57 protein-coding genes, 2 tRNA genes and 1 pseudogene (2 of these 60 only partly in view) are annotated in these 54127 nt (G+C 72.1%); 37 read left to right on the top strand and 23 right to left on the bottom strand.

The annotated features are described in order from the left end of the window. A protein-coding gene (locus tag ACYU7H_RS09660) for a response regulator transcription factor (protein WP_460814278.1) crosses the window boundary here: on the top strand, nt 1–117 show its 3' end. Its footprint begins 573 nt before the window's first position; only the last 117 of its 690 coding nucleotides appear in the window; its start codon lies beyond the left edge, outside the window; it ends in the stop codon at nt 115–117. A 161-nt stretch (nt 118–278) separates the two neighbouring features. Then, nucleotides 279–1679 carry an ATP-binding protein gene (locus ACYU7H_RS09655; protein ID WP_460814276.1) on the top strand — a complete coding sequence of 467 codons (1401 nt, stop codon included), beginning with the start codon at nt 279–281 and terminating at the stop codon, nt 1677–1679. A gap of 12 nt (nt 1680–1691) precedes the next feature. Here the strand turns inward: ACYU7H_RS09655 and ACYU7H_RS09650 are convergent, their stop codons facing one another. Next, entirely contained in the window at nt 1692–2432 is a 741-nt protein-coding gene (locus ACYU7H_RS09650; protein ID WP_460814274.1) for a M90 family metallopeptidase, read from the bottom strand. A gap of 6 nt (nt 2433–2438) precedes the next feature. Beyond that, nucleotides 2439–2732 carry a hypothetical protein gene (locus ACYU7H_RS09645; RefSeq protein ID WP_460814273.1) on the bottom strand — a complete coding sequence of 98 codons (294 nt, stop codon included), beginning with the start codon at nt 2730–2732 and terminating at the stop codon, nt 2439–2441. A gap of 185 nt (nt 2733–2917) precedes the next feature. Here ACYU7H_RS09645 and ACYU7H_RS09640 point away from each other — a divergent pair, with 185 nt between their 5' ends. From ACYU7H_RS09640 to ACYU7H_RS09605, 8 genes are all read left to right on the top strand, one after another. Then, nucleotides 2918–3916 carry a biotin--[acetyl-CoA-carboxylase] ligase gene (locus ACYU7H_RS09640; RefSeq protein ID WP_460814271.1) on the top strand — a complete coding sequence of 333 codons (999 nt, stop codon included), beginning with the start codon at nt 2918–2920 and terminating at the stop codon, nt 3914–3916. After that, nucleotides 3913–4635, top strand: coding sequence for a type III pantothenate kinase (locus tag ACYU7H_RS09635; RefSeq protein ID WP_460814270.1), 723 nt, complete (start codon nt 3913–3915; stop codon nt 4633–4635). Before ACYU7H_RS09640 ends, ACYU7H_RS09635 begins: the two co-directional genes overlap by 4 nt. A 51-nt stretch (nt 4636–4686) precedes the next feature. After that, complete coding sequence (locus ACYU7H_RS09630; protein WP_460814268.1) at nt 4687–5346, top strand: hypothetical protein; 660 nt, start codon at nt 4687–4689, stop codon at nt 5344–5346. Nucleotides 5347–5391: 45 nt separating this feature from the next. Next, nucleotides 5392–5467: transfer RNA gene (locus ACYU7H_RS09625), tRNA-Thr, on the top strand. A 31-nt stretch (nt 5468–5498) separates the two neighbouring features. Further along, a complete protein-coding gene (rocF, locus tag ACYU7H_RS09620) occupies nt 5499–6422 on the top strand; it encodes an arginase (protein WP_460814267.1) in 924 nt (307 codons plus the stop codon). A 185-nt stretch (nt 6423–6607) separates the two neighbouring features. Further along, nucleotides 6608–6772, top strand: coding sequence for an entericidin A/B family lipoprotein (locus ACYU7H_RS09615; RefSeq protein WP_460814265.1), 165 nt, complete (start codon nt 6608–6610; stop codon nt 6770–6772). A gap of 44 nt (nt 6773–6816) precedes the next feature. Then, nucleotides 6817–6978, top strand: coding sequence for an entericidin A/B family lipoprotein (locus tag ACYU7H_RS09610; RefSeq protein ID WP_460814264.1), 162 nt, complete (start codon nt 6817–6819; stop codon nt 6976–6978). A gap of 227 nt (nt 6979–7205) precedes the next feature. Next, a complete protein-coding gene (locus ACYU7H_RS09605) occupies nt 7206–7421 on the top strand; it encodes a CsbD family protein (RefSeq protein ID WP_460814263.1) in 216 nt (71 codons plus the stop codon). A 95-nt stretch (nt 7422–7516) separates the two neighbouring features. On the opposite strand, the gene ACYU7H_RS09600 is transcribed toward ACYU7H_RS09605, so the two are convergent. After that, on the bottom strand, nt 7517–8302 hold the full coding sequence (locus ACYU7H_RS09600) for a hypothetical protein (RefSeq protein ID WP_460814261.1): 786 nt from the start codon (nt 8300–8302) through the stop codon (nt 7517–7519). Nucleotides 8303–8389: 87 nt separating this feature from the next. Here ACYU7H_RS09600 and ACYU7H_RS09595 point away from each other — a divergent pair, with 87 nt between their 5' ends. Both ACYU7H_RS09595 and ACYU7H_RS09590 read left to right on the top strand, forming a co-directional pair. Then, nucleotides 8390–9763: a tryptophan--tRNA ligase gene (locus tag ACYU7H_RS09595; RefSeq protein ID WP_460814259.1), complete on the top strand. Its 1374-nt coding sequence runs from the start codon at nt 8390–8392 to the stop codon at nt 9761–9763. A 61-nt stretch (nt 9764–9824) separates the two neighbouring features. Further along, entirely contained in the window at nt 9825–10943 is a 1119-nt protein-coding gene (locus ACYU7H_RS09590; RefSeq protein ID WP_460814258.1) for a GGDEF domain-containing protein, read from the top strand. A 19-nt stretch (nt 10944–10962) separates the two neighbouring features. On the opposite strand, the gene ACYU7H_RS09585 is transcribed toward ACYU7H_RS09590, so the two are convergent. From ACYU7H_RS09585 to pdhA, 4 genes are all read right to left on the bottom strand, one after another. Then, nucleotides 10963–11355: a VOC family protein gene (locus tag ACYU7H_RS09585; protein ID WP_460814256.1), complete on the bottom strand. Its 393-nt coding sequence runs from the start codon at nt 11353–11355 to the stop codon at nt 10963–10965. 88 nt (nt 11356–11443) lie between these two features. Next, a complete protein-coding gene (locus ACYU7H_RS09580; protein WP_460814254.1) occupies nt 11444–12835 on the bottom strand; it encodes a dihydrolipoamide acetyltransferase family protein in 1392 nt (463 codons plus the stop codon). Nucleotides 12836–12851: 16 nt separating this feature from the next. Next, nucleotides 12852–13859, bottom strand: a complete 1008-nt coding sequence (locus tag ACYU7H_RS09575; RefSeq protein ID WP_460814252.1) for an alpha-ketoacid dehydrogenase subunit beta — start codon at nt 13857–13859, stop codon at nt 12852–12854. Then, nucleotides 13852–14931 carry a pyruvate dehydrogenase (acetyl-transferring) E1 component subunit alpha gene (pdhA, locus tag ACYU7H_RS09570; protein WP_460814250.1) on the bottom strand — a complete coding sequence of 360 codons (1080 nt, stop codon included), beginning with the start codon at nt 14929–14931 and terminating at the stop codon, nt 13852–13854. The genes ACYU7H_RS09575 and pdhA overlap by 8 nt, the downstream gene beginning before the upstream one ends. 171 nt (nt 14932–15102) lie before the next feature. Here pdhA and ACYU7H_RS09565 point away from each other — a divergent pair, with 171 nt between their 5' ends. The 3 genes from ACYU7H_RS09565 (at nt 15103) to ACYU7H_RS09555 (ending at nt 19458) form a co-directional block, all read left to right on the top strand. Continuing rightward, nucleotides 15103–15993, top strand: coding sequence for a tryptophan 2,3-dioxygenase (locus ACYU7H_RS09565; protein ID WP_460814248.1), 891 nt, complete (start codon nt 15103–15105; stop codon nt 15991–15993). Nucleotides 15994–16065: 72 nt separating this feature from the next. Further along, nucleotides 16066–17649, top strand: a complete 1584-nt coding sequence (locus ACYU7H_RS09560; RefSeq protein ID WP_460814246.1) for an AbgT family transporter — start codon at nt 16066–16068, stop codon at nt 17647–17649. Between the two features lie 180 nt (nt 17650–17829). Then, complete coding sequence (locus ACYU7H_RS09555) at nt 17830–19458, top strand: peptide MFS transporter (protein WP_460814244.1); 1629 nt, start codon at nt 17830–17832, stop codon at nt 19456–19458. A 106-nt stretch (nt 19459–19564) separates the two neighbouring features. On the opposite strand, the gene ACYU7H_RS09550 is transcribed toward ACYU7H_RS09555, so the two are convergent. Beyond that, nucleotides 19565–20050, bottom strand: a complete 486-nt coding sequence (locus ACYU7H_RS09550; protein WP_460814242.1) for a MarR family winged helix-turn-helix transcriptional regulator — start codon at nt 20048–20050, stop codon at nt 19565–19567. Between the two features lie 150 nt (nt 20051–20200). Here ACYU7H_RS09550 and hppD point away from each other — a divergent pair, with 150 nt between their 5' ends. The 3 genes from hppD (at nt 20201) to ACYU7H_RS09535 (ending at nt 23412) form a co-directional block, all read left to right on the top strand. Then, nucleotides 20201–21313 carry a 4-hydroxyphenylpyruvate dioxygenase gene (gene hppD, locus ACYU7H_RS09545; protein WP_460814241.1) on the top strand — a complete coding sequence of 371 codons (1113 nt, stop codon included), beginning with the start codon at nt 20201–20203 and terminating at the stop codon, nt 21311–21313. A gap of 61 nt (nt 21314–21374) precedes the next feature. Then, nucleotides 21375–22676 carry a homogentisate 1,2-dioxygenase gene (gene hmgA, locus ACYU7H_RS09540; protein WP_460814239.1) on the top strand — a complete coding sequence of 434 codons (1302 nt, stop codon included), beginning with the start codon at nt 21375–21377 and terminating at the stop codon, nt 22674–22676. 70 nt (nt 22677–22746) lie between these two features. Then, the gene (locus tag ACYU7H_RS09535) at nt 22747–23412 is read left to right on the top strand and encodes a hypothetical protein (RefSeq protein WP_460814238.1); all 666 of its coding nucleotides are present in this window, start codon (nt 22747–22749) and stop codon (nt 23410–23412) included. 10 nt (nt 23413–23422) lie between these two features. On the opposite strand, the gene ACYU7H_RS09530 is transcribed toward ACYU7H_RS09535, so the two are convergent. From ACYU7H_RS09530 to ACYU7H_RS09505, 6 genes and pseudogenes are all read right to left on the bottom strand, one after another. Continuing rightward, the gene (locus ACYU7H_RS09530; protein WP_460814236.1) at nt 23423–23812 is read right to left on the bottom strand and encodes a Na+/H+ antiporter subunit G; all 390 of its coding nucleotides are present in this window, start codon (nt 23810–23812) and stop codon (nt 23423–23425) included. Continuing rightward, a complete protein-coding gene (locus ACYU7H_RS09525) occupies nt 23809–24030 on the bottom strand; it encodes a K+/H+ antiporter subunit F (protein WP_460815028.1) in 222 nt (73 codons plus the stop codon). The genes ACYU7H_RS09530 and ACYU7H_RS09525 overlap by 4 nt, the downstream gene beginning before the upstream one ends. 44 nt (nt 24031–24074) lie before the next feature. Then, entirely contained in the window at nt 24075–24560 is a 486-nt protein-coding gene (locus ACYU7H_RS09520) for a Na+/H+ antiporter subunit E (RefSeq protein ID WP_460814235.1), read from the bottom strand. Next, nucleotides 24557–26167, bottom strand: coding sequence for a monovalent cation/H+ antiporter subunit D (locus ACYU7H_RS09515; protein WP_460814233.1), 1611 nt, complete (start codon nt 26165–26167; stop codon nt 24557–24559). Before ACYU7H_RS09515 ends, ACYU7H_RS09520 begins: the two co-directional genes overlap by 4 nt. After that, the gene (locus ACYU7H_RS09510) at nt 26167–26529 is read right to left on the bottom strand and encodes a Na+/H+ antiporter subunit C (protein WP_460814232.1); all 363 of its coding nucleotides are present in this window, start codon (nt 26527–26529) and stop codon (nt 26167–26169) included. The genes ACYU7H_RS09515 and ACYU7H_RS09510 overlap by 1 nt, the downstream gene beginning before the upstream one ends. 20 nt (nt 26530–26549) lie before the next feature. After that, a pseudogene (locus tag ACYU7H_RS09505) lies at nt 26550–29309 on the bottom strand (monovalent cation/H+ antiporter subunit A); the annotation flags it as partial. 110 nt (nt 29310–29419) lie between these two features. On the opposite strand from ACYU7H_RS09505, the gene ACYU7H_RS09500 reads away from it, so the two are divergent. Beyond that, nucleotides 29420–30361, top strand: a complete 942-nt coding sequence (locus ACYU7H_RS09500; RefSeq protein WP_460814230.1) for an NAD-dependent epimerase/dehydratase family protein — start codon at nt 29420–29422, stop codon at nt 30359–30361. A gap of 13 nt (nt 30362–30374) precedes the next feature. On the opposite strand, the gene ACYU7H_RS09495 is transcribed toward ACYU7H_RS09500, so the two are convergent. The 3 genes from ACYU7H_RS09495 to ACYU7H_RS09485 form a co-directional block, all read right to left on the bottom strand. Beyond that, nucleotides 30375–31262, bottom strand: coding sequence for a DMT family transporter (locus ACYU7H_RS09495; RefSeq protein ID WP_460814228.1), 888 nt, complete (start codon nt 31260–31262; stop codon nt 30375–30377). Nucleotides 31263–31488: 226 nt separating this feature from the next. After that, nucleotides 31489–31977 (bottom strand): Mpo1 family 2-hydroxy fatty acid dioxygenase, encoded by a 489-nt coding sequence (locus tag ACYU7H_RS09490; RefSeq protein WP_460814226.1) that lies wholly within the window; start codon nt 31975–31977, stop codon nt 31489–31491. A gap of 61 nt (nt 31978–32038) precedes the next feature. Further along, a complete protein-coding gene (locus ACYU7H_RS09485) occupies nt 32039–32965 on the bottom strand; it encodes a phosphoribosylaminoimidazolesuccinocarboxamide synthase (protein ID WP_460814225.1) in 927 nt (308 codons plus the stop codon). A 98-nt stretch (nt 32966–33063) separates the two neighbouring features. On the opposite strand from ACYU7H_RS09485, the gene ACYU7H_RS09480 reads away from it, so the two are divergent. The 10 genes from ACYU7H_RS09480 (at nt 33064) to ACYU7H_RS09435 (ending at nt 41887) form a co-directional block, all read left to right on the top strand. Further along, nucleotides 33064–33411 carry a J domain-containing protein gene (locus tag ACYU7H_RS09480; RefSeq protein WP_460814223.1) on the top strand — a complete coding sequence of 116 codons (348 nt, stop codon included), beginning with the start codon at nt 33064–33066 and terminating at the stop codon, nt 33409–33411. Nucleotides 33412–33430: 19 nt separating this feature from the next. Continuing rightward, nucleotides 33431–34102, top strand: a complete 672-nt coding sequence (rpe, locus tag ACYU7H_RS09475) for a ribulose-phosphate 3-epimerase (RefSeq protein ID WP_460814222.1) — start codon at nt 33431–33433, stop codon at nt 34100–34102. A 255-nt stretch (nt 34103–34357) separates the two neighbouring features. Further along, nucleotides 34358–35314: a lipid kinase YegS gene (yegS, locus tag ACYU7H_RS09470; protein WP_460814220.1), complete on the top strand. Its 957-nt coding sequence runs from the start codon at nt 34358–34360 to the stop codon at nt 35312–35314. Between the two features lie 147 nt (nt 35315–35461). After that, nucleotides 35462–36985, top strand: coding sequence for an anthranilate synthase component I (trpE, locus tag ACYU7H_RS09465; RefSeq protein ID WP_460814219.1), 1524 nt, complete (start codon nt 35462–35464; stop codon nt 36983–36985). A gap of 282 nt (nt 36986–37267) precedes the next feature. After that, on the top strand, nt 37268–38002 hold the full coding sequence (locus ACYU7H_RS09460) for a hypothetical protein (RefSeq protein WP_460814217.1): 735 nt from the start codon (nt 37268–37270) through the stop codon (nt 38000–38002). 142 nt (nt 38003–38144) lie between these two features. Further along, complete coding sequence (locus ACYU7H_RS09455; protein WP_460814216.1) at nt 38145–38738, top strand: anthranilate synthase component II; 594 nt, start codon at nt 38145–38147, stop codon at nt 38736–38738. Nucleotides 38739–38767: 29 nt separating this feature from the next. Further along, nucleotides 38768–39829, top strand: a complete 1062-nt coding sequence (trpD, locus tag ACYU7H_RS09450) for an anthranilate phosphoribosyltransferase (RefSeq protein WP_460814214.1) — start codon at nt 38768–38770, stop codon at nt 39827–39829. Then, a complete protein-coding gene (locus ACYU7H_RS09445; RefSeq protein WP_460814212.1) occupies nt 39826–40185 on the top strand; it encodes an antibiotic biosynthesis monooxygenase family protein in 360 nt (119 codons plus the stop codon). Before trpD ends, ACYU7H_RS09445 begins: the two co-directional genes overlap by 4 nt. Further along, the gene (gene trpC, locus ACYU7H_RS09440) at nt 40182–40997 is read left to right on the top strand and encodes an indole-3-glycerol phosphate synthase TrpC (protein WP_460814210.1); all 816 of its coding nucleotides are present in this window, start codon (nt 40182–40184) and stop codon (nt 40995–40997) included. Before ACYU7H_RS09445 ends, trpC begins: the two co-directional genes overlap by 4 nt. A 131-nt stretch (nt 40998–41128) precedes the next feature. Beyond that, entirely contained in the window at nt 41129–41887 is a 759-nt protein-coding gene (locus ACYU7H_RS09435) for a haloacid dehalogenase-like hydrolase (protein WP_460815027.1), read from the top strand. A gap of 4 nt (nt 41888–41891) precedes the next feature. Here the strand turns inward: ACYU7H_RS09435 and ACYU7H_RS09430 are convergent, their stop codons facing one another. After that, complete coding sequence (locus ACYU7H_RS09430; protein WP_460814208.1) at nt 41892–42353, bottom strand: GNAT family N-acetyltransferase; 462 nt, start codon at nt 42351–42353, stop codon at nt 41892–41894. Then, nucleotides 42353–43042, bottom strand: coding sequence for a cAMP-activated global transcriptional regulator CRP (gene crp, locus ACYU7H_RS09425; protein ID WP_460814207.1), 690 nt, complete (start codon nt 43040–43042; stop codon nt 42353–42355). The genes ACYU7H_RS09430 and crp overlap by 1 nt, the downstream gene beginning before the upstream one ends. A 168-nt stretch (nt 43043–43210) precedes the next feature. Between crp and speD the strand changes: the two genes are divergently transcribed. Further along, the gene (gene speD, locus ACYU7H_RS09420) at nt 43211–43999 is read left to right on the top strand and encodes an adenosylmethionine decarboxylase (RefSeq protein ID WP_460814205.1); all 789 of its coding nucleotides are present in this window, start codon (nt 43211–43213) and stop codon (nt 43997–43999) included. Between the two features lie 86 nt (nt 44000–44085). On the opposite strand, the gene coq7 is transcribed toward speD, so the two are convergent. Both coq7 and ACYU7H_RS09410 read right to left on the bottom strand, forming a co-directional pair. Beyond that, nucleotides 44086–44724 carry a 2-polyprenyl-3-methyl-6-methoxy-1,4-benzoquinone monooxygenase gene (coq7, locus tag ACYU7H_RS09415; RefSeq protein WP_460814203.1) on the bottom strand — a complete coding sequence of 213 codons (639 nt, stop codon included), beginning with the start codon at nt 44722–44724 and terminating at the stop codon, nt 44086–44088. A 9-nt stretch (nt 44725–44733) separates the two neighbouring features. Continuing rightward, nucleotides 44734–45930, bottom strand: coding sequence for a (Fe-S)-binding protein (locus ACYU7H_RS09410; RefSeq protein ID WP_460814201.1), 1197 nt, complete (start codon nt 45928–45930; stop codon nt 44734–44736). Between the two features lie 191 nt (nt 45931–46121). On the opposite strand from ACYU7H_RS09410, the gene rplM reads away from it, so the two are divergent. The 3 genes from rplM to ACYU7H_RS09395 all read left to right on the top strand — a co-directional run bounded on the left by rplM (nt 46122) and on the right by ACYU7H_RS09395 (nt 47175). Next, nucleotides 46122–46565, top strand: a complete 444-nt coding sequence (gene rplM, locus ACYU7H_RS09405) for a 50S ribosomal protein L13 (protein WP_460814199.1) — start codon at nt 46122–46124, stop codon at nt 46563–46565. A 68-nt stretch (nt 46566–46633) separates the two neighbouring features. Then, nucleotides 46634–47026 carry a 30S ribosomal protein S9 gene (rpsI, locus tag ACYU7H_RS09400; protein ID WP_460814197.1) on the top strand — a complete coding sequence of 131 codons (393 nt, stop codon included), beginning with the start codon at nt 46634–46636 and terminating at the stop codon, nt 47024–47026. Between the two features lie 74 nt (nt 47027–47100). After that, a tRNA-Gln gene (locus ACYU7H_RS09395) sits at nt 47101–47175 on the top strand. A 124-nt stretch (nt 47176–47299) separates the two neighbouring features. Here the strand turns inward: ACYU7H_RS09395 and ACYU7H_RS09390 are convergent. Then, a complete protein-coding gene (locus ACYU7H_RS09390; RefSeq protein ID WP_460814195.1) occupies nt 47300–47512 on the bottom strand; it encodes a hypothetical protein in 213 nt (70 codons plus the stop codon). Between the two features lie 158 nt (nt 47513–47670). On the opposite strand from ACYU7H_RS09390, the gene ku reads away from it, so the two are divergent. The 4 genes from ku (at nt 47671) to maiA (ending at nt 53161) form a co-directional block, all read left to right on the top strand. Beyond that, the gene (gene ku, locus ACYU7H_RS09385) at nt 47671–48570 is read left to right on the top strand and encodes a non-homologous end joining protein Ku (RefSeq protein WP_460814194.1); all 900 of its coding nucleotides are present in this window, start codon (nt 47671–47673) and stop codon (nt 48568–48570) included. 9 nt (nt 48571–48579) lie between these two features. Next, on the top strand, nt 48580–51159 hold the full coding sequence (gene ligD, locus ACYU7H_RS09380) for a DNA ligase D (protein ID WP_460814192.1): 2580 nt from the start codon (nt 48580–48582) through the stop codon (nt 51157–51159). A 241-nt stretch (nt 51160–51400) separates the two neighbouring features. Then, nucleotides 51401–52390, top strand: coding sequence for a fumarylacetoacetate hydrolase family protein (locus ACYU7H_RS09375; RefSeq protein ID WP_460814191.1), 990 nt, complete (start codon nt 51401–51403; stop codon nt 52388–52390). Between the two features lie 108 nt (nt 52391–52498). After that, nucleotides 52499–53161 (top strand): maleylacetoacetate isomerase, encoded by a 663-nt coding sequence (gene maiA, locus ACYU7H_RS09370; protein WP_460814189.1) that lies wholly within the window; start codon nt 52499–52501, stop codon nt 53159–53161. A gap of 42 nt (nt 53162–53203) precedes the next feature. Here the strand turns inward: maiA and ACYU7H_RS09365 are convergent, their stop codons facing one another. Further along, nucleotides 53204–54127: the 3' portion of a PilT/PilU family type 4a pilus ATPase gene (locus tag ACYU7H_RS09365; protein WP_460814187.1), read on the bottom strand. 192 nt of this gene lie beyond the right edge of the window; 924 of the gene's 1116 nt are visible here — the last part of the coding sequence; its start codon lies beyond the right edge, outside the window — the gene reads right to left on this strand; its stop codon occupies nt 53204–53206.

The raw sequence follows: 54127 nt of genomic DNA, 5'->3' as shown, positions 1-54127 counted from the left end.
GTGTTCATCGGCCGGCTGCGCAAGAAGCTGGATCCGGAGGGTGAACTGAAGCCGATCGAGACCGTGCGCGGCCGGGGCTACCGGTTCGCCATTCCGCGCAGCGGCGAGGACGAGTAACCGTTTCCTTGGCCTGATGGCCGGCAAGGCACGCGTGCATCGCGCCGGCCGGCCGGTATGCTTGCGCGCGTGACGCCCTGCCGCCCCGCCAACAGGACGCCCCCGCCCGCGCCCCGCGGTCTGCGCCCGGGCGCGCGTCCCACGGCCAGTGGGGCGGCGCGATGAACCGCTGGACGCGGCCGCGTTCGCTGCAGGCGCGCCAGCTGCTGGCGGCCAGCCTCGGGTTGTTGGCGTTCCTGGCCCTGGCGGGCTTCGCGCTCGACCGCGCCTTCCTGAGTACCGCGGAAAGCAATCTCCACCAGCGCCTCAAGAGCTACGCGCTGGCCTACGCGGACGACATCGAGTTCCTGCGCGACGGCAGCCTGTACGTGCCCGACACCTTGCCGGATCCGCGCTTCGAGCAGCCCGGGGGCGGGCTGTATGCCGAAGTGGTGCTGCCGAACGGGCACTGGGACTCGCCGTCGGCGCAGGGTCCGCGGTTGCCCGCCGGGCCGATGCTCGCGCCGGGCCAGGAAGCGTTCACCGGGCCGTTGCCCATCATCGAGACCGGCGGCGAGGCCGCGCAGGCCTACCGCTATGGCATCGGGTTGGTGTGGAGCGAGCAGGACCGGCCCGAGGCCGAGTTCCGCTACACGATCCACATCCTCGAGGACACCACCACGCTGAGCCGCCAGATCGCGGTGTTCCGGCGCGCGCTGTGGGGCTACCTCGGCAGCGCGGGACTGATCCTGCTGCTGCTGCAGATGGCGGTGCTGCGCTGGAGCCTGATGCCGCTGCGTCGCGTGGTCGCCGAGCTCAAGCGGGTGCAGCGCGGCGCGCTGTCGCGCATGAGCGAGCGGCATCCGCGCGAGCTCGAGCCGCTCACGCAGAGCATCAACGCGTTCATCGAGACCGAGCGCGAGAACCTGGACCGCCATCGCCACGTCCTGGCGGACCTCGCGCACAGCCTGAAGACGCCGCTGGCCGTGCTCCGTTCGCGCCTGGACGCGGACGCGGGCGAGGTCGAGCTGCGGGACGAGGTCGCGACCCAGGTCCGCCGCATGAACGACATCGTCTCCTACCAGTTGGCGCGCGCGGCCTCGGGCGGCCATGCGCTGTTCGCCCCGCCGGTCCCGCTGCAGATGCATGCCGAGGAGATCGTGCGCGGCCTCGAGAAGGTCTACGCCACGAAAGGCGTGCTCTGCGAATTCGACCTCGACGAGGACGCGCGCTTCCATGGCGAGGTCGGGGACCTGCAGGAACTGCTGGGCAACCTGCTGGAGAACGCGTTCAAGTGGGCGCGCGGCCGCGTGCTGCTGACGGTCCGCGCAGGCGCGAACGAGCCCGGCCGGCGTCCCGGGCTCTGGCTCGCGGTCGACGACGACGGACCGGGCATCCCCGCCGAGCAGGTCGACCGCGTGCTGCAGCGGGGCGTGCGCGGCGACGAACGCGTCCAGGGCCACGGCATCGGCCTGGCGATCGTGCAGGACATCGTGCGCAGCTACCGCGGCACCCTCGAGGTGCATCGCGCGCCGGAACTGGGCGGTGCGCGCTTCGAGGTCGAGATCCCGCCCGGGCTCTGACGCGCGGGCGCGTCAGTCGGCGCCACCGTACAGGCGGCGCAGGTGGCCGGCCACGGCCGGGAATTCCCGTTCCAGCAGCGCCGGGTCGCTGAAGTGGTACTCGCTGCACACGGCGAAGAATTCCTCGGGCGCTTCCGCGGCGTACGGGTCGATGGCCGTCTCCCGCCCCCGGTCCACGTTGTCGGCGAACGCGTCGTAGGCCGCCTGGAAGTCGCGGGCCCACGTGCGCTGCCAGGCCTTCGGCAGCGGCGGCGTGCCGTCCAGCACGCCGTCGAGCGCGTCGAGCTTGTGCGCCATTTCATGGACGGCCACGCAGAACCCCGCGGCCGGCTCGTCCAGGTCGGACTGCACGTCCGCCCACGACAGGACCAGCGGACCCGCCTCCCACGACTCGCCGATCAGCTCGTCGTCCCAGCGGTGGAGCACGCCCGCGGCATCGACGTGCGTGCGCTCGACACGGAACGCCTGCGGGTAGACGAGCAACTGCGACCAGCCACGCAAGCCCCCGGCGCCGAAGCGGACCAGCGGGAGGCAGCACAGGGCGGCAAGGAGCGCACGGTCCCGGTCGTCGAGAACCAGCCCGCCGAGCGGCGTGATGGTCTTTTCCGCAAGGAAGCGCGCGGCCAGGCCGGCGAGGGCGGCGTCGTCTCCGTCACCGAGGCGGCGGACCCACGCTGCGCGCGCGCGAACGTCGTCCCACGTCCGGGGATCGATCGGTGGTGGTCGGAGGAAGCGGCCGAGCAGCGCGCGCACGCGCCGTCAGCGGAACATGCCCGGGAGGAAGCTGTGCCAGCGGGGGGGCTGCGTGGTCCGGGTGACGCCACCACTGCCGCCGCCACCGGCGCGTGGCGCGGCCGGTTTCGCGCTCGGCTTCGCGGGCGTGGCATCCCGGGCGTCGGCCGCGTCGGGTTCGACCGCGGCGTCGCCGCGCGATGCGACGCAGGTGCCACCGTCGCCATTCGGACCGTGCAGCGCGATTTCGCGCGCCTGCACGCCGTGCCAGGCGAAGACGCTGGCGACCAGGACCATCGAGGCGGAAAGGCGACCGGACATCAGTGCGTCCCAGGGTGCCGGGCAGGCGGGTATCGTCCGGGCACTATACGCCGCAATCGGCGTCGCCGCAGGGGCATGGCTGCTGCATTGCAGCATGGCTCCGGACGGCTGGAGGCGAGGGGTGCCTGCGATAATGTCCACCATTTCCGCCGGTGCGTCCCCGGCCCGACCCAAGCCGGCTGCCCATGAATGAATCCGACCTGGTCCGCGCGCTGGCCAACGGCCCCGTGTCGGGCGACGCGCTCGCGCGGGCGGCGGGCGTCACCCGCGCCGCGATCTGGAAACGCATCGCGGCACTGCGCGACAGCGGACTCGAGGTCCGTGCCACGCCGGGGCAGGGCTATTCCCTGCCGCGGGAGCCGGACCTGCTCGATCGGGACCGGATCGAAGCGGCCATGCCCGCGGACGCCCGCGGCCTCGCGGACCGGATCGACGTCGCCTGGCGGCTGGACTCCACCAACTCCGAACTGATGCGCGGGACGCTGCCCGCGCAGGGCGCCGCGATCCTGGTGGCCGAATGGCAGTCCGGCGGACGTGGCCGTCGTGGCCGCGCGTGGACCTCGCCGCTGGGCGCGAACCTGTACCTGTCGGTCGGCCGCCGGTTCGGCGGCGGCCTCGCGCGGCTGGCGGGACTCGGGCTGGTCGCGGGCGTGGCCGTCGCCACGGCGCTCCGCGGCCTGGGCTGCCGGGCGCTGCTGAAATGGCCGAACGACATCGTGGTCGACGGGCGCGACGGAGGCCTCCGCAAGCTCGGGGGGCTGCTCGTGGAGGGCGGCGGGGAACACGCCGGACCGGCGCGCGCGGTCGTCGGCGTCGGCCTCAACATGCACATGCCGGAGGGCGTGGCGGCCGGCATCGACCAGCCCTGGGCGGACCTCGCCCCGATGCTGCCCGCGGCCATCTCGCGCAACGACGTGGCCGGCGCCCTGCTGGGGGCGCTGCTGCCGGCGCTTGCGCGGTTCGAATCCGAGGGCCTGGCGCCCTTCCTGGCCGAGTACGCGACGCTGGACGCGCTCCGCTCGCGCGCGGTGGTCGTGCATGCCGGCCGGGGGCCAGTGACCGGCGAGGCCCTGGGCCTCGATCCCGACGGCGCGCTTCGGGTCCGGCTGGAGACCGGCGGCGTGGATGTGTTCCATGCCGGCGAGGTCAGCGTCCGCCTCCCTGGCACGGGACGGCCAGCGTGAGCGACTGGCTCTTCGACCTGGGGAACACGCGGATCAAGCTCGCGCCGCTGGAGGCCGATGGCACGCCCGGTGCGATGCATCGTCTCGATTACGCCGGCCTCGCGGCGGGGCAGGTGCCGCAGGGCGGCACGGCATGGGTCGCCAGCGTCGCGTCGCCGGCGCGCCTGGACGAATTCCGGGCGATCGCCGCGCAGCGCTTCGATGCGGTGCGCGTGGTGCGGACCCATGCGCGGCTGGGCGGTCTGCGGATCGCCTACCGGGAGCCCGGGCGCCTCGGGATCGACCGGTTCCTCGCGTTGCTGGCCGCGCATGCCGGCGGGGGCGGCCCCTGGCTCGTCGTCGGCGTGGGGACCGCGCTGACCATCGACCTCCTCGGCGCGGACGGCCGGCACCTCGGCGGCAGGATCGCGCCCTCGCCGACGCTCATGCGCGAGGCCCTGCACGCCCGCGCGACCCAGCTGCCCGCGACGGGGGGCGCGCCCGTCGCCTTCGCCGACGACACCGCCGACGCGCTCGCCTCGGGATGCGAGGGCGCCGCGATCGCCCTCGTCGAACAGAGCCGCGCATGGTCCGTGCCACGCGTCGGCCTCGCCCCGCGCGTCCTCCTGCACGGGGGTGGCGCGGGGGATCTCGCGGGGCGCATCGGCGACGTGGACTGGCGGCCGTCGCTCGTGCTCGACGGCCTGGCCGCGATGGCCGCGATCGAGGGGCGCGGCTGAGGGCGTGAGGCGCCCGACCGGCCGGGGCCGGCGGCCGAATACAATCGGGCGATGCTTTCGCGCGCGCTGCTGGTGCTGCTGGTCATCCTCAACCTCGGGGTCGCCGCCTGGTGGATCGCCCGCCCGGTGCCGTCGCCCGGTGCCGGACCGGTCCAACCGGACGGCGTCGCGCGCTTGCGCCTGGCGTCGGAGGTCCCGGCGGATGCGCGCCCGCCGCCCCCGCCCGAACCGGTCCTCTGCCTGCGCGTGGGTCCGTACACCGCGGACATGGACATCGCCGCGTCGCGAGCACGACTGGCCGAGGTGGCATCGGCGGTCCGCGAGACCGTCGAGCGCGGCGAGGCGCCCACGCGCTGGCGGGTGATGCTTCCGCCGGACGCCGGGGCGGCCCCCGAGGACCGGATCGCACGGCTCGCGTCCGCCGGATTCGACGACGTGCAACCGGTGCAAACGGGCGAGGAGGCGGGGAGCATCGCGCTCGGACTGTTCTCGGGCGAGGTGGCCGCGCGGGCGCATCGCGACCGGATCCAGGCCAGCGGTTTCCCCGCGCAGCTGCACGCCGACGGCGGCGAGACGCGCTGGCTGCTGGTCGCCTTCGACGCCGCGCAGGCCGTGGATGTCGATGCGTCCGCGCTGCGTGCCCGCGCATCGGCACTGCGCGCGGTCGAGGTCCCGTGCGGTCCGACCGGTGGCGGGCGGAGCGCACCGTAACGGTGGCCCACGCGGGCGGACGCTAGAATCGGTGGCTGCACGCTGGCCGGCTTAGCTCAGCTGGTAGAGCAACCGCCTTGTAAGCGGTAGGTCGTCAGTTCGACTCTGACAGCCGGCACCATCGTGCGCCCCACCCGTTCCAAGGAGTCGCCATGTCCCGCCGTTTCCCGCCCGTGTCCCTGATCGGTGCGCCGACCGACGTCGGCGCCGCGCATCGCGGTGCGTTGATGGGGCCGGATGCACTGCGCATCGCCGGCCTCGCGGAGGCTCTTTCGGCGCGTGGCGTGGACGTGGTCGACCGCGGCAACCTCGATGGCCCGCGCAACCCGTGGCAGGATCCGGTCGAGGGCTACCGCCACCTGGCCGAAGTCGTCGCGTGGAACCGCGCGCTGATGGAGGCGTGCGCCGCCGAGTTCGCCGAAGGCCGGATGCCGGTGATGCTGGGTGGCGACCACTGCCTGGCGATCGGCTCGATCACCGCCGCCGCGAAGCACGCGAAGGCGCAGGGCAAGCGCCTGCGCATCGTCTGGCTCGACGCCCATGCGGACTTCAACACCTTCGACGTCACGCCGTCCGGCAACATCCACGGCATGCCCGTCACCTGCCTGTGCGGGATCGGTCCGCGGGAACTGACGCACCTCGGCGGGAGCGCACCGGCGATCACCGCGGACATGGTCCGCCAGGTCGGCATCCGATCGGTGGACGCCGGCGAGAAGACGCTGGTCAAGGAGCACGGCCTCGACGTGTACGACATGCGCCACATCGACGAGGTCGGCATGAAGCGCACGATGGAACAGGCCCTCGAGGGTGTCGACGAAGGCACCCACCTGCACGTCAGCTTCGACATCGACTTCCTCGACCCGGACCTCGCGCCCGGCACGGGCACGCGCGTGCCCGGCGGCCCGAACTACCGCGAGGCGCAGCTGGTGATGGAGATGATCGCCGACACCGGGCGCATGGCCTCGCTGGACATCGTCGAGCTCAACCCGCTGCTCGACAAGCGCAACCGCACGGCGCACCTGGCGATCGACCTGGTGGAGAGCCTGTTCGGCAAGTCGACCCTGATGCGCGACTGACGCCGCGCACGCGCCCCACCGCGGGGCTCGCTTCCGATCCCTTCGTGCGTGAACGCCACCCCGCGCGGTGGCGTTGCGTCGACGCGCGCTTCACGGCCCGGTGCGGTTTGATGGCCCCCGCCGGACGATCCCCGTCCCGGTGTCCGCCCGCCGGACCCCATGGCCATGACGCCCCGGAGGCACCCATGAAGCGCCTGGTACCCATGCTGCTGCTCGCACTCTTCTCCATCGCCTCGCTGGGCGCGTGCAACACGGTTGCCGGCGTGGGCGAAGACCTCCAGTCGGCCGGCGACACGATCGAGGACGAGGCCGAGGGCCACATCGACTGCGACGAGTCCGACGACTGCTGAGCGGACGCGCCGCGACGGCACGCAAACTTCAGAGGAGACACCCGATGAGCAACACGAAACGTATGTTCGCCATGCTGCTGCTGGCGCTGTTCTCGGCGGGCACGCTCGGTGCCTGCAACACGATGGCCGGCCTCGGCGAGGACGTCGAGGCGGCCGGCGAGAAGATCGAGGACAAGGCCGAGGACTGCAAGGATCCGCCCTGCTGACCAGGGGCGATGGAACGCGGCGCAGGGAGCGCGCCGGCATGGATGCATCCGAAGGGCCGGTTCTCCGGCCCTTTTCTTTTGCGTGACGCCGGTGCCGCATTCATCGACGTCACGCGCCCGCGCGCCGTGCACGCAACGAATCGTTGATCGCGGGCGAATGGGCCCGGCGCGATGCTCCGGGGGCGGACGCGCCGTCCGCGTACCCCCTCGTGCACGAGGAGGCATCCATGAACCAGGACATCATCGGTGGCAAGTGGAACCAGTTGAAGGGCCAGATGCAGGCCAAATGGGGCGATCTGACCGACGACGATTTCGACGTCGCCCGCGGCGATTCCAAGTACCTCGCGGGCAAGCTGCAGGAGCGTTACGGCTGGGACCGCGAACGCGCCGAGAACGAGGTCCGGGACTTCGAACGCACCTTGCCGTCGGAGTACAGGCACTGAAGCGACCGGGTTCCTTGCACCGCAACGTGAATTGGAACCCGCAGGAAAGGGCCGGCGTCGCCGGCCCTTTCCTTTGCGTGCCCGGGCGAGCGGGCTCAGAAGTCCGGGTCCGGGACGAAACCACGGGGAAACGCGGTCGGGCCTGCATGGCCGCGGACCGCGCGCCACGGCAGGATGCCCCGCGCCACCAGCCGCTCGGGCGCGTCGTAGCGCACCTGCAGCACCTGGGCCGGGTGCCGGCTCGCCCGGACGAATCCGGTGCGCGAAACGGGCGCCCATTCGCGGGCGCCGTGCCCGGTGCCGAGGCGCTGCGGGACCGGCGAAGCGGACTCGGCCATCGCGTCGGCCTGTGCCGACTCGCGCGCCGACTGCGCGGCCGCCGGTCGCTCCGCGCCTCGTGCCACGGCCGGTGGCGGCGCGGCCGGCTGCGGAAGCGGAGGGGCTTCCCGGAACGCGGCAACGCCGATCACGCCGACATGGTCCGGTCGACCGGTCCGCGCGGCGTATGAATCCGGCAGGTCGGTGAAGACGAAGGCGGCCACGTCCTCGAGCGACTTGCGCCAGCCGGTGATCTCCGTGCTCTGCCACGGATGCAGGACGTAACCCGCCTGGTCCGTCGACGCGGTTTCCCCGGAGACCGCGTTGATGCCATCCACCGACAGCACGACGAGGATCCGCTCGCCGGTCGTGTTGGTCAGGCGCACCGCATAGCGATGGCCGGGCGTGCCGGCGATCCAGTGTTCGCCGTGATGGCGATGGGTCTCGAGCATTCCCCCGTGTTCCCGGTCGACGAAGTCGAGTTCGACCAGCGGCCGGGCGAGGGCGGGGGTGGCGGACAGTCCGAGGGCGGCCAGCAGGCCGATGAGCGGGGTGCGGAACATGCGCGGTCTCCGTTGTTGGCGGGCGCCGGGAAACGCCCGGTGCCGGGAAACGGGGTCGAGCGGCGGCCAGCCGGTAAACTGCGCGCCATGGAAACCCCCGATTCGAGCGGCGCGGGCGCGGCCGGGCCCGTCCGCGTCCTGACCGGCATCACCACCTCCGGCACCCCGCACCTGGGCAATTACGTGGGCGCGATCCGCCCGGCGATCGCCGCCAGCCGCGCGCCCCGCACGGAAAGCTTCTTCTTCCTGGCCGACTACCACGCGCTGATCAAGGTCGCCGAGCCGGCGCGCGTGCAGCGATCGACGCTCGAGATCGCCGCGGCCTGGCTCGCCTGCGGCCTGGATCCCGATGCCGTGTGGTTCTACCGGCAGTCGGACGTGCCGGAGATCCCCGAGCTGACCTGGCTACTGTCGTGCGTCGCGGGCAAGGGGCTGCTCAACCGCGCCCACGCCTACAAGGCGGCGACGGACCGGAACCGCGAGGCCGGCGAGGACGAGGATGCCGGCGTGACGGCGGGGCTCTACATGTATCCCGTGCTGATGGCCGCGGACATCCTGCTGTTCAACGCGGACCGCGTGCCGGTCGGTCGCGACCAGGTCCAGCACATCGAGATGGCGCGCGATTTCGCCCAGCGGTTCAACCACCTCTACGGCGGTGGCGACGGGCCGTTCGTGCTGCCCGAGGCCGTGGTCGACGCGCAGGTCGCCACGCTGCCGGGGCTGGACGGGCGGAAGATGTCGAAGAGCTACGACAACGTCATCCCGCTGTTCGCGCCCGCCGCCACGCTCAGGAAGCTGGTCTATTCGATCGTCACCGACTCGCGCGCGCCCGGCGAACCGAAGGATGCGGCGGCGTCGAACGTGTTCCAGCTCTACCAGGCGTTCGCTTCGGCGGAAGAGACGGCGGCCATGCGCGTGGCCTTCGACGAAGGCATCGCCTGGGGCGACGCCAAGGCCGCGCTCTTCGAGCGGATCGACCGCGAGGTGGCCCCCCTACGCGAACGCTACGACGCGCTGGTCGCCGACCCGGCCGCGATCGAGCGCATCCTGCGCCAGGGTGCCGAACGCGTGCGGTCACGCCATGCGACGCCGCTGATGCGCTCGCTGCGGGCCGCGGTCGGCCTGCGCCCGTTGTCGCGGGACGGCGCGTCCACGCGTGACACGGGCCCGTCGGCGACACGCCCGGCCACCGCGGTGTTCAAGCAGTACCGTGGGGCGGACGGCCGGTTCCACTTCAAGCTCGCCGACGGCGACCGGGTGCTGCTGCAGGGCGGGGGCTACGATTCGCCGCGCGACGCCGGCCGCCGGATCGCGGCATTGCGCGCGGACGGTTTCGCCACGCCCGCCACGGACGAACTGCTCGGCGAGGGCGTGTCCCCGGCGGACGTGGACGCGGCCCTGTCCGACATGCGCGACGCCGAGGCGCACGCCGCCCGGGCGCGGGAGGAACAGGCCGGCTGAGGCGCGCGCGATCGGGCGTGCACGCCCGTCGCGCCCATGCCCGGATGCCGTGGACAGCACCGTGAGCGCATCGACAGACAACACCGGCACGCACGCCGCGGACGAACGCCTGCGCCAGGCGGCGCTCGACCGGCATGGCATCGTGGACACGCCCGGCGAGCCGGCGTTCGACGACATCGCACGCCTGGCGGCCCTGCTCTGCGGGGCGCCGGTCGCGATGGTGTCGTTCCTCGACGGCGACCGGCAGTGGTTCAAGGCGAGCGTCGGACTTGGCGGACGCCAGACGCCCCGCAGCGAAGCGATCTGCGACGCGACCATCCGGGATCCGTCGCGCGTGCTGGTCGTCGGCGACCTGTCGCGCGACCCCCGGTTCGCCCGGCTCGACCTGCGCAGCGGGGGCGAACGGCTCCGCTTCTATGCCGGCGCGCCCTTGCGCGACGACGACGGCTTCGCGCTCGGCACCGTCGCGGTGATGGACGTCCGCCCGCGTCGCCTGTCACCCGGCCAGGTGGACGGCCTCGCCGCGCTCGCGCGCCAGGCCGCGCACCTCCTCCAGCTGCGCGTGGCGCTGCTCGAACAGGCGCGCCTGGCCGTGGAACGCGACGCGCTCGCCAAGACCATGCACGACCGCGAGCAGGACCTGCAGCAGCGACACGACCGCCTGGCGCACGCCGCGACCCATGACGCGCTCACGGGGCTGCTCAACCGGACCGCGTTCGAGCAGTTGCGCCACGACGGCCAGGCGCGCAGGCGGCTGGATGCGGGCGCCTACGTGCTGGCGGTGCTCGACATCGACCACTTCAAGCAGGTCAACGACCGGCACGGCCACCTGCTGGGCGACCGGGCGCTGCGCGCCGTGGCGCACGCCATCGAGGCGGTGGTGCGGAAGGAGGACGTGGCGGTGCGGTTCGGCGGCGAGGAGTTCCTGCTGATCCTCCCGGGGACGCGCCTGGACGCGGCGATGGAGGTGGCCGAACGGATCCGCCGCGCGGTGGAGCAGGTGGCGCTGCCCTTCCCGCTGAGCGTCAGCATCGGCCTGGCGCCGGGCGATCCGGGCGCCGACGACCCCGAGGCGGTGTTCGCGCGCGCCGACCAGGCGCTCTATCGGGCGAAGGCGGCGGGGCGGAACCGGATCGTCGCGGACGACACGCCCCGCGTGCCGGAACCGGATCCGGGCTGAATCCCGGCGTGCGCCGGGCTCAGTCCCAGCGGTTCGCGCGTGCCGCGTTCCCGCCCTCGTGCATGCGCACGACGCAGAACCTGTGGCCGGTCGGCGCGTCCATGACGACCCAGCGGCCCTCGTGGGGGCGCGAGACTTCGCTGGCGCCCAGCGCGACGAGGCGGGCGACTTCCGCCTCGACGTCGTCCGTCTCGATATCCAGGTGCACGCGCGGCGGGTGCGACACCTTCTGCACTTCGACGTGCAGGCCGGCGGGCGTGTCGCCGAACTGCTCGTAGGTCCCGGGTGTGCTCCCCGCGTCGCGATCGGCGACCGTCATGCCCAGCGCCGCGGCCCAGAAGTCGGCGGCGTCGTCGAGGCCGTCGCCCTCGCAATCGATGATGAATCCGGCCAGCCTGCTGCGATGCGCCATTTCCGTGATCCCTGTCGTCCCGAGCAAAGCGAGGGACCTGCTTCCACGGGGGCCGGGAACGGCCCCAAGCTGCCTGCGACGCGTGCCGCTACTGCGGCAGCGCCAGGTCGTCCAGCAGCGCCTTGAGGAAGCGCGCCGCCTCGCCACCCGTGCAGGCGCGATGGTCGAACGTCACCGAGATCGGCATCCGCCGGTGCACCTCGATGCCGCCGATCACCGCCACCACGTCGTGCGACAGCTTGCCGGCGCCGACGATCGCCACGCACGGCGGCACCACGACCGGCGTCGCGTAGCGGCCGGCGAACATGCCGAAGTTGGACAGCGAGACCGTGTAGCCGCTCAGCTCCGACGGCGGGATGCTGCGGTCCTCGACCTGCGCGCGCAGGCGGTTGATGCCCTCGCGCAGGCCGCGCGCGTCGAGCATGTCGGCATTGCGCAGTGCCGGCACGAACAGGCCGTCGTCGGTGTCCACCGCGATGCCCAGGTCCACGTGCGGGTGCAGGGTGCGGGTCAGCTTCTCGCCATCGAACCAGGCGTTGAGCGCCGGGACGGTCTTGCAGGCGACCACGATCGCGCGCACCAGGCGCGCGGTGATGTCCTGCTTGCCGAGCCAGGCGTGCAGGTCGGCGTCGTCGCACAGCGTGGTCGGCACGACCTTCGCGTGCGCGTCGGCCATGACCCGCGCCATGTTGCGGCGCACGCCCTTGAGCTGCTCGGGCTGGCCGGTGGCCTGCACGGACGGCGGCTGCGTGCGCATCGGGCGGCCGGACTGGGACACCGTGCTGCGCGACGCGGGCTGCGGAGCGGTGCGCGACGTGTCGCCCCGCGCGGCGGGGGCGGGGGCCGCGGACGGGCCCTCCTCGGCCGCACGCTTGACGTCGGCCATGGTCACCACGCCGTCCGCGCCGGTGGCGCGCACCCGGGCGAGGTCGACCTTCAGCTTGCGCGCCAGCGCGCGCACGGCGGGCATCGCCTTGACGCCACCCGCGGACGACACCGCGTCGGCGCGGACCGCGTCGGAACTCTGCATCGCGCCGACCACGGTGCCGGCATCGTCGCGGCCGCCCGCGTCGCCCTTCGCCGCCTGCCTGCCGTCGGCCTCGATCGCGCCGCCCTCGTCGGAGGCGACCACGCGGTCGTCCGGCGCGGGGTCCTGCGTGCCGACGCCGTGGTCGGCGTCGTTGCCGCCATGGTGGTGGCCGGTGTCCTGCCCTTCTGCGCGCTGCGGCAGCGACGGGTCGATCTCGAACTCCGCCAGCATGCTGCCGGTCACCACCACGTCGCCGGCGCCGCCGGCCAGCTTCAGCACCTTGCCCGAGACGGGCGAGGGCACCTCGACCACCGCCTTCGCGGTTTCCATCGACACGAGGTTCTCGTCCAGGCGGATGGTGTCGCCCACCTTGACGAACCACTCGACGATGGTGGCGTCGGGCAGGCCCTCGCCGAGGTCGGGAAGCTTGAAGGTCTTCTTGTCGGCCATGTCCGGTCCTGGTTCGTCAGCTGGCGTCGAGGGTGCGCTTGGCCGCGGCGACGATGCGCTCGACCGAGGGCAGGTACTTCATCTCGAGGCGGAACAGCGGGATGTGGGTGTCGTAGCCGGTCACGCGCTCGACCGGGGCCAGCAGGTCGTACATGGATTCCTCGGCCAGGCGCGCGGCGATCTCCGCGCCGAAGCCGGCGGTCTTCGGCGCTTCGTGCACGATGACGCAGCGGCCCGTCCGCGAGACCGATTCGGCGATCGTGTCGAAGTCGAGCGGCCGCAGCGTGGCGACGTCGATGACCTCGGCGCTGATGCCGTCCTTCGCCAGCGCCTCGGCGGCCTCCAGCGACTCCTTCACCTGCGCGCCCCAGGTCACCAGGGTCACGTCGGTGCCGTCGCGCAGCACGTAGCACACGTCCAGCGGCAGCGCCTCGCCGTCGTCCGGCACCACTTCCTTGTACTGCCGGTAGATGCGCTTGGGCTCCATGAAGATGACCGGGTCCGGCTCGCGGATCGCGGCCAGCAGCAGGCCGTAGGCGCGCGCGGGCGAGGAGGGCATGACCACCCGCAGGCCCGGGACGTTGGTGAAGATCGCCTCGTTGGCCTCGCTGTGGTGCTCCGGCGCGCGGATGCCGCCGCCCCACGGCACGCGCAGCACCATCGGGCAGGTGAGGCGGCCGCGCGTGCGGTACCGGAAGCGCGCGGCGTGGCAGATGATGTGGTCGACCATCGGGTAGACGAAGCCGTCGAACTGCACCTCCGCGACGGGCTTCATGCCCTGCGAGGCCAGGCCGACCGTGAGACCGGCAATCGTGGTCTCGTCCAGCGGCGTGTCGAGCACGCGCGCGTCGCCGAACTCGGCCTGCAGGCCCGCGGTGGCGCGGAACACGCCGCCATTGACGCCCACGTCCTCGCCCAGCACCAGCACCGAATCGTCGTTGCGCATCTCCCAGGCCAACGCCTTCGTGATCGCCTCGATCAGGGTGATGGCGTCGGCCGGGGCGGCGGTCTTCGCGTCAGCCATGGCGCCTGCCCTCCAGCGCCACCACGGCGTCGCGTTGCGCCAGCAGGTCCGGGGGCGGATCGGCGTAGAGGTGGTCGAACATCGCGGTCACCGGCTGCACCTTGGTCTCGAGGTAGGCGTTGATCTCCTCGTCGACCTTCGCGCCGCACTCGGCGATCCACGTGTCCTCGCGCTTCTTGTCCCAGAGCTTCTTCGACTGCAGGAACGTGCGCAGTCGGGCGATCGGCTCGCGCTCCCAGGCCGCCTTGACCTCGTCCTCGCCGCGGTAGCGGCGCGCGTCGTCGGCGGTGGTGTGGTCGTGCAGGCGGTAGGTCAGGAACTCGATGACGCTGCCGCCCTCGCCATTGCGCGCGCGGACCATGGCGCGGCGCATCGCCTCGAGCACGGCCAGCAGGTCGTTGCCGTCGACCTGAAGGCAGTCCAGGCCGCCGGCCAGGCCCTTCTGCGCCAGCGTCTTCGCGCCGGTCTGGGCGCGCCGCGGCACCGAGATCGCCCAGCCGTTGTTGATGATGCACTGGATGAACGGCAGGCCGTACGCACCGGCCGAGTTGATCGCCGCGTAGGTGTCGGTCTTGGAACTGCCGCCGTCGCCGCAGCAGGTCACGGCCACGCGGTCCTCGCCCCGCAGCTTGAACGCCAGCGCCGCGCCGGCGGCATGCAGGCACTGCGTGGCGATCGGCACGCACCACGGGTAGTCGTGCTTCGGGCCGGAGAAATCGTTGCCGCGCTCGTCGCCGCCCCAGTACAGCAGGACCTCGCGCGGCTTGACCCCGCGCATGAACTGCGCGCCGTACTCGCGGTAGCTCGGCGCGAACACGTCTTCCGGCCGCATCGACGCGCCGATGCCGACGTGGGTGGCCTCGTGGCCCAGGCACGCGGCATAGGTGCCGAGCTTGCCGGTGCGCTGCAGTCGGATCGCCTTGTCGTCGAAGGTGCGGACGAACAGCATCTGCTCGAACAGTGGCACCAGCGCCTCGGGATCGGGCACCGCCTCCGGCAGCTTGCCGGACAGCTTGCCGTCCGGCTTGAGGTACTGGAGGTGCTCGATCTCGAACTTGGCGGCGACGGTCATGCGGGCGCGCCCCGGGGCAGTCGGAAAGGCCCTGATCATAGCGAATCGATCCATGCGGCGATGCGACCACCAGCGTGGCCGCCGCCCCGGAGCGCCCGTCGCATCCGGCGACCGGCCCGGGGCGCCCGGACGGCGCAGCCGGCATCCCGCGGGTCTCGCTAGAATCCGCGGATGGAAGAACGCGACGACGCCACGCACGACCGCCGGCCGCTGGAGGCGGGGATCCACCGCGACCTCGCCGGGCGCCTGACCTACGCCGGCTACCTCCGGCTGGACCGGCTGCTCGACGCGCAGGCACCCGTGAGCCGGCCCCCGCACCACGACGAACTGCTGTTCATCGTGCAGCACCAGGTGGCCGAGCTGTGGATGAAGCTGCTCATCCACGAACTGTCCGCGGCGACCGCGCACCTGCAGGCCGACGACCTCGGCCCGACCCAGAAGATCTTCGCCCGCTGCAAGCAGGTGATGCGCCAGCTGATCGAGCAGTGGTCGGTGCTGGAGACGCTCACCCCGTCCGAGTACATCGAGTTCCGCGACATCCTCGGCCCGTCCTCGGGGTTCCAGTCGCTGCAGTACCGCACGATCGAGTTCCTGCTCGGCAACAAGGACCGGGAGATGCTCGACGTGTTCGACCACGCCCCCGGCGACCGGGCGGCGCTGGCTTCCGTGCTGGAGGCCCCGTCGCTGTACGACGAAGTGCTCCGGCACCTGTCCCGGCAGGGACACGACGTACCGGCGCGGCACCTGGACCGCGACTGGGCCGTCCCGCACGCCTTCGACGCGGACCTGGTGCCGGTGTTCAAGCGGATCTACGAGGACGTCGACGCGCACTGGGCCGCCTACCACCTGCTCGAGGACCTCGTGGACCTCGAGTCGCTGTTCCAGCACTGGCGCTTCCGCCACATGCGCACGGTGATGCGGATCATCGGCTTCAAGCGCGGCACCGGAGGCTCGTCGGGCGTCGGCTTCCTCAAGCAGGCCCTCGAGCAGACCTTCTTCCCGGAGCTGTTCGAGGTCCGGACCCGGCTCGAGCACACGGTCGACCCGCTCAGGCCGGACTGACCGCGTGCCGGGCGTGGCGCCGCCAGGTCGCTGCTAGGATGCCGGCTGGCCCACGCTGCCAGGACCCCGGGCATGAGCGATCCGAGCCCCGCGACGACCCCGCGCCGCGGCGCGGTCACCCGCTTCCTGGATGCCGTCGAGCGCGTCGGCAACCGGTTGCCGGATCCGGCCGTCCTGTTCCTGCTGCTCATGCTCGCCACCTGGGGCCTGTCGGCGCTGCTGGCGAACGTCACTTTCAGCGAGCTGGATCCGCGCAGTGGCGAGCCGGTGCAGGTGAAGAACCTGCTGGCCGGCGCCAGCCTCACGGCCTTCATGGCGGAGATGGTCCGCACGTTCGTGAACTTCGCGCCACTGGGCGTGGTCCTGGTCGCGATGCTGGGCCTGGGCGTCGCCGAGCACACCGGCTTCATCAACGCCGCCCTGCGCGCGATCCTCGGCGTCACGCCCCGGATGCTGCTGACGCCGGTGCTGGTCGCGGTCGGCATCCTCAGCCACGTCGCCGTCGATGCCGGCTACGTGCTGGTGATCCCCCTGGGCGCGGTCATCTTCTACGCGGCCGGCCGGCACCCGCTGGCGGGCATCGCGGCGGCGTTCGCGGGCGTGTCCGGCGGCTTCTCCGCGACGCTGTTCGTGCCGTCGAGCCTGGACCCGCTGCTGTCGGGCCTGACCCAGGAGGCGGCGCACCTCGTCGATCCCGCGGTCGTCGTGAACCCGATCAACAACTACTTCTTCACCACGGCCTCGTCCTTCCTGATCATCGCCGTGGGCTGGTTCCTGACCGACCGCGTGATCGAACCGCGCCTGCGTGGCACGCAGGTGGACGGCGACACGGCGCAGATGCCGACGATGACCCCCCTCCAGCCGAAGGAGCGCAAGGGCCTGGCCGCGGCGGTGGCCGCGATGGCGGTCGCGATCGTCCTGTTCGTCCTCAGCCTGCTGCCCGAGGGCACGCCCTGGGCCGCGCCGGCCGCGGACCTGCCGCCGGGCACGCATCCGCTGCTCGCCTTCACCGCGCCGCTGATGCAGTCGATCGTGGCGCTGATCTTCGTGTTCTTCCTCATCCCCGGCGTCGTGTACGGCTACGTGGCCGGCACCGCGAAGAGCCATCGCGACATCATCGCCGGCATGAGCAAGGCGATGTCGGGCATGGGCTACTACATCGTCATGGCGTTCTTCGCGGCGCAGTTCATCTACGCCTTCGGCCAGTCGAACCTCGGCGTGCTGCTGGCGATCAAGGGCGCCAACGCGCTGCAGGCGATGGGCCTGCCGATGGCGATGACGGTGGTCGGCATCGTGCTGCTGTCGGGCTTCGTCAACCTGTTGATCGGCTCGGCATCGGCGAAGTGGGCGCTGATCGGCGCGATCATGGTGCCGATGCTGATGCAGCTGGGCGTCTCCCCGGACCTGACCCAAGCGGCGTACCGCGTCGGCGACTCGTCGACCAACATCATCACGCCGCTGATGCCCTACTTCCCGCTGATCGTGGTGTTCTGCCAGCGGTACGTGACCACGTCAGGGGTCGGCACGCTGCTGGCCCTGATGCTGCCGTTCTCGGTGACCCTGCTGGTGATGTGGACCGCCTTCCTGCTCGGCTTCTGGGCCCTCGGCATCCCGCTGGGCGTGGGCGCGAGCTACGTGTATCCGTCCGTCGGCTGAGGTCGCAGGCACCCGTGGCGCCGGTCATGGGCGGTGGGATGGTGCACCGCACAACGGCGAGGAAGGTTTGACGGCGGCGGCGCCGTGCGGTTACACCTTGCCGTCATTTTGCGCCCGGCACGCTGCCGGGCCCCACCCGCCATTGCATGAAGGCCGGCGCCGGCCAGGAGCACCCGACGCATGAGTTCGATCCCGACCCGACCCGCCGAGGGCAAGACCTTCCTCGGCCATCCGCGCGGCCTGTTCGTGCTGTTCTTCGCCGAGATGTGGGAGCGCTTCTCCTACTACGGCATGCGGGCGATCCTGATCTTCTACCTCATCCAGCACTGGCTGTTCTCCGAGGAGAAGGCGTACGTCATCTACGGCGCGTACACCGCGCTGGTCTACATCACGCCGGTGATCGGCGGCTGGATCGCGGACCGGTGGCTGGGCCAGCGCAAGGCGGTGCAGTACGGCGCGATCCTGCTGGTGATCGGCCACGGGTTGATGGCCTTCGAGGGCTCCGCGCCACCCGACACCAGCGCGCAATCGGCGGCGCTGATGCAGTCGTCGACGTACATCGACATCTTCTGGCTGGCACTCGCCTTCATCATCATGGGCGTCGGCTTCCTGAAGGCGAACATCTCGGTGATCGTCGGCCAGCTGTACCGGCAGGGCGACGCGCGCCGCGACCCGGCGTTCACCATCTTCTACATGGGCATCAACCTGGGCGCCGCGCTCGGCTCCCTGCTGGTCGCCTACCTCGGCCAGACCTACGGCTGGGCCTGGGGCTTCGGCGCGGCCGGCGTCGGCATGCTGTTCGGCCTGCTGGTGTTCGTGCTCGGTCGCCCGGCCCTGCTGGGCAAGGGCGAGTCGCCGATCCCGCAGTCGCTGCGCGAGCCGGTGATGGGCATCCCGCGTGAGTGGGCCATCTACCTCTCGGGCCTTCTGGGCGTGGTGGTCGTGTGGTGGCTCGTCCAGTACCAGGACGTGGTCGGCTGGCTGCTGGGCCTGAGCGGCGCGGTCGTGGTGGCCTACCTGCTGTATTCGTCCGTGTTCAAGATGGACCGGATCGACCGCGACCGGATCCTGGCCGCGCTGTTCCTGATCGCGCTGCAGCCGCTGTTCTGGGCACTGTTCGAGCAGGCCGGCTCCTCGCTCAACGTCTACACCGACGAGCAGGTCAACCGGTCGTTCTTCGGCTGGGAGGTCCCGGCGGGCATGTTCCAGTCGCTCAACGCGATCTACATCGTGCTGCTGGGCCCGGTCTTCGCGTGGCTGTGGATGGCGCTGGCCCGCCGCGGCCTGGAGCCGTCCACGCCGGCCAAGTTCGGCCTCGGCCTGGTGCAGCTGGGCGCCGGCTTCCTGGTCCTGGTGGCCGGCGCGGCGGCGGCCGGCACCGGCAACCTGACGCCGGTGATCTTCATCTTCCTCATCTACCTGCTGCACACGATGGGCGAGCTGTGCCTGTCGCCGGTGGGCCTGTCGGCCATGACCAAGCTGGCGCCGGTGCGGATGCTCAGCCTGATGATGGGAACCTGGTTCCTCGCCAGCGCCGGCGGCAACTTCATCGGTGGCCTGATCGCCAGCGCGACCGGCGGGCACGGCGGCGAAGAGGCGGCCGGTGCCGACCAGGTGATGTCGGTCTACAACCAGATCGGCTGGATCGCGATCGGCGTGGGCGTGGTGGTGATCCTGATCGCCCCGCTGGTCAAGCGCCTCATGCACGAGGACGTGGACGACCTGGACCACAGCCACATCCTGGCGGGCGAAGGCGAACTCGCCGAGCCGGCCGCGGCGGGCACGCATCCGGAGCAGGAGCGGAAGTAACGCTCTCGCGACGGGTGCAACCAAGGGGCGGCTCACGGGCCGCCCCTTTTTTTTTTCCGGTGCGGGCGCGGCGCGGGGTGAATCCCCGGGCGCCGTCCTGCCTCCCTCAGCCCGCGCGGGGCGCGCCGAGCTTGCCGAGCAGGCGCTCGAGCTGGGCGCGCTCGTCCGCGTCCAGCGGCGCGAGCAGCCGGCGTTCGTATTCCAGCGCCAGGGGCACGACCTGGTCATGCACGCGCCGTCCTTCGCCGGACAAGGCGAGCACCGAGCGGCGCCGATCGTCGCCGTGGGTGTCGCGCGCCAGCAGGCCCCGCGCGAGCAGGCGCGCCACCGCGCGGCTGACCGCGACCTTGTCCATCGCCGTGCGCTGCGCCACCTCGCCCGCGGACAGGCCCGGATGCCGTCCGAGCACCGCCATCACCCGCCATTCGGTCACGCCCAGGCCGAAGCGCCCGCGATAGGCGCTGGCGATGGCGTCGCTGATGCGGTTCGACAGCACCGACAGCCGGTACGGAAGGAAGCGCTCGAGCTCCAGTTCCGGCGTGGCCGGGGGCGTCGCGCCCCGGGGCGGCGCGGGTCGGCGGCGGGCGGGCATGCGTCGGCCTTGCAAATGGTTGCAATTGAAACTATAACGTCGGGGACCCGGGTGCAAGCCGCGGCCGCATGGCCGCCGGTCGCACGCGACATCCCCTGAACGCCGCGCGCGCCACACTCGCGCGGCCGCACCGACCCACAGGAGTCCGCCATGAGCGCCCAGCCGCAGTCCGCCGCCGGCCACAACCTCGGCATGCAGGTCACCACCTTCGAGAACCCGATGGGGATCGACGGCTTCGAGTTCGTGGAGTTCGCCGCGCCGCAGGGGCAGGCCGGGCTGCTGCACGACTACTTCCGCAGGATGGGCTTCACCGCGGTGCTCAGGCACAAGACGCGGCCGATCACCGTCTACCGCCAGGGCGGCGTCAACTTCCTCGTCAACGAGGACCCGGACTCCTTCGCCGCCGACTTCGCCAAGGCCCACGGCCCGAGCGCATGCGGCTTCGCGATCCGCTTCCGCAAGCCGTCCGGCGAGGTCTGCCAGCGCGTGCTCGACAACGGCGGCGAGGCCATCGACCACAAGCCGGAGAGCAAGGCCGTCGACGCGCCGGTCGTGAAGGGCATCGGCGACTGCATGCTGTACCTGGTCGACCGCTACGGCGACGCGGGCACGATCTACGATGCCGACTACGAGGCGATCGAGGGCGCCGACCAGGACGCACGCGGGTTCGGCCTGACCTTCATCGACCACCTCACGCACAACCTCTACTTCGGCAACATGGCGAAGTGGTCGGACTACTACGAGAAGCTGTTCAACTTCCGCGAGATCCGCTACTTCGACATCAAGGGCGCCAAGACCGGCCTGGTGTCCAAGGCGATGACCGCGCCTGACGGCATCGTGCGCATCCCGCTCAACGAGTCCAGCGACCCCAAGTCGCAGATCAACGAGTACCTCGACGCGTACAAGGGCGAGGGCATCCAGCACATCGCCTGCTTCACCGACGACATCTACGACACGGTCGAAAAGATGCGCGAGGCCGGCATCGAGTTCCTGGACACGCCGGAGACGTATTTCGAAGTGATCGACCAGCGCGTCCCGGGCCACGGCGAGGACGTGCCGCGGCTGGCGCGAAACAAGATCCTGATCGACGCCGACCCGGAGACCAAGCAGCGCAAGCTGCTGCAGATCTTCACCCAGAACGCGATCGGCCCGATCTTCTTCGAGATCATCCAGCGCAAGGGCAACGAAGGCTTCGGCGAGGGCAACTTCCAGGCCCTGTTCGAGAGCATCGAGCGCGACCAGATGAAGCGCGGCGTCCTCTGACGCCGCGCCACCCGGACCCGACCCCAACCCGCGGGGCCACCCGCGACAAGGCGAGCGCGAGATGACCCTGCGCGGCAACGGCTACATGAGCGGCTTCGGCAACGAGTTCGCCACCGAGGCGGTGGCCGGCACGCTGCCGGTCGGGCGCAACTCCCCGCAGAAGGTCGCGCACGGCCTGTATGCGGAGCAGCTGAGCGGCACCGCGTTCACGGCGCCGCGCAGCGCGAACCGTCGCAGCTGGCTGTACCGCATCCGCCCGGCCGCGATGCACGGCGCGTTCGAACCGTTCGCCCAGCCCCGCTTCCACAACGACTTCGACACCGGTCCCGTCACGCCCGACCAGCTGCGCTGGAACCCGCTGCCGCTGCCCGACGGCGCGGGCGCGGATTTCGTGGATGGCCTGTACACGATGGCCGGCAACGGCGGCCCCGCCGCGCAGACGGGCATCGGCGTCCACGTGTACGCGGCCGACCGCGACATGGACGGGCGCTACTTCTACGACGCCGACGGCGAACTGCTGGTCGTCCCGCAGCAGGGCCGGCTGGAGATCTCGACCGAGTTCGGCCTGCTCGAGGTCGCGCCGCAGGAGATCGCGCTGATCCCGCGCGGCGTGCGATTCCAGGTCGCGCTGCCCGACGGCCCGTCGCGCGGCTACGTGTGCGAGAACTTCGGCGCGCTGCTCCAACTGCCGGACCTCGGCCCGATCGGGTCCAACGGCCTGGCCAATCCGCGCGACTTCCTCGCGCCCGAAGCGTCCTACGAGGACCTGGAGGGCGAGTTCGAACTGGTCGCCAAGTTCCAGGGCCACCTGTGGCGCGCGCCGATCGGCCACAGCCCGCTCGACGTCGTCGGCTGGCATGGCAACTACGCGCCCTGCAAGTACGACCTGCGCCGGTTCAACACGATCGGCTCGATCAGCTTCGACCATCCGGACCCGAGCATCTTCCTGGTCCTGCACTCGCCCAGCGAAACGCCGGGCACCAGCAACATGGACTTCGTGATCTTCCCGCCGCGCTGGCTGGTGGCGCAGGACACGTTCCGCCCGCCGTGGTTCCACCGCAACGTCGCGAGCGAATTCATGGGCCTGGTGCACGGCGCCTACGACGCCAAGGCCGAGGGCTTCGCACCCGGTGGCTGCTCGCTGCACAACAGCTTCACCGGCCACGGCCCGGACGCGGCCACGTTCGAGAAGGCGTCCGGCGCCGACCTGTCGAAGCCGGACGTGATCCGCGACACCATGGCCTTCATGTTCGAGAGCCGCGCGGTGATCCGCCCGACCGCGCAGGCGCTCGAAGCCGCGCACCGGCAGCGCGACTACCAGGCCTGCTGGGCCGGGCTGCGCAAGCACTTCGCGGCGCCCTGACCCGGGCGTGCTTCGCGCCGGATTCACGGCCGCGCGCTAGGCTGCGCGCGTTTCGACATGGGGACACCGCATGCGCCATCTGCTGACGCCGGGCTGGCTGCTCTTGGCGTGTTGCGTCGCCGCCGGGTGCACGCGCGGCGCCGGCGGCCCCGGCGCGGACGGGGCCGGCGCCGGCAGTGGCGCCCCGGATCCCGGGGCCGTGGCCCTCGACCAGCCACCGGGCGACGTCCCGCCCGCGACCGCGCCGGCCGGCACGACCATCCCGCCGCAGGGCCTCCCCGCCGAGGGCACGATCGGTTTCGCCGGGTTCGGTCCGGCGGCCTTCGGCGCGCCCGCCGAATCCGTCCGCCAGGCCTGGGGCGGCGAGCTTCACGCCATGCCGGACGCGGAGGCCGCTTGCCACTACCTGAGCCCGCCGGTCGAACAGGACAGCGGCTACCAGGTCGCCTTCATGGTCGAGGACGGGCGCTTCGTCCGCGTGGACGTGGCGACGCCGCGGGTGACGGCACCGGGTGGCGGCCGCATCGGCCTGGACGCGCACGCGATCGAGGCCATGTATCCCGGCCGGGTGGAAACCCGCCCGCACAAGTACGTCGACGGGGCCAGCTACCTGCGGATCGGCGACCCGGACGATGGCCCGGGCGTGCTGCTGTTCGAAACCGACGAGGACGGCATGGTGACCGAGTGGCGGATCGGCATCCCGCCGCAGGTCGACTACGTCGAGGGTTGTTCCTGACGACCGTGCGCTAGTCTTCGCCCGCCCCGTCGCGCGGCGCCTTCCCCTTGCGCCCGTCCTCCGGCGATGCCGGCGGATCGGGACGCACCCCGGGCTCCAGGGCGAGCGCGGCCCGGGCCATGAGGTGCGCGCTTACCGGCGCGGTCAGGAACAGGAAGACCGTCACCAGCAGCTCGCGCAGGCCGAGGCCGTCGTCGCCGAGCACGCCGTGCCAGAGGATCGACGCGACCAGGATGCAGCCCACGCCGAGCGTGGTGGCCTTGGTCGGGCCGTGCAGGCGCTTGAAGAAGTCCGACAGCTTGAACAGGCCGAACGAGCCGACCAGCACGAAGAAACAGCCCACCGCCAGCAGCACGACCAGCGCGATCCCGGGCAGCATCTCGGGGTCGAAGCCGCTCATTCGACGATGTCCCTGCGCATGACGTACTTGCACAGCATGACGGTGCTGACGAAGCCGAGCATCGCGATGACGAGCGCGGCCTCGAAGTAGATCGACGAGCGCAGCGCCATGCCGAACAGCATCAGCAGCGCGATCGTGTTCACGTACAGCGTGTCCAGGGCGAGGATGCGGTCGGGCAGCGTCCGGCCGCGCAGCAGGCGCCAGAGGCTGAACAGCATCGCCAGCGCGACGACGCACAGCGCGGCGACGAGGGCGGTCTGGATCACGGGAAGATCTCCTTCAGCAGGGACTCGTAGCGCTGCTTGATCGTCGCCACCGTGGCGTCGGCGTCGTCCAGGTTGAAGCAGTGCACGAGCAGGTGCCGGCGGTCGTCGGTCAGCTCGGCGGACAGGGTGCCGGGCGTGAGCGTGATGATGCTGGCCAGCGCGGTGATCCCGTGGATGCTGGTGAGCTCGAGCGGGATCCAGATGAACCCCGGCGTGATCGCGCGCTCCGGCCCGAGGATGCGGCGCGCGACCTCGATGTTCGACAGCACGATGTCCCATGCAACCCTGCGGACGAGCACGAGGATCGCCGCGGTCCGGCCGAAGCGCGCGCGCTCGGGCTGCAGCAGGCCGGCGAGCAGCGGCAGCACGACCGCGAGCAACGTGCCCAGCAGCACGTGGCCGACGCTGAACTCGGCGACCAGCAGCAGCCAGAGCAGCAGCACGGCGACGCTGAGCGGCGGCGAAGGCAGGAATCGGTTCATGGCGAGGGCGCCCGCAGGACGGAACGGCTGCCGCGCACGGCCTCGACCAGGACAGCCGGGTCGAGAGCGTGCGCCGCCGCGTCGCGCGCGTAGCGCAGCACGGGGTCGGCGAAGATCGACAGCCCCACGCCATACGCCAGCAGCAGGCCCACGGCGACCAGCTGCAGGGGCTGCGCACGCGTGGACACCGGCGTCGCGAGGTCGCCCGGCCCGGGCGCGTCCCCGTTGTCGTCGGCGTCACCGCCGGCGGCTTCGCCGTTGCCGTTCGCACCCACGCGGGCCGCCAGCGCGGGGCCTTCCCAGAACAGCATGCTGCCGGCGCGCGCGAGCGCGACGATCGCCATCAGGCTGGTCAGCAGCAGCACGGACCACACGCGTCCGACTTCGCTTTCCGGCACCGCGGCCAGGAGGGTGAACTTGCCCATGAAGCCGGACAGCGGCGGCAGGCCGGTCACCGCGATCGCGCCCACCAGCAGCAGCGTGCCCAGGAGCGGCGCCTGCGGCAGGCGCGCGGCCAGGTCGATGCGGTCGCGTGCGCCCCCGCGCTGCCTGCGCACGAGGTCGGCGACCAGGAACAGGGCCGCGGTCGCGAACGTGCTGTGGACCAGGTAGTAGAGGCCCGCGCCCACGGCCTCGGGTGTCGCCAGCGCGAACGCGACGAACAGGGTCGCGGCCGAGGCGATCACCAGCCACGCCACCATCGCGCGCAGGGTGAGCGCCGCCATCGCGCCCAGCGTGCCCAGCAGCAGCGTCACCAGGCCGAGCGGCAGCAGCCAGTCCCAGGCCCAGCCCGCCATCGGCCCCGCCTGCGCGCCGAACACCAGCGAGAACACGCGCAGCACCGCGTACACGCCGACCTTGGTCATCACGGTGAACAGCGCCGCCACCGCGGCGGGTGCGTACTTGTAGGTCTTCGGCAACCACACGTACATCGGCAGCAGCGCCGCCTTGCCGCAGAACACCACCAGCAGGATGCCCGACGCCGCCTGCAGCAGCGCGCGGTCGCCTTCCGGCGCGTCGGCCACGCGCAGCGCCATCTCCGCCATGTTGAGCGTGCCCGTCATCCCGTACAGCAGCGCCAGGGCGACGAGGAACAGCGTCGACGCGGTGATGTTGAAGGCCACGTAGTGCAGGCCGGCGCGCATGCGCGGGCCGCGCCCGCCCGACAGCAGCAGGCCGTACGAGGCGATCAGCAGCACCTCGAAGAACACGAACAGGTTGAACAGGTCGCCGGTCAGGAACGCGCCGTTGAGGCCGGCCAGCTGCAGCTGGAACAGGGCATGGAAGTGCAGCGCCCGACGGTCCCAGCCGGACGCCGCGTACAGCAGGCAGGGGATCGCCAGCAGGGCGGTCGCCAGCACCATCAGCGCGCCGAGGCGGTCGGCGACCAGCGCGATGCCAAGCCGCGCGGGCCAGTCGCCGACCAGGTAGACGAGCGTCCCGTCGGCGTCCGCCGCCACCGCGAGCAAGAGCGCCGCGGACAGGAGGCCGGCCATGCCCAGCGTGGCGACGATGCGCTGCGCGACCACGCCGCGGCGCTCCACCAGGAGGATCACGGCGGCGGCCAGCAGCGGCACCAGGATCGGCAGGATCGGCAGGTGCGCCATCACTTCGCGCGCTCCCGGTCGCTGTCGCCCTCGCCCGCGTCGACATGGTCGTCGCCGTTGTCCGCATGGCTGCGCAGGGCCACCACGATGGTGACCGCGGTCATCGCGAAGGAAATCACGATCGCGGTCAGCACCAGGGCCTGGGGCAGCGGATCGGCGTGGCTGGCGAGCAGGGGCTCGATGCCCCGGCGCAGCACCGGCGGCTTGCCGGGGACGAGGCGGCCCGCGGCGAAGATCAGCAGGTTGGTCGCGTACGAGAGCAGCGTGAGCCCGATGATCACGTCGAAGCTGCGCGCGCGCAGCAGCAGCCACGTGCCGGTGGCCACCAGCACCCCGATCGCGCTGGCCATCGCCAGTTCCATCAGCCCGCCCCCCCGTCGCCGCGCGTGCTGCGCACCGTGCCGAGCATGGACAGGATCAGCATCGCGCCGCCGAACACGACCAGGTACACGCCCAGGTCGAAGCCCAGCGCGCTCGCCAGGCCGACCTTGCCGACCAGCGGGATGCCGAGCGACGCGTAGCCACTGGTGAGGAAGGGGTGGCCAAGCACCATCGCGCCGGCGCCGGTGGCCACGGCGGCCAGAAGGCCGACGCCGATCCAGCGCGCGTGGTCGAAGCCCATGCGCTGCTCGACGTAGTGCGCGCCCTGCAGCACGTACTGGAGCAGCAGCGGCACCGCCAGCACCAGTCCGGCGATGAAGCCGCCACCGGGCTGGTTGTGGCCACGCAGGAACAGGTAGGCCGACACCGCCAGCGCCAGCGGGAACAGCAGGTGGCTCAGGTTGGCCGGCATCGGCATGCGGTCGGGTTCGCCCGGGACCACGTGGTCCGGCACCAGGCGCGCGCGCCGCAGGAGCGCATGCACCACGAGCGCGGCGATTCCGAACACGGCGATCTCGCCGAGCGTGTCGAAGCCTCGGAAGTCCACCAGGATGACGTTGACCACGTTGGTGCCGTGGCCCTCGGGGATCGAGCGCGCGAGCAGCTCGTCGGCGACCGTGCGCGTGGGCCGGGTCATCATCGCGTAGGCGAGCGCGGCCACGCCCCCGCCCGCGACCAGGGCGATGGCGACGTCGCGCCAGCGACGCGCACGGCTCAGCAGGCCGGGCAGCGGCCTGGATGCCTGCGGCAGGTAGTTCAGCGCCAGCAGCATCAGCGCGATGGTGACCAGCTCCACCAGCAGCTGGGTCAGCGCCAGGTCCGGCGCCGACAGCACCACGAACGCGAGGCTCACCGCCAGGCCGACCGCGCCGATCACCACCAGGGCCACCAGGCGCTGGCGGTGCAGGGCGAGCGTGGCGCAGGCCGCGGCGACCAGCATCGCCCAGAGCGTCCACGCCAGGGGTGGCATCGGTTGTCCTTCGCCGGGCGCGGTGGCAAGCAGCCCGGGCAGCGCCGGCACCGCCGCGGCCACGATGGCCGCGAGCAGCAGCCATGACAGCGAGCGCTGCAGGCTTCCGTTGGCGATCGAACGGGTGAACCGGCGCGCGAGCCGGTACAGCGCGTCCACGTTCACGTGGAACAGGTGTCGCCCGAGCGAGCGGCGCACGATCGCATGGATGTTGAACAGCCGGCGCAGCCCGGAGTACAGGGCCACGCCGGCGACGATGCCGCCCAGGCTCATCGCCAGCGGCACGTTGAAGCCGTGCCAGACCGCCAGGTCGTAGGCGGGCATGGACGGGCCCAGCACCGATCGCGCCGCGGTGTCGAGCACCGGCGCGATCGTCATCGCCGGCATGATCCCGACCGTCACGCACGCCACCACCAGGATCGCGACCGGGATCCGCATGAACCGTGGCGGCTCGTGGATCTCGCGGTGCACGCGGCGCGGACCCTCGCCGAAGAAGGTGTCGTGCACGAAGCGCAGGCTGTATGCGACGCCGAAGGCGCCGGCGAGTGCCGCGGTGATCGCGATCGCCCAGCCCGACGGGCCCTCGCCGCCGACCTCGAGCGCCTCGGCGAAGAACATCTCCTTCGACAGGAAGCCGTTGAGGAGGGGGATGCCGGCCATCGCCAGCGCCGCGGTCACGGCGAGCGCGCTGGTGACGGGCAGGAACCGGCGCAGGTTGCCGAGCCGGCGCATGTCGCGGGTCCCGGACTCGTGGTCGATGATGCCGGCGGCCATGAACAGCGACGCCTTGAACGTCGCGTGGTTGAGGATGTGGAACAGGCCGGCGACCACCGCCAGCGGCGTGGACAGGCCGAACAGCAACGTGATCAGGCCCAGGTGCGAGATGGTCGAGTAGGCGAGCAGGCCCTTGAGGTCGTGCTGGAAGATCGCGCTCCACGCACCGACCAGCAGCGTGGTCGCGCCGACCGCGCTGACCACGTAGAAGAACAGGTCGTCGCCCGCCAGCACCGGGTGCAGTCGCGCCAGCAGGAACACGCCGGCCTTCACCATCGTCGCCGAATGCAGGTAGGCCGACACCGGCGTGGGCGCCGCCATCGCGTGCGGCAGCCAGAAGTGGAACGGGAACTGCGCCGACTTGGTGAAGATCGCCAGCAGGACCAGGCCCAGGATGGCCGGGTAGAGCGCGTGCGCCCGGATCTGCTCGCCCGCCGCCAGCACGTCCACCAGTTCGTAGCTGCCGACGATGCGACCGATCAGCAGCACGCCGCCCAGCAGGGCCAGCCCGCCCGCGCCGGTGATCGTCAGCGCCATGCGGGCGCCGTCGCGCGCGTCCTCGCGCCGCGACCAGAAGCCGATCAGCAGGAACGAGCTGATCGACGTGAGTTCCCAGAACACCACGAGCAGCAGCAGGTTGCCGGCCAGCACCATGCCGAGCATGGAGCCCATGAACAGCAGCAGGTAGGCGAAGAACCGGGCCGCGCTGTCGCGCGGGCTCAGGTAGTAGGCCGCGTACATCACGATGAGCGCGCCGATGGCGAGCACCATCAGCGCGAACATCCACGCCAGGCCATCGAGCCGCAGGGTGAACAGCAGGCCCGCTTCGGGCAGCCACGGGTGGGAGGCCGCCGGCGCATGGCCGCCGAGCACCGCGGGCGAGAACCACGCAAGCAGCAGCAGCCCGGCGAGCGGGGCGGCACCGGCAAGCCAGGCGATGGCCCGCCGCGGAGCGCCGCGCGCGAGTCCCACCGCCAGCGCCAGCGCGAACGGCAGGGCCAGCAGGATTTCCAGCATCGGGACGGTTCTCGGGGCCGTCGCGACGGTCGCGCCGGCTCACCCGAGTCTAACTGATGCCCTGCGGACGCCTGCCGCGGGCGTCGTCGCGCAGCCGCTATCCTGCGCGCATGCAAGCGGATCCGGACCCGGGCATGCGCGTCGCCTCGACCCGAGGCGCGATGCCGCCCGCGCGGCGCGCGGCCGCACGCCAGGCGCTGGTGTTCGGCGCGAGCGGCCAGATCGGCCGTGCGCTCCTCGTGCGCCTGCACGACGCAGGCTGGCAGGTGACCGCGGTGTCCCGCGTTGCCCGCGCCGACGAACCGACGGTCGAATGGCGGCAGGGCGGTTTCGACGCGATGCCCGCGCTGCCGCCCGCGTTCGACGCGATCTTCAGTTGCGGGCCGCTCGACCGGTTCGCGGGCTGGTACGCCGCCGCCGCGGTGGACGCGCCACACGTCGTCGCGTTCGGCTCGACCTCGGTGCTGGTCAAGGGCGACTCGGCGGACGCCCATGAGCGCGACCTCGCGCGGCGCCTCGCCGCGGGCGAGGCGGGCGTGTTCGCGACGGCGCGCGCCAAGGGCGCGGCCGCGACGGTGCTCCGGCCCACGCTCGTCTACGGCGCCGGCACGGACCGGACGCTGAGCCGGATCGCCGCGATCGCCCGGCGCACGCGGGTGTTCCCGCTGCCCGCCGACGCGGTCGGACTCCGCCAGCCTGTGCACGTGGACGACCTGGCCATCGCCGCGCTCGCCGCGTGCGGGAGCCGCGCGTGCGACGGCAATGCCTACGCCGTGCCGGGTGGCGAGACGCTGCCGTACCGCGACATGGTGGCCCGCGTGCTCGCGGTCCTGGACCGCCCCGCCCGGGTCGCCACGCTGCCGCCCGCGCTGTTCCGCGCGCTGCTGGCCGCGGCGCAAGCGCTGGGCGTCGCCCGCGGCCTCGGTGCCACCGCCGTCGCGCGCATGCGGGACGACCTCGTGTTCGACACCGCCCCCGCGCGGCGCGACTTCGACTACCGCCCGCGGCCGTTCCGGCCGACGGCCGCGATGTTCGACGAGCGGCCCGGTTGAGCGGCGCGACCGCTCAGATCGCCTCCGCCTCCGGCAGCACCCGCGCCTTCGCCCGCGCGCGCAGCGCGATGACCAGCACGCCCCCGAGCACCATCGCGCCACCCGCCCAGAGCTGCGGCCCCGGCCGGTCGCCCCAGAAGGCCATGCCGAGCGCGACCGCGAACACCGGCGTCAGCAGCAGCCACGGCGTCACCTGCGCCACCGGGTAGCGCTGCACCAGCACGTAGTAGAGCCCGTGCCCGAGCAGCGAGGCGAACACCGCCGAATACGCCGCCCCCGCCCAGGCCACCCAGCTCGCGTCGCCCAGCGCCGCGATCCCGCCCGGCTCCAGCCACAGGCTGAGCAGCAGGAGCGGCACCACGCCGATCAACGCCGTCCACCCCTGCAGCGACACCATCCCGAATCCGGACAGCCGCCGCATGAGCACCGTGCCCGCCGCAAGGAAGAACGCCGCCCCCAGCATCGTCGCCAGCGCCACCGGCTTGCCCAGCAGCAGCGGATCGAACCCCAGCACCAGCACGCCGGCGAAGCTCAACCCGATCGCCGCCGCCGTGCGCCACGCGAACCGCTCGCCGAGCCACCACCACGCCAGCAGCGCCGCCATCGGCACGTAGCTCTGCAACACGATCGCCGGCGAGGCGATGTTGTCGGCCATGCGCAGCGCCATGAACGCCAGACCGAAATGCAGCACCCCGTTGCACACCGCCACCGCCACCAGCCGCGGCCACTGCGCCGCCGGCGGCCGCGTCACGAACGCCCCCAGCAGCACCGCCAGCATCGCCAGCCGAAGCGCGGTGAACAGGAACGGCGGAAGCTCCCGCAACGCGAACGCCGACGTCAGGAAGTTCCCCGCCCACACCAGGCAGACGATCAGCACAAGCAGGAGGTCGCGAGGAGGCATCGTTCAAATGCTCGAGTCTGGGGACGCAACGATCATCCGCGGAGATGAGGGGCCTGGAGCGCCATGGCCGCACGCGACCGTTCGCGACAAGGATGTCGCGACCGAGCCTCCATGGACGGATTCACGGCGTGTCGCGTGCGGCCATGGCGTTCCAGGCCCGCCCGCGAAAATCCCGCTGAAACGATGACGAAGGACCTCTTGGCACGTCCCACCGGACGCGCGCGAATCACCACCGCCAACCCAACCGCCGATACAACTTCGCCAGCACCCACGCCGGCCCGATCAGCAGGTAGGTCAGGTCGGTCAGGAAGCTCGGCTTGCGTCCCTCGATCCTGTGGCCGACGAACTGCGCGATCCACGCCACCACGAACACCGCCAGCGCCAGCCACAGCAACTGCATCGTCCCGAGCGCGTCATGCAACCAACGCGTCAGCCACGCGAAGCCGACGAACACCGCCAGCATCCCGAACCCCAGCGGCCGCGACGCCCGGTAATAGAACATCCACGCCAGGAACATCGCCAAGGCCGCCCACAACCCCTGCCGGAACATCCCGCCCGGCACCGGGATGCACCACAGCAGCGCGATCACGCTCCACAGGATCGCCGGGACGGCGAACACGTGGATCCACTGGTTGGTGTCGTTGCGGTGGTCGCCGGAGTAGCTGTCGAACCAGCGATCGATCGGCCGCCGGACGGCGGTGGCTTCGGTGTCCATGGATTCGCTCCGTCGGGGGCCGCGCCAGCATAGCCCTGGCGGCCACCCGCCGGGCGGCGCGTCAGGCCCGGATGTCCGCCAGCCGCCCGAGCGCCTCGGCATAGCGCGCCCGCGTGCGCTCGATCACCTCCGCCGGCAGCGTCGGGCCCGGCGGCGTCTTGTCCCAGTCGAGCGTCTCCAGGTAATCCCTGACGATCTGCTTGTCGTAGCTCGGCGGGCTGGTGCCGACCCGGTATTCGTCGGCGGGCCAGTAGCGCGAACTGTCCGGGGTGAGCATCTCGTCCATCACGTGCAGCCGACCGTCCGCGTCCAGGCCGAACTCGAACTTGGTGTCCGCCAGCAGGATGCCCCGGCGCGCCGCGTGCTCGGCGGCGAACTGGTACAGCCGCAGCGTCGCGTCGCGCACCTGCTCGGCGAGTTCCGCGCCGACCAGCTTGACCATCGTGTCGAAATCGATGTTCTCGTCGTGGTCGCCGACCGCCGCCTTGGTCGACGGCGTGAAGATCGGCTGCGGCAAGCGCTCGGCCTGGCGCAGTCCGTCGGGCAGCGTGATGCCGCTCACCCGGCCGGTGCGCTGGTAGTCCTTCCAGCCGCTGCCGATCAGGTAGCCGCGCGCGATCGCCTCGACCGGCACCGGCTTGAGCCGGCGCGCGACCACCGCGCGATCGCGGTAGGCCGCGGGGTCCACGCCCTCGGGCAGCACGTCCTCGACCGCGACCCCGGTCAGGTGGTTGCGTATCAGGTGCGCCGTGCGATCGAACCAGAAGTTGCTGATCCGGGTGAGCATCTCGCCCTTGCCGGGGATCGGGTCGGGCAGCACCACGTCGAAGGCCGAGAGCCGGTCCGTCGCCACGATCAGCAGCGCGTCGCCGTGGCCGCGCGCGGCGGCGGGCAAGGCGGATTCGGGCAGGTCGAACACGTCGCGGACCTTGCCGCGGTGGCGCAGGTGGAGTCCGGGCAGGTTGGATTCGGTCAGGGTCGTGGCCACGCCGTGCTCGCGGGTCAGCGGGCCGGCCAGTGTACGGCGCGGGGGCGCCGCGTGCCCGTCCCGGTAGACTTGCCGCCTCCCCACCGGGCGCGCCGCCGATGAAACGCTGGTACGGAAAGCTGCTCGGGCTGGTCGCCGGCGCCGCGCTGTTCCGCGCCAACCCCCTGCTGGGCGGGTTGGTCGGGATGCTGCTGGGCCACGCCTTCGACGTGGACTGGTTCAGGCTGCGCCGCAGCGACGACCCGTACCGGGTGCTGGGCCTCACCGAGGACGTCGACGAGGCGGAGCTCGATCGCGCCTACCGCCGGCTGATCGCCCAGTACCATCCGGACCGGCTCGCCGGGGCCGCCCCGGAACTCCGCCAGCAGGCCGAGCGCCGCGCGCGGGAGATCAACAACGCGTACGACCGCATCCACGCGCTGCGCCGCAGCCAGCGCAAGCCCTGACCCGAACCGCAGGACCGCCATGCAACCGACCGTCATCGCCCCCTCGATCCTCTCCGCCGACTTCGCCCGGCTGGGCGAGGAGGTCGACGCGGTGCTCGCCGCCGGCGCCGACTGGGTGCACTTCGACGTCATGGACAACCATTACGTTCCCAACCTCACCATCGGCCCGCTGGTGTGCGAGGCGCTCCGGAAGCACGGCGTCACCGCACCCATCGACGTGCACCTGATGGTCGAGCCGGTGGACCGCATCGTGCCGGACTTCGCGAAGGCGGGCGCCACGGTGATCAGCTTCCATCCAGAGGCCAGCGGTCACGTGCACCGCACGGTCCAGTTGATCCGGGACGCCGGTTGCAGGGCGGGACTGGTGCTCAACCCGGCGACGCCGGTGGAGGCGCTCGACTACGTGCTGGAGGACCTGGACATGGTGCTGCTGATGTCGGTGAACCCCGGCTTCGGCGGCCAGTCCTTCATTGCCTCCGCGCTGGAGAAGCTGCGCCGCGTGCGCGCGATGATCGATGCGCGCGCACCGCACGTGCGGCTGGAGATCGACGGCGGGGTCAAGGCCGACAACATCGCGCAGATCGCCGCGGCGGGCGCGGACACGTTCGTGGCGGGGTCGGCGATCTTCAACGCCGGCGACTACGCGGACGTCATCGGCCGGATGAAGCGGGCGGTGGACGGCGTCCGCTGAAGCCGGTTCGACAGGTCGCGCAAGGACGATCCGCGCAAAGAAAAAAGGCCGGCGCGCGTCGCGCACCGGCCTGGAGAGAGTTGGAGGCATCCCGCCTCCGTCGTTCTTCCCTGCGATGGCCCGCCATTCTCCGGACGGCGGGTGACGGTTCCGTGACAACCGCGACGTGCGCGCGCGCCTTCACCGCACCTGCGCGGCGGCGTTGCGAGCCTCGTCAGCCCCGAGCCGCCTTCCGAAACCCCGCCGGAGCGCCCGATGGCCAAGCCGCGTTGGCGCCTGATCCTCAACGGCAAGTCCGCCGGCGACGAGCCGCTGCGCGAGGCCGTCGCCGCGATGCGGGGACGCGGCGTGGCGCTCGACGTGCGCGTGACCTGGGAAGGGGGCGACGCGGAGCGCTACGTGGCGGAGGCGATCGCCGACGGCGTGGACACGATCATCGCCGCCGGCGGGGACGGCACGTTGAGCGAAGTCGCGGCCACGCTCGCGCATCGCGACGAGGATGCCGACCGACTGCCGAGCCTCGCGCTGGTGCCGCTCGGCACCGCCAACGACTTCGCGACCGCGGCGGGCATCCCGGAGACACCCGCGGAGGCCCTGTCGCTGGTCGGCGACGCGCCCGCCCACCCCGTCGACCTGCTGCGCATCACCTGCGACCGCGGCGCGCCGCACTGGTGCGCGAACCTGGCGAGCGGCGGCTTCGGCACGCAGGTGACCGTGGAGACGGACGAAGGACTGAAGAAGATGCTCGGTGGCCTGGCCTACCTGATCACCGGCATCGCGAAGCTCGGGCGCATCGAGCCGATCGCCGCGCGCGTCGAGGGGCCGGGCTTCGCATGGTCCGGCGAATTCATCGCCCTGGGCATCGGCAACGGACGGCAGGCGGGGGGCGGCCAGGCGTTGTGCCCCGAGGCGCTGCTGGACGACGACCTGCTGGAGCTGACCATCGTCCCCGACCTCACCGGGGAGGTCGGCGCGACGGTCGCCGCGCTGATGGCCGAAGGCCGGCAGGCCGCGCTGGACCGCGTCGCGGTGCGGACCCGCTTGCCCCGGGTCCGGATCGAGGCGCCCGAGCCCTTCGTGCTCAACCTGGACGGCGAGCCGCTCGAGTCCACGTGGTTCGACATCGACTGCGTCGCCGGGCGCGTCCGCATGCACCTGCCCCCGGCCTGCCCCTTGCTGCAGGCAACCGTCGCGGGCGGCGCCGCCGCCTAGGCCGCGCTCGCGCCGGCGCCGCGAAGCCGCTACAGTCCCGACCCATGGATTCCCGGGCACCCCTGCACTCCCGCGCGGCCGACGGCTGGCGATGGTGGCGTTCCACCGTCGCCAACGCCCCGACCCGCCTGCAGGAAGACCCGATCCATGACGTCGCCCGACGCCACCGAGCACCGACCGCCCCACGCTGACGCGCGCGACGCGCAGGCGCGCTTCGAGCGCCTGGCCGCGGAGGGCTACACCCGCATCCCCGTCGTCCGCGAGGTCCTGTCCGACCTCGATACGCCGCTTTCGGTGTACCTCAAGCTCGCCGACGGACCGCACACCTACCTGTTCGAGTCGGTCGAGGGCGGGGAGCGCTTCGGTCGCTACTCGATCATCGGGCTGCCGGCCCGCCGCGTGCATGCCTTCATCGGCGACACCCTCGTGGAAACCGAGGCGGGCGAGCTGGTCGGCACGCGCCGGGTGGACGACCCGTTCGCGGAGGTCGAGCGCCTGCGGACCGGCCACCGCGTCGCGCCTGCCGAGGGCCTCCCGGGGTTTTCGGGCGGACTGGTCGGCTGGTTCGGGTTCGAATGCGTGGACCACATCGAGCCCAGGCTGCGCGCCACGCGCCTGCCGGACGAACTCGGCACGCCCGAGATCCTGCTGATGGAGAGCGACGAGGTCGCGGTGTTCGACAACCTGCGCGGCCGCCTGTCGCTGGTCGTGCACGCGGACCCCTCCACGCCCCATGCCTTCGCCCACGCGCAGCGCCGGCTCGACCAGCTCGTGCACCGCCTGCGCCACGGCGGTGCGCCCTACCCGGAGCCGCTGGGGCGCACCCGGGTGGACGAGGCCGACTTCGCCAGCGGATTCACCCGCGAGGGGTTCATCGACGCCGTCGAGCGCTGCAAGGAATACATCCGCGCGGGCGACGTGTTCCAGGTGGTGCTGAGCCAGCGCCTGTCGGTGCCGTTCGATGCGCGCCCCGTGGACGTGTACCGCGCCCTGCGCGCGCTCAATCCGTCCCCGTACATGTATTTCCTGGACCTCGGGGAGATGCAGGTGGTCGGCAGTTCGCCGGAGATCCTGGTCCGGCTGCAGGGCGGGGAAGTCACGGTGCGCCCGATCGCCGGCACGCGCCCGCGCGGCGACACGCCGGAGGCGGACGCTGCCATGGAGGCGGAACTGCTGGCCGACCCGAAGGAGCGCGCGGAGCACCTGATGCTGATCGACCTGGGCCGGAACGACGTCGGCCGGGTCGCCGAGCCGGGCACCGTGTGCGTGGGCGAGCAGTTCGTGGTCGAGCGCTACAGCCACGTGATGCACATCGTCAGCGAGGTCACCGGGCGGCTCGCGGACGGACTCTCGTATGCCGACGTGCTCAGGGCCACGTTCCCCGCCGGGACCGTGTCCGGCGCGCCGAAGATCCGCGCGCTCGAGATCATCCGCGAGCTCGAACCCGTGCGCCGGAACCTCTACGCCGGCGCGATCGGCTACATCGGCTGGAACGGCGACGCCGACACCGCCATCGCCATCCGCACCGCGGTGATCCAGGACGGCCGGCTGCACGTGCAGGCGGGCGCCGGGATCGTGTTCGACTCCGACCCGGAGCGGGAATGGCACGAGACGATGCACAAGGGCCGCGCGCTGTTCCGCGCCGTGGCCGAAGCGGCGAGGGGCCTGTGAGCGCGACCGGCCGATCGACGGCACACGGGGTGCGCGGCACCCGGACAGCCGCAATGGTTCCCGTGCCCGCGAACCCCGGTTCCGGATGCGTTGCGGATCTTCAAGGCGTGGTGAAACCCCTTGCGTGGCGCGGCTTCCAGAAGGTCTTCCGCGCCGGCGGAGTCGCATCCGACGTCTCCACGCGCACGTGCGCGCGCCCGCTTGGACGTCGAATTCACGACAGCGAACCTCCAATGCACCGGCGTCCGGCGTCCCGACCGGACGCATGCCAGGGAGGACAGCATGGAACCGGTCAACCAGCAGGACGTGCAGGCGCGCTACGTGAGTGGATTGCCGCGGACGCTCGAGCTCCGCTGCCCGCATTGCGGCGAGCGCGCCCGCTTCCACAGCCGGCCGTGGCAGGAACACGGCATCCGGATCGCGGCCGCCGAGGCGCCCTGCGAGCTGTGCGAGAAGACGGTGCAGCTGGTCCAGCTGGTGGACGGCAACGCGAAGGCAATCGACGACGCCCTGTGGGTGACGCCGCCGCCGGGCGAGCGCAGGCCGTTGCGCGGCGTGGAGCACCTGGAGGCGATGTCGCGGCCGCTTGCACGCGAGTACGACTCGGTGCTCCGCCTGTTCAATGCCGGCCACTACGGCGCGGCGGCGCTGACCCTGCGCCACATGGTCGAGGGGCTGGCCCCGATCCTGCTGCCGAAGGACCGCCAGGACCTTTCACCGCACCGCCAGCTCGAGGCGCTTGCGACGCAGCCCGGCTGCGCGCGCCCGCTGCAGCGCACGGTCCAGTTGCTCGGACCGGACGGGCCCTTCGAACAGGCGTTCTCGGACGTGGCGGCGATCGACCGCGACCGCGCCGAGCAGATGCTGGACGTCGTCGAGAACCTGGTCACGTGCCTGGTGGTCCAGCCCGCGATGCTCGAGGCGTTGAACGACCGCGTCGGCGGCGCGTGCCAGGACAATCCGCCGGTGCAGCTGCCGGTGCGCCGCGTGGCGATGCAGGCGGCGGCCGCCGGCTGAGCGCGTCCCCCTGCGGCGCGACGGTGCGCGCCGCAGCGCCGGCCACCCCATCGGCACGACCGCGCCGCCCCACCGGGCGGCGCGTGCATGTCCGCTTCCGCAACCCGGCTTCGGCGTGGACGTCCTCGCCAGGGATCAGTCCATGCTCCTGATGATCGACAACTACGACAGTTTCACCTTCAACCTCGTGCAGTACCTCCAGGTGCTCGGGGCGGAGGTGGAGGTGGTCCGCAACGACGCGCTGACCGTCGAGGCCATCGCCCGGAAGGCGCCCGAGCGCATCGTGATCTCCCCGGGACCCTGCACGCCCGACGAGGCCGGCGTGTGCCTGGAACTGGTGCGCACGCTCGGCCCGACGATCCCCATCCTCGGCGTGTGCCTGGGCCACCAGGCGATCGGCCAGGCCTATGGCGGGCGCGTGGTGCGGGCGCGCGAGGTGATGCACGGCAAGACCTCGCGCATCCGCCACCGGGGCGGCGGCGTGTTCGCCGGCCTGCCGGACCGCTACGAGGCCACGCGCTACCACTCGCTGGTCGTGGCGCGCGATTCGGTGCCCGACTGCCTCGAGGTGACGGCCTGGACCGAGCGCGACGACGGCGCCGGGCACGCGGTCTTCGACGAGGTCATGGGCCTGCGCCACCGCGACCATCCGGTCGAGGGCGTCCAGTTCCATCCCGAGTCGATCCTCAGCGAGCACGGCCACGCGCTGCTGCAGAACTTCCTGGCGCGCACGTGAGCGCGACCCCACCCGATGCGAGGCGCACGATGCCCATGACCCCGCAGGACGCGCTGCAGCGCACGATCGAGCACCGCGAGATCTTCCACGACGAGATGGTCGACCTGATGCGCCAGGTCATGCGTGGCGAGGTCTCGCCGGCCATGACCGCGGCGATCCTCACCGGCCTGCGCGTCAAGAAGGAGACCGTCGGCGAGATCGCGGGCGCGGCGAGCGTGCTGCGCGAGTTCGCGCGCCCGGTGGCTGTCGCCGACCGGACGCACCTGGTCGACATCGTGGGTACCGGCGGCGATGGCGCGCACACCTTCAACATCTCCACCGCGAGCATGTTCGTGGTCGCCGCCGCCGGCGCGCGCGTCGCCAAGCACGGCAACCGCAGCGTGTCGTCGAAGTCCGGCAGCGCCGACGTGCTGGAGGCGTTCGGCGCGCGCATCGACCTGCCCCCGGAGGCGGTCGCGCGCTGCATCGACACCGTCGGCCTGGGCTTCATGTTCGCGCCGGTGCACCATCCGGCGATGAGGGTGGTCGCGCCCGTGCGCCGCGAGATGGGCGTGCGCACGCTGTTCAACATCCTCGGGCCGCTGACCAACCCCGCCGGCGCGCCATCGATCCTGATGGGCGTGTTCCACCCGGACCTGGTGGGCATCCAGGTGCGCGTGCTGCAGCGCCTGGGCGCGGAGCGGGCGCTGGTGGTGTGGGGCCGCGATGGCCTGGACGAGCTGTCGCTGGGCGCGGCCACCCTCGTGGGCGAGCTCCGCGACGGGCGCGTGCGCGAGTACGAGGTGCATCCGGAGGATTTCGGCATCGCGATGGCGGCCACGCGCAACCTCCAGGTGGCGGATGCGGCGGAATCCCGGGCGATGGTCCTGGACGTGCTCGAAGGGCGGCCGGGCCTGCCGCTGGAGATCGTCGCGCTCAACGCCGGCGCGGCGCTGTACGTGGCGGGCGTGGCCGGCGACATCGCCGACGGCATCGCGCGCGCGCGGGCCGCCATCGCCTCCGGCGCTGCCCGCGCGCGCCTGCAGGCCTTCGTCGAGGCGACGCAGGCGGTGCAGGATGGCGGCCCTGCCGGGAAGGAGCGCACCGGATGACCATCGAGGCCCCCGAGGGGTTCGCCAGCACGCCGGCGCCGCCCTACTACGTCGTCATCTTCAGTTCGACGCGGACGGACCAGGACCCCGCGGGCTACGAGGCGGCGAGCGCGCGCATGGTCGAACTGGCACGCCGGGTGCCTGGCTACCTGGGCATGGAGACGGCGCGCGACGAGCGCGGGTTCGGCATCACCACGAGCTACTGGGCGTCCGAGGATGCGATCCGTGCCTGGAAGATGCATGCGGAGCACGTGCGCGTCCGCGAGCGCGGTCGCCGGGCCTGGTACGCCCATTTCGAGGTGCGCGTGGCCCGGGTCACGCGTGCCTACGGCCAGGCGCGGGTCGACGGCGAATGAGCGCCGCGCCGCCGGACATCCTGCGCCGGATCATCGCGCGCAAGCACGAGGAGGTCGCCGCGCGCGCCGCCGGGATGCCCATCGCGCGGTTGCGCGAACGGGCCGCCGCGGCATCGGCGCCCCGCGGGTTCGCACGTGCGCTCGAGGACGCCGCCGCCCGCGGCGCGCCGGCGGTCATCGCCGAGGTGAAGAAGGCCAGTCCGTCGAAGGGCGTGATCCGGCCGGCGTTCGACCCGGCGGAGATCGCGGCGTCGTACCAGGCGGGTGGCGCGACCTGCCTCTCGGTGCTGACCGACGTCGATTTCTTCCAGGGCGCCGACGCGCATCTCGTGGCCGCGCGCGCGGCGTGCGGCCTGCCCGTGCTGCGCAAGGACTTCACCGTCGATCCCTACCAGGTCGTCGAGGCGCGTGCCCTGGGGGCCGACTGCATCCTGCTGATCGTGGCCGCGCTGGACGATGCGTCGCTCGAACGGCTGTCCGCGGAGGCGATCGCACTGCGCATGGACGTGCTGGTGGAGGTCCACGACCGCGCCGAACTCGAGCGCGCGTTGCGCCTGGGGCCCGTCGATGGCCGGCATCCGCTCCTCGGCGTCAACAACCGGGACCTGCGGACGTTCGATGTCTCCCTGGACACCACGCTCGAGCTGCGAAGGCGGGTTGCCCCCGGCCGGACGCTCGTGACCGAAAGCGGGATCGCGACGCGCGGGGACGTCGCGCGCATGCGCGCCGCCGGCGTGCCCGCCTTCCTCGTCGGGGAGACCTTCATGCGCGCGCCGGATCCGGGCCGGGCGCTCCGCGCGCTGTTCGACTGAGGGCGCGCTCGCGCGCGCCGGGTGCGCGATGCGATCATGCCCCGCGGGCAGGAGCGAAGGGAGCGGAGGTGCCGGTGGGCGAAGGCAGGGACGAAGCGGCACCCCCGGACGGCGACCGCGCCGTGGCCGACATGCCCTCGGGCGGCGAGGGCGAGCCCACCGCGGCCAGCCCGGCGGCGCGCCGTGAAGCCGCGCGGAATGCCCCGCTGGTCGTCTTCGACTTCGACCACACCCTCTACGACGGCGACTCCGGCGGCCACCTGTTCGCGTGGATGATCCGGCGTGCCTGGTGGCGCGTGGTGCTCGCCGCGCTGATCGCCCCGGTGTTCGCGCCGATGATCGCCTTCCTGCCCACGCGGCGCGTCGGGATCTCCGGATTCGTGTGGGCGGGCAGCGTCGGGCTGCACCGGCGTCGCGACCTCGATTCGCTGATCGACCGGTACGTGCTCGGCCACGCCGACCACCTGCGCGCGCGGCTGCTGCCGGTGGCGCTCGACGTCCTGCACCGGCACCGCGAGGCCGGCGACCGGGTGGTCGTGGCCACCGGGGCGCCGCCTGAACTGGCGCGGGCGATCCTCGCGTTCGTCGCGCACGAGGACCTGCCGGTGGTCGGCACCGTGGTCGGGCCGCGCCTGGGCGCGGTGGTCGCCGTGCGCCACTGCCACGCGGAGATGAAGATGACGATGCTGCGCGAGGCCGGGTTCGGCGGCGCGATCGCGCGCGCCTACTCCGACAGCAGCGCCGACCTGCCGCTGCTGCGCGCGGCGGAGGCGCCGGTGGTCGTGAACCCGAAGCCCGCCGCGGTCGAGCGCTTCCGCCGCGTGCTGCCCGCGGGCACGCCGATCATCAACTGGGGCTGCGCGGACCGCGCCGGGGCGCCCGTCGGCTGAGGGCTCAGTCGCCGAGCGGGCGGACGAACCGGCGGCCGCTCTCGCCGTAGCCGCAGGCCTGGTAGAAGGCATGCGCGCCGGTGCGCTGGGTGCCGCTGCTGATCTCCAGCCGCTGCGCGCCGCAGGTCCGGGCGAAACGCTCGGCCTCCCGGAGCAGGCGACGCCCCAGTCCGTGGCCACGTGCATCCTCGGCCACGACCAGCGCGGTGATGCGAACGATGTCGGCGCCCCGCGCGAGCGAATACATGGTGTGCAGCGCCAGCATCGCCCGCACGCGGCCGCGTTCGACCGCGACCACCAGGACCTGGCGCGGGTCCGCGGCCACGGTGGCGATGCGCGCGACCGCCTCGCGGACGTCGCAGGGATAGCCGAGGGCACCGAGCAGGCCGGCGACGTCGTCCCCGTCCGCAGGCATGGCGGCCCGCAGCAGCACGTCCGCGGCCATGCCTGCGGACGCCGCCGGCATCAGCGTGTCCCGTACAGGACGATGGTCTTGCCGCGGGCGTGCAGCTGGCCGTCGGCCTGGAGCTTCTTCAGCACGCGGCCCGCCATCTCGCGCGAGCAGCCGACCAGGCGTGAGAGCTCCTGGCGCGAGATCCGCAGCTGGGTCCCCTCGGGATGGCTCATCGCCTCGGGCTCCTTGGACAGGTCGTGCAACGTGCGCACGATGCGGTCGGTCACGTCGAGGAAGGCCAGCCGGCCCGCCTTGCGGCTGGTGTCGAGCAGGCGCCGCGAGATCTGCGCGCCGATCGCCCACATCAGCCGCGGCGCGTCGTTGACCAGCAGCCCCGTCAGGAGCTGGTAGAGCCGCTCGTAGTCGATCTCGGCCAGCTCGCACGCACTGCGGGTGCGCAGCGCCACCTCGCGCCGCTCGGTCTCCACGAACAGGCCGAGTTCGCCGACGAACTCGCCCGGGCCCAGGTAGCCCAGGACCAGTTCGCGCCCGTCATCCTCCTCGGTGATGACGCTGACCGAGCCGGACACGATGTAGTAGAGCGTGCCGGCGGGGTCGCCGGGACGGAACACGTCGGTCCGGTTCGGGTAGCGGCGGCGGTGGCAGTGCGCGAGGAATCGCTCGATCACGGGCGCATCCGGGGCCAGCGGGCTGTTCATCCGGCGCAGTGGCGTCAGGTGCGGAGGCGTGATCGGGCTCATGGGCACGGGGTCCGGGACATTCGGCGCAGCTTAGGCGGATGGGGCGCGAGCGGCAAACCCGGGCGCCGCGCCGCGCGCACGCGCGGCGCGCGGACGAGCGGCGGCGTTCCCCCGCGGGACGCGATGCCGCATAATCGCCGGCCTTGCCGTACCGCCGGGGACCCTGCCGTGGTCAAGCCGCTGCCGCGCCTGAAGCTCCAGGGCTTCAACAACCTGACGAAGGCGCTCTCGTTCAACATCTACGACGTGTGCTACGCCGTGTCCGAGGACGAACGGCAGCGCTACATCGAGTACATCGACGAGCAGTACGACGCCGACCGGCTGACCCAGATCCTGACGGACGTGGCCGAGATCATCGGCGCGAACATCCTCAACATCGCGCGCCAGGACTACGACCCGCAGGGCGCGTCGGTGACGATCCTGATCAGCGAGCAGCCGGTGGTCGACAAGGCCGCGGCCAAGGGCGTGATCTCCGACGCCGTCGTCGCCCACATGGACAAGTCGCACATCACGGTGCACACCTACCCGGAGACGCACCCGCACGGCGGCATCGCGACCTTCCGGGCGGACATCGACGTGGCGACCTGCGGCGTCATCTCGCCGCTGAAGGCCCTGAACTACCTGATCGAGAGCCTCGAGTCCGACATCGTCATCATGGACTACCGGGTGCGCGGCTTCACGCGCGACGTGAAGGGCCGCAAGCACTACATCGACCACAAGATCAACTCGATCCAGGACTACCTGGCGAAGAACATCCGCTCGCGCTACGAGATGTTCGACGTGAACGTGTACCAGGAGAACATCTTCCACACGAAGATGCACCTGAAGAACTTCGACCTCGACCAGTACCTGTTCGAGGAGCAGGCCAAGAACCTGTCGTTCAAGGAGCGCATGCGCATCGAGGCGCTGCTCAAGCGCGAGATCGAGGAACTGTTCCACGGCCGCAACCTCACCTGACGCGCGCCGGCGCGTCTCCGGACATGCGAAGGCCCGCGATCGCGGGCCTTTTCCGTGGTGGGCGGGGCGCGTCCGCGTGGGGGCGATCAGATCCTGTAGGCGACCGCCTTCATCAGCCGCGACGCGGCGGCCATGACCGTGGGCACCGGTGGCGGCAACGTGCGGGCGCCGCGCGACCGGGCCTCGTCGGCGTGGCGGGCCTCGTCGGCCTTCATCGTGCGCAGGATCGCGCGGCTGCGGCCGTCCGCCTCGGGGAGGTCCTGCAGGTGGGCGTCCAGGTGCGCCTCGACCTGGCGCTCGGTCTCGACCACGAAGCCCAGGTTCCAGCCGTCGCCGCGCAGGCCGGCGAGCGCGCCGATGGTCCAGCTGCCGGCGTACCAGACCGGGTTGAGCAGGCTCGGCCGGTCGTCGAGCTCTTCCAGCCGCTGCGCGCACCACGCGAGGTGGTCGGTTTCTTCCTGCGCCGCCTCGAGGAGGTGGGCGCGGGTCGCGGGGTCGCGCGCGACCGCGGCCTGGCCCATGTAGAGCGCCTGCGCGCAGACCTCGCCGACGTGGTTGATGCGCATCAGGCCGGCCGCGTGGCGGCGCTCGGCCTCGTCGAGGACCACGTCGGCCTCGCTGGCGCCGGGGTTCGCGCGTTCGGCGTGGGCCACGCCCGACAGGGTGCCCAGCGCGTTCTGCGCGGCATCGATGAGGCGGTCGAGCGGCGTGAGGTGGCGGTGCATGCGCCTACTCTAGCCGGCGCGCGCGCCGGGTGCCGCGAGGCAATCGGCCAGGAATTCGAGCGGGTGCAGCACGGGCAGCGGCGTACCGTTGGCGAGGTGGAGCCGGCAGCCGATGTTGGCGCTCAGCAGGCGGGTGGCGCCGCTGGCCCGCAGCTGCGCCAGCAGCGGCGCACGGAATTCCGCCGCGCGGTCCGGATCGGCCAGCATCGTGCTGCCCGCCGCCCCGCAACACCCGAAGCCGCGGGTCGCCGGGTCCGCGTCGAGTTCGACCACCTCCAGGCCGGGCACCCGGGCGAGCAGCTCGCGGGTCGCGGCATCGCTGCGGGCGACGCTGCGCTGGGTGCAGGGCAGGTGCAAGGCCACGCGCTCGTGGCGCGGCGCGAACGCGATCGCGTCGGCGCGTCCGGCGAGGAAGCGCGCGGCGTCGATGGCGCGGCCCGCCGGCAGGGCGCCGGCGACCGCGTCGTGGCAGCCCGTCGCCAGCGTGAGTACGGCGGCGGCGCCTTCGAACGTGGCGGCGTTCGCCGACGCGAGCGTGGCCGCGGACGCCATGTCGCCGGCGTGGGCATGCAGCGCGCCGCAACACCGCTGGCCCACCGGGATGTCGAGCCCCACGCCCGCCCGGGCGCACAGCGTTGCGACGGCCGCGCGGAGCGATGCCTCGTAGGCATCCGCGACGCAGCCCACGAACAATGCGGTGCCCCCGGAGGTCGCGTGCCGGGCGCCGGCATCGCCTGCCGGCCGGCGGGGGGGGCGCGGCAGCGGCCGCCACGGCATGGGGAGCCACGGCCAGGCGCGCCGGTAGACTTCCAAGAGCACGTTCAGGGTCCCCCGGCGCGCGACCAGCCACTCGACCAGTCGCTGGCGCAACCCGGCGGAGCGTCGCGCGCGCTGCGCGGCGCGCGCCTCCACCAGCAGGGGCCCGTAGCGGACGCCGGCCGGACAGACCGCCTCGCAGCGCCGGCAGCCCAGGCAATTGTCGAGATGGGCGTCGCCCGCGGGCGTGGGGGGCACGGTGTCCAGGGCCCAGGCCCGGGCCAGGGCGATCCTCCCGCGCGGCGATTCCGCCTCGAGCCGGTCCAGGCCGTAGGTCGGGCAGGCCGGCAGGCAGAGCCCGCACTGGACGCACTGGTCGTCCAGGGCCACGATCCGGCCCGGGGCGCCGGCGGCGGGGCGGTCGGCGGATCGGGGGGCGGCCTCGGGCATCGGCGGCGATGCTAGCACCGGCCCCGCGCCACCGGACCCGGGTGGTTGCGGCGTCCCGGTCCGGCGGCTATCATTCCGCTTCTTTGCCCGGCCTGCCGGCCGTGGCGTCCACATCGCGAGGCGAAGTTCCGGCCGCCAGCCTGTCTCCAGGGGCCCGGAACCAACCCGACCAGGTATCGAAGCAGACCGCCATGAAGAACCTCACCGCCAAGACGTTCAGTGCCAAGCCCGAGACGGTGCAGCGCGACTGGTACGTCGTCGATGCCGAGGGCAAGACCCTGGGCCGCCTCGCCGCCGAGATCGCCCGCCGCCTGCGCGGCAAGCACAAGCCGGTCTACACCCCGCACGTCGATACCGGCGACTACATCGTGGTCGTCAACGCCGGGAAGGTGGCGGTCACCGGCAACAAGCTGGCCGACAAGAAGTACCACCGCTTCACCGGCTACATCGGCAACCTCAAGACCGAGACCCTGGGCCAGGCGCTGGAGCGCCACCCGGAGCGCGTCATCGAGATCGCGGTCAAGGGCATGCTGCCGAAGAACCCGCTGGGCCGCGCGATGTACCGCAAGCTCAAGGTCTACGCCGGCGCCGAGCACCCGCACGCCGCCCAGCAGCCGCAGGTCCTGGACATCTGATCCCCGGCCGCCGACCGCGTCCTCTTCCCGGGCCCGCACGCCGCGTGCGGACTTCCAAAGGTAAAAGCATGGCTACCCAGCACAACTACGGCACCGGCCGTCGCAAGTCCTCCACCGCCCGCGTGTTCCTGCGCAAGGGCGAGGGCAACATCACCGTCAACGACCGTCCGCTGGACGAGTTCTTCGGCCGCGAGACCGCGCGCATGATCGTGCGCCAGCCGCTCGAGCTGACGAAGTCGACCGACCGCTTCGACGTGAACGTGACGGTCTCCGGCGGCGGCACCACCGGCCAGGCCGGCGCCATCCGCCTGGGCATCGCCCGCGCGCTGGTGGAGTACGACGAGTCGCTGAAGTCCGAGCTGCGCCGCGCCGGGTTCATGACCCGCGACGCCCGCGAGGTCGAGCGCAAGAAGGTCGGCCTGCACAAGGCCCGTCGCGCGACGCAGTTCTCGAAGCGCTGATCGGCCGTCAAATCGGCGGTCCAACCGGTGGCGGGTGTCCACGCCCGCCATCGGCGCTACAATCCAACGCCCACAGCCCCGTCGCCAAGTGGTAAGGCACCTGACTCTGACTCAGGCATTCGGTGGTTCGAATCCATCCGGGGCTGCCACATCCACCCGCCGACGGCCCCGCCGTCCGGGACGCGACACACGAAAGGCCCGCCAATCGGCGGGCCTTTTCGTTTTCCCGGTGATCCTCTCCCGAGGGATCCCCGCCGCGGCGGCGGGGAGGCGTCAGCCGCGCGGGGCCACGCGGCGCTCGGCGTGCCAGGCGCGGACCTGGACCGATTCGTCCGGCGCCCAGCCCGTATCGCCGAAGATGTCCATCCGCACGCTGTCGTAGCGCGGCGGCCCCGGGGATGCCGGCTCGGGGGCATCCGGCATGAACTGCATCCATTCGCGGGGACCTTCGGTGCGCGGACGGCGCGCGTGCCTGCGTTGGGCCATCGTTCGAACCTCCTGCGCGGCCGGTGGCCCCGGCCGGGGGGACAGGTTGTAGGCCCGCGTTCGTTACCCGGGCGTCACGAACCGCTGAATGCGCGGCTCACGGGCGCGTCACGGGCCCGGCCCAGACTGGGTGGCCCGCCCGCCGCCGGAGCCGCCCGATGCCTGCCGCCATCTGGACCGGAACCCTGTCCTTCGGCCTGCTGCATGTCCCGGTCAAGTTGATGCCGGGCGAGAAGTCGGTCGACCTGCAGTTCCGCATGCTCGACGCCCGCGACAACAGCCCGGTGCGCTACGAGCGCGTCAACGCCGAGACCGGCGTCGAGGTGCCCTGGAAGGACGTGGTCAAGGCGTTCGAGTACGACAAGGGCAGCTACGTCGTGCTCGAGGACGAGGATTTCGCGGCGGCCGCCAGCGAGTCGAAGGAGGCCGTCGAGATCGAGGCGTTCGTCGACGCCGACGCGGTCTCGCCACGCTTCTTCGAGAAGCCCTACGTGCTGGTCCCGGGCAAGAAGGCCGAGAAGGGCTACGTCCTGCTGCGCGAGACGTTGCGCAGGACCGGGAAGATCGGCATCGCGCGGGTCGTGGTGCGCAAGCGCGAGTACCTGTGCGCCGTCCTGCCGCAGGCCGATGCCCTGGTCCTGTTGCTGATGCGCTATCCGCAGGAGCTGGTCGACCTGGACGACTACAAGCTGCCGGAGGGCAAGCCGGCCGACTACCGGGTCAGCGCGAAGGAGCTGGAGATGGCCGCGCAGCTGGTCGAGTCCATGGCGGCGGACTGGAAGCCGGAGGACTACCGGGACGAATACCGCGAGCGCCTGAGCGCGATCATCGAGCAGCGGCTCGAGGGCATGACCGTCGCCCGGGACGAGGACGAGGTGGTGCGCGAGGACGCGGCGACCAACGTGGTCGACTTCGAGTCGCTGCTGAAGAAGAGCATCGCCGACAACAAGCGCACGCCCGCGAAGAAGGCCGCGCCGGTCAGCAAGAAGGCGAAGCCGGCGAAGAAGGCCGCGCGCAAGGCCACGAAGAAGTCGACCCGCTCGCGCAAGTCGGCCTGACCCCGCCCCGTGGCCCTGGAGCGTTACCGCGACAAGCGCCGGTTCGAGGGCACGCCCGAGCCGGGGCCCGCATCGCGACGGCGGCGGGGGAAGGGCGATCCGATCTTCGTCGTCCAGCTGCACCACGCCCGCGCGCGGCACTACGACTTCCGGCTGGAAGTCGACGGCGTGCTGCGCAGCTGGGCGGTGCCGAAGGGGCCGTCGCTGCGGCCGTCCGACAAGCGCCTGGCGGTCGAGGTCGAGGACCATCCGATCGACTACGCGGACTTCGCCGGCGAGATTCCCGAGGGGCACTACGGCGCCGGGCACGTCGCGCTGTTCGACCGCGGCACCTGGTCGACGGACGGCGACGCGGGCGAGGCGATCGCGGCCGGCAAGCTCGACTTCGTCCTCGACGGCGAGCGCCTGCGGGGCCGGTGGAAGCTGGTGCGCACGCGCCCGCGCGGCGGCAAGCCGCAATGGCTGCTGATGAAGGCGGACGACGCGCACGCCGCGGACCTGGAGGCCGACGACATGCTCGACGCCGCGCCGGCCGCCCCTGCACGTCGAGCCGCGTCACCCGGGAAGCCGACGAAGCGCGCAGGCGGCTCCAGGCGAACGGGTCGCGGGCGCGGCGCGACGTGGGCGCGCAAGGCATCGGCCGTCGACGGCGCGAGGGACCTCGTCGACCCCGATGCCGACATCCCGCCCCAGCTCGCGACCGCGCGCAAGGTGCCGCCCGCCGGCGCCGGCTGGCTGCACGAGGTGAAGTGGGACGGTTACCGGTTGCTCGCCCGCCTGCGAGACGGCCGCGCGCGCCTGCGCTCGCGCAACGGACTGGACTGGACCGGCGACTTCCCCGGCATTGTCGAGGCGCTGGAGGCGCTGTCCATCGGCGACGCGGATTTCGACGGCGAGCTGATCGCACTCGACGACGGGGGCCGCAGCGATTTCGGGAAGCTGCAGTCGGCCATCAAGCGCCGGCGGACCGGGGACCTGCGCTACATCCTGTTCGACCTGCCGACGCTCGCCGGCGTGGACCTGCGCGGCGCGGCGCTGGTCGACCGCAAGGCCCTGCTGCGCGCGCTGCTCGAAGGCAACGACGACCTGCGGCTGGTCTACAGCAGCCACGGCTTGGGCAACGGCGCCGAAGCCTTCGCCGCCTCGGAGGCCGCCGGGCTCGAGGGCATCGTCAGCAAGCGCGTGGGTGCGACCTACGCGTCCCGGCGCACGGACGACTGGCTGAAGCTCCGCCACCACCGCGGCGAGGACTACGTCGTGGTCGGCTACACCGCCCCGCAGGGCTCGCGCACGGGGCTGGGCGCGCTCCTGCTCGCCTGCCGCGAGGACGACGGCAGGCTGCGCTACGTCGGCCGCGTCGGCAGCGGCTTCGACGAGGCGACCCTGAAGGACCTCTCGCGGCGGCTGCGGAAGCTGGAGACCGGGGAAGGCGCCGTCGAGCTGCCCGCGCACACGCCGCTGCGCGAGCGGGACGTCACCTGGGTGCATCCCCGGCTCGTCGTCGAAGTCGCCTTCCGCGGCTGGGGCCGCGAGGGCCTGTTGCGGCAGGCCTCGTTCCTGCGCGTCCGCGACGACAAGGCGCCGGTGCAGGCGCCATCGCGCGCCACGACGCGCGGCCGGGCCGCCGCGGCCGGCGACGACGCGCCTCCGAAGCGGCGCAGGTCCGGGAGCTCCAGTCGCCCGCGCGCGGCGGCCGCGCGGGCCCGTCCGGCGACCCGCAGCGAAGCGCCGGCCCGCATCAGCAGCCCCGATCGCGTGGTCTACGCGGGGCCGGGCATCACCAAGGGCGAGGTCGCCGACTACTACCGCGCCGTCGCCGACCGCATCCTGCCCGGCATCGCGGCCCGCCCCCTGTCGCTGCTGCGCTGCCCGGACGGCGTCGGCGGCGAATGCTTCTTCCAGAAGCACTTCGCCGAGTCGCTCGGCGACCACGTCGACGCGGTCGCGCTCGAGGAGAAGGCGGGCGGCCGCGCGCGGTACATCGCGGTCCACGACGTCGAGGGCGTCATCGACCTGGTGCAGATGAACGCGCTGGAGTTCCATCCCTGGGGCGCGAGGGTCGAGGACCTCGAGCATCCGGACGTGCTCGTCTTCGACCTGGACCCCGGCCCCGGCGTCGACTGGCCGGCGATGATCGACGCCGCGCGCGAGGTGCGCGACCGCCTGGCCTCCGTGCAGCTGGCCTCGTTCGCGCGGCTGTCCGGCGGCAAGGGCGTCCACGTCGTGCTGCCGATCGCGTCGGTCCACGGCTGGGCCCAGGCCAAGGGCTTCTGCGAGGCGTTCGCCAAGGCCATGGCGCAGGTGGCGCCGAAGCGCTTCACCGCCACCGCGAGCAAGGCGCAACGGCGCAACCGGATCTTCATCGACTGGCTGCGCAACGGCCGCGGCGCGACGTCGATCGCCAGCTGGTCGCTGCGTGCCAGGCCCGGCGCCGGCGTCGCGATGCCCGTGCGCTGGGAGGAACTGGGCCGCACGCGCGGCGGCGACCACTACGACCTCGCCGCCGCGCGCAACCGCGCCGCGCGCCTGAAATCCGATCCCTGGGAAGGCTGGGAGGACGCCAGCGACCAGCGATTGCCCGAAGGCTGAATCGACGGCGCGATACAATCGCCGGCCGCGCGCGATCCGCATCTTTTGCATGAGAGCCGGCGAGGCGATCGGCCGAAGTGTGGCGGTGCGGCGCCCGAGTCAGGGCAGGATGCCCTGACCGAGGGAAAAGCGGCACCGCCGCACTTCGGCACCTCCGCGGAGTGCCCGGTTGCCGCATGAGCCTCTTGTTCCGGCCAGGCATTGCGGCCTGGAACGCATCCCCACCAAGACAGGAGCCCCCATGAAACTCGGAAGCCTCAAGGAAGGCGGTCGCGACGGCACCCTCGTCGTCGTCTCGCGCGACCTTTCGCGCGCGGTGCAGGCCACCGGCATCGCGCCGACGATGCAGCGCGCGCTGGAGGACTGGTCGAACGTCGCCCCGCGGCTCAACGCCCTGTTCGAGGCGCTCGAGGACGGCAGCGCCGACGGCGCGTTCGACCTGGACGTCGCGCGCCTGGCCGCGCCGCTGCCGCGCGCCTACGAGTTCGTGGATGGCAGCGCCTACCTGCCGCACGTCGAGCGCGTGCGCAGGGCGCGTGGCGCCGAAGTGCCCGAAAGCTTCTACACCGATCCGCTGATGTACCAGGCCACCAGCGCCGGCTTCTACGGCCCGCGCGACCCGGTGCGCGTGCCGAGCGAGGCGCACGGGATCGACCTGGAGGCGGAGATCGTCGTGGTAACCGACGACGTGCCGATGGGCGCCGATCCGGCGACCGCCGCGGGCCACATCCAGCTGGTGGGCCTGGTCAACGACGTGTCGCTGCGCAACCTGATCCCGGGCGAACTCGCCAAGGGCTTCGGCTTCCTGCAGTCCAAGCCACGTTCCGCGCTCAGCCCGGTGTTCGTGACCCCGGACGAACTCGGCGAAGCCTGGCGCGACAACAAGGTGCACCTGCCGCTGGTGACGCACGTCAACGGCGAATGGTTCGGCGCGCCGGAAGCGGGCGTGGACATGCAGTTCGACTTCTCGCAGCTGGTCGCGCACGCGGCGAAGACGCGCCCGCTGTCGGCGGGGACGATCGTCGGTTCGGGCACCATCGCCAACCAGGACACGTCCAGGGGCGCCTCCTGCTTCGCCGAGCGCCGCACCGTCGAGGCCCTGGAGCACGGCGAGGCGCGCACGCCCTTCATGTCCTTCGGCGACCGCGTCCGCATCGAGATGCTCGACGGCGAGGGCCGCAGCATCTTCGGGGCGATCGAACAGGTGGTCGAGCGGCCGCCCGCGGACTGAGCGGGCGTCCGGTGGCGACCGGCGGTCTTTGCCCGGTCGCCGGTCCGGGCTAAGGTGGCCGCCGGGCCGCGCGACGCGCGCCCGCGTCGGCCGCAAGGGGAGCGGAGCTTGAACGACCGGATACGCCTGTATTCCTACTGGCGCTCGAGTGCCGCGTACCGCGTGCGCATCGGCCTGAACCTCAAGCAGCTGCGTTACGAGACCGTGCCGGTGCACCTGCTGCAGGACGGCGGCCAGCAGCACCTGCCGGAGTTCCGCGAGGCGAATCCGCAGGGCCTCGTGCCGGTGCTCCAGCACGGCAACCGGACGATGCGCCAGTCGCTCGCGATCCTCGAGTACCTCGATGAGACGTGGCCCGCACCGATGCTGCTGCCGGCCATCGCGCGCGACCGCCAGCGCGTGCGGGCGCTCGCCCAGCTGATCGCCTGCGACGTGCATCCGCTCAACAACCTGCGCGTGCTGCAGTTCTTCGACCGCCAGTGGAACGTGCCCCAGGCCGAGCGCGACGACTGGGTGAGGCACTGGATCGTCGAGGGGTTCCGCGCCTACGAGGCGCTGGTCGACGACAACCCGGCCACCGGCGCCTTCAGCGAAGGCGAGACGCCCACGCTGGCCGACGTGTGCCTGATCCCGCAGATGTACAACGCACGCCGCTTCGGCGTGGACCTGGACGCGTTCCCCGCGCTGCAACGGATCGAGGCGGCGTGCCTGGCGCTGCCCGCCTTCCGCGACGCCGCGCCCGAACGCCAGCTGGACGCCCCCCCGGCCTGACGGTGCCGGGCGGGCCGGGCATGCCGGCCCTTGGAGGACGGCCTATCGCGCGCCGTCGCTCTCGAACACGTCCGCGTAGGGATCGTGCTCGCCGGAGGCACCCTCGGACAGCCGGAACTTCAGCGCGAGGCCATCGCGCGAGTCGGCGGCGCGCAGCGCCTCCTCCTTCTCGATCTTGCCTTCCTTGGTCAGGCGGAACAGGCACTGGTCGAAGCTCTCCATCCCTTCTTCCAGCGATTCCTCCATCGCCTGCTTGATCTCGTGGATCTGCCCGCGGCGCAGCAGGTCGCGGATCATCGGGGTGTTGATCAGGACCTCGGCCGCGGGCATGCGCCGGCCGTCCTTGCCGACCACCAGGCGCTGCGACACGATCGCGCGCAGGTTCAGCGCCACGTTCATCAGCACGTTCTTGTGCGCGCCCTCTGGGAAGAAGTTGAGGATGCGCTCGATCGTCTGGTCGGCGTTGTTGGAGTGCAGCGTGGCCAGGCAGATGTGGCCGGTCTCGGCGAAGGCGATCGCCGCCTCCATGGTGGTCGCGTCCAGGATCTCGCCGATCAGGATGACGTCCGGCGCCTCGCGCATCGCGTTCTTGAGCGCGTTGTGGAAGGCGTGGGTGTCCAGGCCGACCTCGCGCTGGTTGACGATCGACTTCTTGTGCCTGTGCAGGTACTCGATCGGGTCCTCGATGGTGAGGATGTGGCCCGACGTGGTGCTGTTGCGGTGGTCGATCATCGAGGCGAGGGTGGTCGACTTGCCCGAGCCGGTCGAGCCGACGATCAGCACCAGGCCGCGCGGCGCCATGATGATGTCCTTGAGGACCTGCGGCAGCTGCAGCTCCTCGATGGTCGGGATCACGCTGCGGATCGCGCGGATCACCATGGCGACCTCGCCGCGCTGCTTGAACACGTTCACGCGGAAGCGCCCGGAGTCCTGCAGGGCGACCGCCATGTTCATCTCCAGGTCCCG

The sequence above is a fragment of the Luteimonas pelagia genome, from assembly GCF_054776035.1.
Note: the sequence above shows the minus strand (reverse complement) of the source record. Positions and strands in the feature narration are given on the sequence as shown.

Coding starts and splice junctions, on each gene's coding strand:
- ACYU7H_RS09655 (WP_460814276.1), top strand. CDS start 279: ATGAACCGCTGGACGCGGCCGCGTTCGCTGCAGGCGCGCCAGCTGCTG.
- ACYU7H_RS09645 (WP_460814273.1), bottom strand. CDS start 2,732: ATGTCCGGTCGCCTTTCCGCCTCGATGGTCCTGGTCGCCAGCGTCTTC.
- ACYU7H_RS09640 (WP_460814271.1), top strand. CDS start 2,918: ATGAATGAATCCGACCTGGTCCGCGCGCTGGCCAACGGCCCCGTGTCG.
- ACYU7H_RS09630 (WP_460814268.1), top strand. CDS start 4,687: ATGCTTTCGCGCGCGCTGCTGGTGCTGCTGGTCATCCTCAACCTCGGG.
- rocF (WP_460814267.1), top strand. CDS start 5,499: ATGTCCCGCCGTTTCCCGCCCGTGTCCCTGATCGGTGCGCCGACCGAC.
- ACYU7H_RS09615 (WP_460814265.1), top strand. CDS start 6,608: ATGAAGCGCCTGGTACCCATGCTGCTGCTCGCACTCTTCTCCATCGCC.
- ACYU7H_RS09610 (WP_460814264.1), top strand. CDS start 6,817: ATGAGCAACACGAAACGTATGTTCGCCATGCTGCTGCTGGCGCTGTTC.
- ACYU7H_RS09605 (WP_460814263.1), top strand. CDS start 7,206: ATGAACCAGGACATCATCGGTGGCAAGTGGAACCAGTTGAAGGGCCAG.
- ACYU7H_RS09600 (WP_460814261.1), bottom strand. CDS start 8,302: ATGTTCCGCACCCCGCTCATCGGCCTGCTGGCCGCCCTCGGACTGTCC.
- ACYU7H_RS09595 (WP_460814259.1), top strand. CDS start 8,390: ATGGAAACCCCCGATTCGAGCGGCGCGGGCGCGGCCGGGCCCGTCCGC.
- ACYU7H_RS09585 (WP_460814256.1), bottom strand. CDS start 11,355: ATGGCGCATCGCAGCAGGCTGGCCGGATTCATCATCGATTGCGAGGGC.
- ACYU7H_RS09580 (WP_460814254.1), bottom strand. CDS start 12,835: ATGGCCGACAAGAAGACCTTCAAGCTTCCCGACCTCGGCGAGGGCCTG.
- ACYU7H_RS09575 (WP_460814252.1), bottom strand. CDS start 13,859: ATGGCTGACGCGAAGACCGCCGCCCCGGCCGACGCCATCACCCTGATC.
- pdhA (WP_460814250.1), bottom strand. CDS start 14,931: ATGACCGTCGCCGCCAAGTTCGAGATCGAGCACCTCCAGTACCTCAAG.
- ACYU7H_RS09565 (WP_460814248.1), top strand. CDS start 15,103: ATGGAAGAACGCGACGACGCCACGCACGACCGCCGGCCGCTGGAGGCG.
- ACYU7H_RS09560 (WP_460814246.1), top strand. CDS start 16,066: ATGAGCGATCCGAGCCCCGCGACGACCCCGCGCCGCGGCGCGGTCACC.
- ACYU7H_RS09555 (WP_460814244.1), top strand. CDS start 17,830: ATGAGTTCGATCCCGACCCGACCCGCCGAGGGCAAGACCTTCCTCGGC.
- ACYU7H_RS09550 (WP_460814242.1), bottom strand. CDS start 20,050: ATGCCCGCCCGCCGCCGACCCGCGCCGCCCCGGGGCGCGACGCCCCCG.
- hppD (WP_460814241.1), top strand. CDS start 20,201: ATGAGCGCCCAGCCGCAGTCCGCCGCCGGCCACAACCTCGGCATGCAG.
- hmgA (WP_460814239.1), top strand. CDS start 21,375: ATGACCCTGCGCGGCAACGGCTACATGAGCGGCTTCGGCAACGAGTTC.
- ACYU7H_RS09535 (WP_460814238.1), top strand. CDS start 22,747: ATGCGCCATCTGCTGACGCCGGGCTGGCTGCTCTTGGCGTGTTGCGTC.
- ACYU7H_RS09530 (WP_460814236.1), bottom strand. CDS start 23,812: ATGAGCGGCTTCGACCCCGAGATGCTGCCCGGGATCGCGCTGGTCGTG.
- ACYU7H_RS09525 (WP_460815028.1), bottom strand. CDS start 24,030: ATGCTGTTCAGCCTCTGGCGCCTGCTGCGCGGCCGGACGCTGCCCGAC.
- ACYU7H_RS09520 (WP_460814235.1), bottom strand. CDS start 24,560: ATGAACCGATTCCTGCCTTCGCCGCCGCTCAGCGTCGCCGTGCTGCTG.
- ACYU7H_RS09515 (WP_460814233.1), bottom strand. CDS start 26,167: ATGGCGCACCTGCCGATCCTGCCGATCCTGGTGCCGCTGCTGGCCGCC.
- ACYU7H_RS09510 (WP_460814232.1), bottom strand. CDS start 26,529: ATGGAACTGGCGATGGCCAGCGCGATCGGGGTGCTGGTGGCCACCGGC.
- ACYU7H_RS09500 (WP_460814230.1), top strand. CDS start 29,420: ATGCAAGCGGATCCGGACCCGGGCATGCGCGTCGCCTCGACCCGAGGC.
- ACYU7H_RS09495 (WP_460814228.1), bottom strand. CDS start 31,262: ATGCCTCCTCGCGACCTCCTGCTTGTGCTGATCGTCTGCCTGGTGTGG.
- ACYU7H_RS09490 (WP_460814226.1), bottom strand. CDS start 31,977: ATGGACACCGAAGCCACCGCCGTCCGGCGGCCGATCGATCGCTGGTTC.
- ACYU7H_RS09480 (WP_460814223.1), top strand. CDS start 33,064: ATGAAACGCTGGTACGGAAAGCTGCTCGGGCTGGTCGCCGGCGCCGCG.
- rpe (WP_460814222.1), top strand. CDS start 33,431: ATGCAACCGACCGTCATCGCCCCCTCGATCCTCTCCGCCGACTTCGCC.
- yegS (WP_460814220.1), top strand. CDS start 34,358: ATGGCCAAGCCGCGTTGGCGCCTGATCCTCAACGGCAAGTCCGCCGGC.
- trpE (WP_460814219.1), top strand. CDS start 35,462: ATGACGTCGCCCGACGCCACCGAGCACCGACCGCCCCACGCTGACGCG.
- ACYU7H_RS09460 (WP_460814217.1), top strand. CDS start 37,268: ATGGAACCGGTCAACCAGCAGGACGTGCAGGCGCGCTACGTGAGTGGA.
- ACYU7H_RS09455 (WP_460814216.1), top strand. CDS start 38,145: ATGCTCCTGATGATCGACAACTACGACAGTTTCACCTTCAACCTCGTG.
- trpD (WP_460814214.1), top strand. CDS start 38,768: ATGCCCATGACCCCGCAGGACGCGCTGCAGCGCACGATCGAGCACCGC.
- ACYU7H_RS09445 (WP_460814212.1), top strand. CDS start 39,826: ATGACCATCGAGGCCCCCGAGGGGTTCGCCAGCACGCCGGCGCCGCCC.
- trpC (WP_460814210.1), top strand. CDS start 40,182: ATGAGCGCCGCGCCGCCGGACATCCTGCGCCGGATCATCGCGCGCAAG.
- ACYU7H_RS09435 (WP_460815027.1), top strand. CDS start 41,129: ATGCCCTCGGGCGGCGAGGGCGAGCCCACCGCGGCCAGCCCGGCGGCG.
- ACYU7H_RS09430 (WP_460814208.1), bottom strand. CDS start 42,353: ATGCCGGCGGCGTCCGCAGGCATGGCCGCGGACGTGCTGCTGCGGGCC.
- crp (WP_460814207.1), bottom strand. CDS start 43,042: ATGAGCCCGATCACGCCTCCGCACCTGACGCCACTGCGCCGGATGAAC.
- coq7 (WP_460814203.1), bottom strand. CDS start 44,724: ATGCACCGCCACCTCACGCCGCTCGACCGCCTCATCGATGCCGCGCAG.
- ACYU7H_RS09410 (WP_460814201.1), bottom strand. CDS start 45,930: ATGCCCGAGGCCGCCCCCCGATCCGCCGACCGCCCCGCCGCCGGCGCC.
- rplM (WP_460814199.1), top strand. CDS start 46,122: ATGAAGAACCTCACCGCCAAGACGTTCAGTGCCAAGCCCGAGACGGTG.
- rpsI (WP_460814197.1), top strand. CDS start 46,634: ATGGCTACCCAGCACAACTACGGCACCGGCCGTCGCAAGTCCTCCACC.
- ACYU7H_RS09390 (WP_460814195.1), bottom strand. CDS start 47,512: ATGGCCCAACGCAGGCACGCGCGCCGTCCGCGCACCGAAGGTCCCCGC.
- ku (WP_460814194.1), top strand. CDS start 47,671: ATGCCTGCCGCCATCTGGACCGGAACCCTGTCCTTCGGCCTGCTGCAT.
- ACYU7H_RS09375 (WP_460814191.1), top strand. CDS start 51,401: ATGAAACTCGGAAGCCTCAAGGAAGGCGGTCGCGACGGCACCCTCGTC.